The organism is Sphingobium sp. V4, from assembly GCF_029590555.1.
In the GTDB taxonomy this organism is placed as follows: Bacteria; Pseudomonadota; Alphaproteobacteria; order Sphingomonadales; family Sphingomonadaceae; genus Sphingobium.
On record NZ_CP081001.1, the window covers coordinates 2,700,001 to 2,756,404 of the forward strand.

Here is a 56,404-nt window from a genome sequence, read left to right on the forward strand (position 1 = left end):
CCCGAACCGTCAAATCCTTTTTGCAATTTTATTTCAGAAATTTTTGGGAGGTTCCCGCTACAGGGGTTCGACGCGATCAGGATCACGGGGACGACGGGTATAATGGGCTTGCAGGATGCCGACGCGAATGATGCGGGTTTCGGCGCGCGCATAAGGAGTGCGATCTTCTGGCGATCGGGCAGCCAGATCTTGTCGCAGATGATGAGCTGGGTCGTGACGCTGGCGGTGATCCGCCTGCTCGATCCGGCCGACTACGGCCTGTTCGCCATGACCCAGGTGATCCTGAACTTCGCGACCTTCCTCAACGGCTATGGGCTGGTGAGCGCGCTGGTCCAGTCCGACACGCTCGAGACGCACCGGCTGCGCCAGGCCTTCGGCATCATGCTGCTGCTGAACGGCGGGCTGGCCCTGTGCCAACTCGCCATCGCCCCCCTGGCGGCCGATTATTATGACCAGCCGATGATCGCCGACCTGCTGCGGGTGCAGGCGCTGCTCTATCTGTCCACTCCCTTCATCTCGATTCCCGAAGCGATCATGGGGCGGGCGCTGGATTTTCGTCGCCCTGCCCTGGTCAACCTGATCGCGGCGGCGGCCTCGGCGGGCGTGGCGCTGGTTGGCGCACTGTCGGGCTGGGGCGTCTGGACGCTGGTATTCGCGCCGATCGCCGGTTTCTGGGTGAAGGCGGCGGGCTATGTGCTGGCGACCGGGTTCAGGCCGATCCCGAGCTTCGATTTCCGCGGCACCGGCGCGATGGTGGCCTATGGCGCATCGCTGCTGGGCGGACAGCTCTTCTGGATCATCCAGAGCCAGGCCGACATCTTCATCGGCGGGCGCGTGCTGGAACCCCATGCGCTGGGCCTCTATGCCGAGGCGCTGTTCCTGACCCAGATCTTCGTCAGCAAATTCGTGCCGCCGCTCAATGACGTCGCCTTCCCCGCTTATGCGCGGATGCAGAAGGATCTCAGCCGGGTCGCCTGGTCCTTTTGCAAGGCTGTTCGGCTGCTGCTGCTGCTGACCTGTCCCATCTACCTGGGCATGGCGGTGACGGCGGAACCGCTGGTGGAGACGCTGTTCGGCCGGAAATGGCTGGAAATGGCGCCTTTCGTCGCGATTCTCGCGCTCGCCATGCCGTTCATGACCGTACAGGTGATGTTTGCGCCGGTGAGCAACGCGCTGGGCCGCCCCGGGACAACGGCGCGAGTCGCGGCGGCAGGCGCAGTTCTGATGCCCGCCGCCTTCCTGATCGGTATCCGGTTCGGCGCGATCGGCCTGGCCTGGGCCTGGTTGATCGCCTTCCCGATCCTGACCGCAATTACAGCCCGTCTTGCCGGCGGGCCGATGGGGCTGCGATTCGTGGACCTGATTCGCGCTGCCGCGCCCGGCCTTGGCTGTTCGGTGCTGATGGCCGGGGTGGTGATGGCGGTCGACGCAGCGTTGCCGCCTCTCCCCGCGCCGATGCGCCTGGGCCTACTCGTGCCGGTGGGCGGTCTCGCCTTCCTCGGCGCGCTGATGCTGTGCGCGCGCGGGACGCTGATGGAACTGGTCGGGTTGCTGATCCGGCGCAAGCCGCCGGCCCAGGCGCCTGCCTGAGCCGGCCTGGCGATCAGGCGGTCTGAATATAGTCGCGCAGTGACGCCGCTTCCGATTCGATGGTGTCGATGCGGAACTTCACCAGATCGCCGATCGAGATCAGCCCCACCAGCTTTCCGTCGATGACGACCGGCAGATGACGCACGCGCCGCTTGGTCATCAGCGACAGGCCGTGCAGCACCGGCGTCTGGTCATCGATGGTGATGGCGGGCGCGGTCATGACTTCGCCCACCGTATGATCGAGCGCCGCCGCGCCATCGCTGGCGACGCGATAGAGCAGGTCACGTTCGGAAAATATGCCGAGCACATCACCATTCTCGACCACCGGCACGCAGCCGATGCGCTTGTCCGCCAGCAATTGCACCGCCGACAACACGCTGTCGGTCGGTTTCACTTGAATGACGTCGCGTCCCTTCCCCTGCAAAATCGCCGCGATGGTCATGGCTGCTCTCCTTTTCGCCTGAATTCATTATATTCGGCGGCTTGATGATCCCACTTTTGCGGCCCATTGAAAAGGGATGACACGCAAGGAAGCGCTCGACGATCCCGAGATCGCAGCCACCGCCTGGCGCCGATTCCGCCGCATCATGGCGTGGATGGCGCTGGCCGGCGCGCTGTGCGTTGTGGCAGCACTGCTGTGCCTCTACTGGTGGACGGGCGCACTGCCAATGCACATGGCGATCGCGACCATATTGGGGGTCTGGTTGACCTTCATGCTGGGGACGGGCCTGATGGCGCTCGCCTTCCTGTCCCATGGCACAGGCCATGACGAACAGGTGATGGACCGGTTGAAGGATGAGGTTCCCATTGACGACTGACATGCGGGGTGAAGTGGTGTTGCGGGTGGTCCCGCGATTGGCCGACATCAACAGCAACGGCCATATCTTCGGTGGCTGGGTGCTGAGCCAGATGGACATTGCCGGTGGCATCGTCGCATCGCGAATCGCGCAGGGCGCGGTCGCGACGGTGGCGATCGAGAGTATGAAGTTCATCACACCGATCCTGCTGGGCGACATCGTATCGGTCTATGCGCGGGAAGAGCGACGCGGCCGCACGTCCGTCGCGATCCGGGTCGACGTGGTCGCAACGCGCGGCATCGGCCAGCAAGAGGTCGAACTCACCAGCGGCGTCTATACGTTCGTCGCGCTCGACGCGAATCACCGGCCACGGCCACTACCCTGAGCCACGCGCCTCAGCGCGCCAGCCGCTCCGCATAGCCAAGCTCGACGGTGTCATTGGCCGGTATGAGCGCGCGCCATATCCAGCTGTCGCCGCGCCGCTCCATGTTCATCGGCCGGGGATGGATGTCGTGCGCGATCGTGATTTCGGCTGTCACGGCGAAAGGCCGGGCGTTGCTGAGCCCGATCCGCCAACGGCGCGTCTTGCGCGATTCGGAGACGATGCGGGCGACGATGCGGGCGTCCGCGCTTTGTGTCAGGTCATAATCGACCCGCTCGCCCTCCGCCTTGTCGCCGATATCGGCTTCGCCCGCGAGCAGGCGAATCCCGCCCACTTCCTCGAACAGCGCGACCCGGCCCGATGGCAAGGCGATGCCGAGGCCATCCGCTTGGCGGTTCTGCACGCGCAGGCGCAGCGTCATTGGCTGCGCCTCCTCGATCGCCGTATGAACGGTGGCGGCGTAGAGGCGCTCCACCTTGACGCCCGCCTGGCGCAGCAGCGCGACCTGCTTCTGGCCATTGGCGGACACGTCGACCCTCACGGGCACGCGATAGAGTTTGAGGTCGCCGACATCCTCCGGCGGCGGTGGAGGAGGGGGCGGAGGCGCAGGCGCCGCCACTGGCATGGCCATGGCTCGGTGGGTGCGGCGCTGCGCGGACACGACGATATCCTCCGCACCTGTCATCTCCATGTCGGGCGGCGGCATCTCCAGCGGGGCGAGCGCCCAGCGCGGATGGGTACTGGTGACGTCCATCGGCCAGCAGGTCAGGCGCAGGGGACCAGCGGTGGGCCGCGGCTGCGCCCGACGGGCCCGTTTGTCGGGCTGGCCCGCAATGACCGCAAGGCGCGCATCGGGAAAGCCGGTGGCGCCGCCGTTGGCGACGGTCAACCAGGCCATCAGGTCGAGCGTCCGACTATCAGACCGCATGTCTGCGACATAGTTGGCAGCCCAGTCGAATCCCTCGGCAAGATAGGTGAGCTGCACGGTCGCGCGGGTGGCGCGGTCGCTGGTCGCGATCACCGACAGGGTCGGGCGCGGGGACAGGTCCGGCGGCGCCTGCGGATAGAGCATCCGTTCAGGCAGGCCACTGCACCCCAGCGCCTCGTGGCCCTGCGCGGTCTGGACGATCACGCCGCCAGCAGGGCCGGCGCTGATGATCGCGTCCTGTTCCGTCACCTTCCCCGTCTTGCGGTTGGTGCGGCGGAGCGTGACGCTGCGTTTCAGATAGGCATCGACCAGTCCGGCGGGCGAGAGGAGGCGCGCGTCCCGGTTCTTTTCCTTCACGCCACGCGGCATACCCGACAGCACGGCCGTTTCCGGCATCAGCCCTTCGGCGACGCCCTCGAACCGGACGACCGATTCGCCCGGAGGCAGGTCGATGGTGCGTCTTTCGGTGATGAGCGCATAGCCGCCTGGCCAGTTGCGATCGATTGCCCCCTTGGCGCGACCGGGCTGGCGATAGACGGTGACGGAGACCGAATCGGCCGCGCCGGACACGACGGTGCCGGCTTGGGCCGGGGCGAGGCCGGCGCCAAACAGAAGCAGCAGGGCGAGAAGGCGCGGCACTGGCGGCCGTCCACTCAGTAACGCGAATCGAAGGTGATGCTGAGGTCGACCGATGCATTGGCCGGCACCGGCACGCTCCATTCCATCCGGTCGGCCGACACCCGCCTGCCCTCCACCACCTGGCCACCCAGCATTTGCGCGGTGACGCGGGTGTCGCCCCACAGTCCCTGCTGCGCCAGATCGACCGTCACCGCTTCGGGGCGGGCGTTGGTCAGCGTGTAGCGCATCTTCGTTTCCCAGCGGGCCCCACCTTTCCGACTGCGCTGCTCGACGGTCGGGCGGACCTTGACGTCGAAGGCGTCGCCGGTGCGCAGCGCCATGGACGAGCCCATTGGCGTATGGTCGATATTATTCTCGCCGATGAACTGGGGGTCGCCGCGCGCGTCGCGCATATAGACGCGGATGATCCCGGCGGGGAGCTGGTCGCCCAGGCCGCCCTGTTTCGAGGTCGAGAATTTGAGCACGCTCGACGCGCTCATCGGTTCCGTCGCGCTGCCGAGCCAGCCATTGACATATTCATAGGTCGCCCGCGCGGGCGCGCCCTTCACGTCGAGAAAGCTGACCTGCTTCTGCTGGGCGTTGGCGATCGTCGTGCGGGAGCCGAGCGGATAGAGATAATAGTCGCCGAGGCGCTCTCGCGGGCCGCTTTCGGTGCCGGCCTGGTCGATCGCGCCGCTCGACGCGCCACCCGACGATTGCCACCAGTTGGTCCGACCGCCGCCATTGGCGGGATTGCCCGCGACGAGAATCGTCCTGGCGTTGGTGAAGCTGGTCCCGCTATTGTTGGTGAGCGTGACCCAGCCCTGCATGTCCATCGCCCCCTTCGCCGCGTCGAACAGGGCGACATAGTCCGCCGTCCAGCCCAGATTCGGCGTCAGATAGGAGAGCCGCGCCGGCACCGTGCCGCCCCTTTCCGCTTCGACCGTGACGGAAAGAGTCGGCCGCGCGCGCAGATTGGGCGGCACCCGATCGAAAATGACACGCACCGGCAGGCCGTCATCACGCAACACTTCGATTCGCGCGCCGATCTGGAGGACGATCCCGCCATTGGCCGCCAATATCCTCGCCCGTTCGCGCGTCTCCGCGCCGGTGGCGGGATTGGTGCGGAGCAAAGTCACCTCCTGCCCCACCGCCTTGTCCATCAGCTTGTCCGGGGACAGCAGATCATAGTCGAAATTCTGCTCGACGATGGACAGGCCGGGTCCGGAGAGGTTGACCGTTTCGGGCCGGATGCGCGCCGACACGTCGGGAAATTCGATTCGGTTGCGGCCCGGATTGACCGTCAGCTGCCGGTCATCCTGCACCAGCGACTGGCCATGGTTGTAGATGGTGACCGCGACATCGCCCTGCGCGGTCGCGCCGGTGGGGTCGGCCGTCGCCTGCGCCTGCGCCGAAAAGGGAAAAGCGGTCAGCAGCAGGGGCAGCAGGCGCGCGGCTTTCATCGGCATCTCTCCAGCAAGGTCAGCGCCTTGTGCCGGATCACCCGATGCTTGGAAAGCAGGCATGAAAAAAGGGACGATGCGCCGGGCATCGTCCCTTTGATCTCGAAAAGTCGAACCGCTTATTCGGCCGCTTCGGTCGTGGCGGCCGCGCGGGGGCGACGGGTGCGCTTCTTGGGCGCTTCCGCTTCGGCAGCCGGCTCGGCATCATTGTCGGCGCGCGCGATCGACGGCGGCAACACCGCCGCGTCGAAGGCTTCGCCGGCATCGGCCGGTGCGGCGACCTTGCGCGGGCGGCCGCGACGCGGAGGACGGGGCGCTTCGGCCTCGGCTGCTGGCACAGGCGCAGCATCCGCCACCGGCTGCGGCGCGGGCTCGGCCGCCGGGCTGGCGACCGGGCCCTCAAGGCCCATATCCTGCTTCACCGGGGCATTTTCATCGCCAGCGAAGCGATCGCGGCGGTTGCGGTCGCGACGATTGTTGCGGCCGTCACGGCCTTCCCGGTTGTCGCGCCCTTCCCGGCTGTCGCGATTGTCACGCGATTCCTCGGCGCGATCGTGACGGCGATCTTGGTCGCGCGGGGCGCGGTCGTAGGAAGGCTGCGGTTCGCTACGGAAATCATCGCCGCCGTCATAGGCGCCGTCGAAATCCTCGCCATCCTCGTCATAATTTTCCTCGCGGGGACGGAAGCGCTGCTGCTGCTCCTCCTGCCGGGCGCGATTATCGGCCAGCACGCGGAAATAATGATCGGCGAACTGGAGATAATATTCGGCGTTCACCCGGTCGCCCGCCATCTGGGCATCGCGGGCCATGTTCTTGTATTTCTCAAGAAGCTGGGCCGCATTGCCACGGGCGCGGTTGTCGATGCGGTTGCCATTATCGCCGCCGCCCCGATTATTGCCGTTGGGACGACCATTATTGTTCCGGCCGCGATTGCGGCGGCCGGCCTGCCGGTTGTTGATCAAGACATGATCCTTGCGTTCGCTATGCCAAAACTCACTGAAAACACTGTTCAGTCGCCATCCCCAAGCACGGCCTGTCCTTCAGGCCGGATACGGCTCCGCCAGGCATGGTCCTTGGCCGGACCATTACCCCAGCTGCCAGCGGCGCTTGCGCAGCGAGCGCCGTCGTGACTTTAAGGAGCGTAAAAAACAGCCTTTTCCGTCAATCCCCTGAGCGAACAGGGGCAAGATGGGCTGCTTCTGACCCTGATGTAGTGTCTTTCCCACCATAAACCAAGCAATTTTCGCTTGTCCCATGGTAAATGGAGACTTGTTCAAGCCGAATGTGTCGCGATGAGACAGCGGTCGTGCCCCGCAAGATCGCACCGGACGGCAACGGCCAGCCCCTGTTCGCGCAGCAAGGCGGAGACGCCGTCCCCCTGCGCATGGCCGATCTCGATCGCGGCCATGCCGCCCGGCGCGATCAGGCGCGGCAGGTCGGGCGCGATGCGACGATAGTCGGCAAGACCGTCAGTGCCCGCGAACAGCGCCGAAGGCGGATCGCGCAGCACGTCACCCGACAGCGGCTCATCGACGCCGATATAGGGCGGGTTGATCAGCAGCAGGTCGAACGGACCATCGACCCCGTCGCCCCAGTCGCCCAGACGAAAGGTCGCGCGGTCGGCCAGGCCGAGCCGCGCCCCATTATCCTGCGCGACGGCGAGCGCGGCGGGCGAGGCGTCGATGCCCAGCCCCCGCGCCTGCGGCCACTCCGCCAGCGCCGCCAGCAGCAGCGCGCCAGATCCGGTGCCCAGGTCGAGCAGTGTGTCCGGCGCACGGTCGCGGAAATGATCGACCGCCGCCTCGATCAGCGTTTCGCTGTCCGGGCGCGGGATCAGCACATCGGGCGTGACGCGCAGGCTGATCGTCCAGAAGTCGCGCGTGCCCAGAATATGCGCGATCGGCTCACCCGACAGGCGGCGGTCGAGCAAGGCGGCGAAGTTGGCGGGCGCATCAAGATCGCGCTGGCGCAGCAACATGTCGGAGCGCGACAGGCCCAGCGCATGGGCCATCAGCAGTTCGGCGTCGAGCCGCGCCGTGTCGCTCACGACAGCGATCTGGACAGTTGCCGCACGCAGGGCGTCCGCGACGCCCCCGATCGTCATTCCCGCCCCTGCGGGGATGCGGGGGAAAGGACTTGGACGGGCCTCAAGCAACCCCGTCCAGCTGCGCCAGCCGCGCCGCCTCGTCCTCGGCGATCAGCGCGTCGATGACTTCGGCCAGGCCCGGGCCTTCGAGAATTTCGGGCAGGCGATGCAGGGTCAGGTTGATGCGATGGTCGGTGACGCGCCCCTGCGGAAAATTATAGGTGCGGATGCGTTCGGAGCGGTCGCCCGACCCCACCATCGCCTTGCGCGCGCCGGCCTGTTCGCTCTGGGTGCGCTCGCGCTCGGCTTCATAGAGGCGCGCGCGCAGCACCTGCATCGCCTTCGCCTTGTTCTTGTGCTGGGAGCGTTCATCCTGCTGGGTGACAACGATGCCGCTCGGCAAATGGGTGATGCGAACGGCGGAATCGGTGGTGTTGACATGCTGGCCGCCCGCGCCCGACGCGCGATAGATGTCGATCTTGAGGTCACTGTCAGCGATCTGGACATCGACTTCCTCCGGTTCGGGAAGGACGGCGACGGTGGCCGCGCTGGTGTGGATGCGCCCGCCGCTTTCGGTGACGGGCACGCGCTGGACCCGGTGGACGCCGCTTTCGAACTTCAGCTTGGCGAACACGCCGGCGCCGTTGATGCTGGCGACAACTTCCTTGAAGCCGCCCTGTTCGGAGGCGTTGGCGGAGATCATCTCCATCTTCCACCCCTGCGTATCGGCGTAGCGCTGATACATGCGGAACAGGTCGCCGGCGAAGAGCGCGGCTTCATCCCCGCCGGTGCCGGCGCGGATTTCCAGCATGGCGGGCCGGGCGTCGGCGGCGTCGCGGGGCAGCAATTGCAGCGCCAGCGCACGCTCGGCCGCGGGCAGCTGGCTCTTGAGCAGCTGCATCTCCTCCTGCGCCATCTCGCGCATCAGCGGATCGGCTTCCTCGCCGCCGGTCATCGCCTCCAGCGCGGCCAGTTCCTGCCGCAACCGGCGCAGTTCGCGCGCGGCGTTGGCGACCGGCTCGATCTCAGCATATTCCTTGGACAGTTTCACGAACGCGTCGGCGGCCAGATCGGCGCGCGTCATCGACGCCTGCACCTCGTCCCGGCGCGCCTCGATCTGCGCGATGCGTTCGGCGGAAATGTGCATTAGTTGGCGATGACCTTGGTTGGATCAAATCCGCGCAACAAACCTTCCACAAAGCTGGTTTTACTCGCCAAGGGATAGTCGCCCAGCGCCTCGATCTTGCAACGCTCCTGCGATCCATCGACCAGATTGCGAACCGTTACCTCACCTTGGGCCAGTTCATCGTCGCCAATGATGATGGCCGTTTGCGCACCGGCCGCGTTGGCGCGCTGCATCCGCTTTTTCATATTACCGCGGAAACCCATATCAGTGACGACGCCGGCGCGGCGCAGATTGGCGACGATACCGATCGCAACTGCTTCGGCCGCTTCGCCCATCGGAATCACGGCAACGTCGATGCGTGCTGCCTCCGGCATGTCCACCAGCATCGCCAGCCGCTCGATCCCCGCCGCCCAGCCGACCGCCGGGGTGGAGGGACCACCCAGATTCTCGATCAGCCCGTCATAGCGGCCGCCGCCCAGCACCGTGCCCTGCGCGCCGAGTCGGTCGGTGATGAACTCGAACGCGGTGTGGCGATAATAATCGAGGCCGCGAACCAGCCGGGCATTGCGCTCCCACGCCACGCCCGCCGCGTCGAGACCACTCGTCACCTTCTCGAAGAAGCCCCGCGCCGCGTCGGTCAGATAGGCGTCGATGTCGGGCGCGCTGTCGGCCGCCGGACGATCGCGCGGATCCTTGCTGTCGAGGATGCGCAGCGGATTACGCTGCAACCGATCCAGGCTTTCTTCCGACAGCTGGTCACGATGGGCCTCGAAATGGGCGACCAGCGCCGCGCGCCACGCCTCGCGGCTTTCCGCGTCGCCCAGCGTGTTGAGGTTCAGCGTCACGCCGTCGGAGACGCCCAATTCCCGGAGCAACTGGTCGGCAAAGACCAGCAGTTCCACGTCCGCGCCCGGCTCGGCCGCGCCGATGATTTCCGCATCGAGCTGGTGGAACTGGCGGAAGCGGCCCTTTTGCGGGCGCTCGTAGCGGAACAGCGGGCCGTGGGTCGCGACCTTCAGCGGCGCATATTGCTGCCAGCCCTCGGTGATATAGGCGCGGCTGATGCCGGCGGTGAATTCGGGGCGCAGCGTGATGCTGTCGCCGCCCCGATCCGTGAACGTGTACATCTCCTTGGAGACGACGTCGGTCGATTCGCCGAGCGAACGGGCGAATACAGCCGTGGATTCGAACACCGGCACTTCCACGCGCTGAAAGCCGTAGAGTTTGCGCACCCGGTCGAACGTCGCAACCACATGCGCGAACCGCTCCTGGAACGCCTCCGCCGTGCCGCCCAACATGTCCTGCGTGCCGCGCACCGGGCGCGGCGTTTCTTGTTTCGCCATGGCGCGCGCCTTTAACGGTAATTGTTGCCCAAGGAAACGCGCTTTTTCGAGCAGTCCGCTAGAAGGTGGCGGTCAGCGCGAGCGACACATAGCGCACGTCGCCGCCGCCCGGCGCATTGGGCGCGCCGCGCAGGAAACGCCCCTTGCCCAGCCAGCTGGCATTGATTTCGGTGCGCAGCAGCCTGGGGACCGTCCACCAGCGCAGCCGCCCGTCGATCATATGACCGGCGAAGCGGCCCGAACGGCCGGTCGCGTCCCGCACGCCGGTGGTCGAAAAGGCGTCGGTTCGCGACGCCAGCCACATCGGATGCCAGTTGGCGAACAGGTCGATCCGCTTGCCCGGCGCCATCTCCAGCCGCAGGCCAGGGGTCAGAATATTGGCCCTGTGGGTCTGGGCAAAGATGCCCGCCGGCACGAAATCGCCCCGGCGCATTCCGAACAACGTGTCGAACCGGCCATAATCGCCGCCGCTCCGGTCGCCGCTGGCATAATCGAACTCGGCGGAGAGGCGCGCCCTGAGCGGTCCCGCGAAACTGTAGCCGGCGTCGGCATGGACGAACCAGGCGGCGACGTCGAGCGGCGCGGCGCCCGGCGCGGTTCCCGCCCGCACGCGCCCCATCTGCCAGATGCCTTCCACTTCAAAATCGAGGGATGCGGGGGCGGGATCGCGCATCAGCCGCAGGCTCATGCTGTGCAAATGGCGATTGCGGGTCGGCCGCCCCGGCGCATCGCGCTCGGCAAGGCCGATATAGCCCAGTTCGATCATCGACCGGCGCGACAATGTCTGCGCCGCATAGCCGCCCCACAGCCGAAGGTCCGCACTTTCCCGGTCGATTGCCGCATCATTGTCCAGCACGGACGCCTCGTCGTCGGGCCGCCGCATCTGCGGCAGGACGTAGATCAGCGTCGCCGATCCGCCCGTCCCGCTCGCCAGGTCGATCCGCGCCCCGGTATAGCCGTTGGTGGTGTTGCGATAATCGTCCGCCGCGACCAGCCGCCGCGCGCCCAGGTTCAGCATGAAACGGCCGAGCTGGACCGAACTCTTGCTGCCCGGCCCAAGCAGCGGGCCGAGATCCGCAGCGACATAAGCCTGCACCGGCTCCAGCGTATTGACTTCGCCCGTACCGATTCCTTCGCCCGGATGACCATCCCAGACGCGGCTGTCCCACAATTCCAAGCCGACATGGAGCGGGCCGGACCGATAGTCGGCAGCCAGCACGCTCCGCAGGCTGACGAGATCGATCCGGTCGTCGAGGCCAGCGCGCGCCTGCCCGTCGAGCGCCTCATAACGCAGCCGGACATTGCCGGAGAGCGCGAACCCATCTGCCTGCGCGGACACGGGTGAGGCGATGGCAAGGGCGGAAGCGGCAAAAAACAGGCGTAATGGCGTCACGACCAGGCTCCTTCTTCCCGCAATTGCGGGGGTGATGAGGCAGCCTTTGGCGCGCGAGCGCTGACCGGGAAGGCGCTGATCCCGATGGCGCGGGCATGGCCAAAAGCCGCGCGCGGATCAAGCCCTTTTGCGTCGGCAGGGGTGGACGCGCGCCCGTCCTGCCGCCATGCTGAACCCATCGGGGCCGTCCGGCCCACATGCCTTTTCGGAGACCTCCATGATCCGCAGCCTTGCTGCCGCCCTCTATCTTTCGTCCGCGATCGCCAGCCCGCTGCTGGCGCAGGACGTCATCCGGTCCAAGCCTAGCGCCCAGTCCGTCAACGACGCCGCCCCGGCACCCAGGGACGTGCCCTATCCCGGCGGCACGATCCGGCTGGAGGTCGATGCGAGCGACACGACCCAGCGCATCTTCCGCGTCAGGGAGACGATACCCGTCGCTTCGGCGGGTCCGCTCACCCTGCTGATGCCCGAATGGCTGCCCGGCAATCATGCCCCGCGCGGGCAGATCGAGAAGCTGACCGGCGTCACTTTCACCGCCAATGGCCAGCCGGTCGCATGGAAGCGCGATCCGCTGAACGTCTATGCCTTCAACCTCGACGTGCCGCAGGGCGCGACCGAGGTGGTGGCGCAGTTCCAGTTCCTGTCCGCCACCCAGCCCAACCAGGGCCGGGTCGTCGTGACGCCGAGGATGCTGAACATCCAGTGGGAAAGCGTCTCGCTCTATCCGGCCGGCTATTATACCCGCCAGATCCCGATCCAGGCGACCGTCACCTATCCGGCCGGCTGGCAGGCCGCGACCGCGCTGCGCGGCACGAAGACGGGTGATAAAGTCGCCTATGAGACGATCGACTATGAAGCCTTGCAGGATTCGCCCGTCTTCGCCGGCCGCCATTTCAAGCCGGTGGACCTTGGCAGCAATGTGACGCTCAACATCGTCGCGGACGATGCCGACGAACTGGACTATAAGCCCGAGCAGATCGCCAGGCACAGGAAGCTGGTGGCCGAAGCGGGCGCGCTGTTCGGCGCCTATCATTTCAACCATTATGACTTCCTGCTCGCCATCACGGACGAGATGGGCGGCATTGGCCTCGAACATCATCGCTCATCCGAGAATCAGGTCGAGCCGGGCTATTTCAAGAAATGGGATTCGGGCGAGGCGCTGCTGGACCGCAACCTGCTGCCGCATGAATTCACCCATAGCTGGGACGGCAAGTTCCGCCGCCCCGACCTGCTCTGGACGCCCGACTTCAACGTGCCGATGCAGGATAATCTCCTGTGGGTCTATGAAGGGCAGACGCAATTCTGGGGCTATGTGCTGGGCGCGCGCTCGGGCCTGTTCACGAAGGCCGAGACGCTGGACGCCTATGCCCAGATCGCGGCGAAACTGGACACGGCGGTCGGCCGCGAGTGGCGCCCCATGGAAGATACCACCCACGATCCGATCATCTCCGCGCGCCGGCCCAAGGGCTGGGCCAGCTGGCAGCGGTCCGAGGATTATTATAATGAAGGGCTGATGATCTGGTTGGAGGCCGACGCGATCATCGCCAAGGCGACGCGCGGCAAGAAGGGGCTGGACGATTTCGCCAAGGCCTTCTTCGGCATCAAGCCGGGCGACTGGGGCCAGGTCGTCTACAACCGCGACGAGGTCGTCCGCACGCTGAACGACATCGCACCCTATGACTGGGCCGGTTTCTTCCAGAAATATGTCGATTCGCCGACGAAGGAGACGCCCAAGGGTGGCTTCATCCTGGGCGGCTACAAGCTGGTCTATGGCGATACGCCCAACGCCATCACCAAGGCGGCCGAGGGCGCCAACAAGATGGTCGACCAGAGTTTCGGGATCGGCGCCATCGTCAAGAATGACGGCGAGATCAGCGGCGTGATCTGGGACAGCGCAGCGTTCAAGGCCGGGCTGGCCGTGGGGTCGAAAATATTGGCGGTCAATGGCGACGAATTTTCCGGCGATGTGTGGAAGGCCGCGATCAACGCCAAGGCGCCGATCCAGATCATCCTAAAGCAGGATAAATACTATCGCACTTTGACACTCGATTATTCGGGCGGGCTGCGCTATCCGCGCCTGGAAAAGACAGGAGAGGGTGAAGGCAGCCTCGATCGGCTGCTCAAACCGAGAACATAATCACCCGCAAAGCAACGTGTAGGAAAAGGCATTTCCATGAATATCGAACTGATCCCGGTGGGCGACGATCCGCCCCACAGCCTGAACGTCATCATCGAAGTGCCGACCGGTGGCGAGCCGGTGAAATATGAGTTCGACAAGGCGTCTGGCGCGCTGTTCGTGGACCGCATCCTGCACACGCCGATGCGCTATCCGGCAAACTACGGCTTCGTGCCGCACACGCTGTCGCCGGACGGCGATCCGCTCGACGCGCTGGTGATCGCCCGCTCGCCCTTCATCCCCGGCGCCGTCGTGGCAGCCCGCCCGATCGCGGTGCTGAACCTGGAAGATGAAGCCGGCGGCGACGAAAAGCTGGTGTGCGTGCCGGCCGACTCGGTCTTCCCTTATTATTCCAATGTGAGCGAGAAGGACGACCTGCCCGGCATCGTGATGGAGCAGATCGAGCATTTCTTCACCCACTACAAGGATCTGGAGAAGAAGAAGTGGGTGCGTGTCGGCACCTGGGGCGGCGCAGACGATGCCAAGCGCATCACGCTGGAAGCGATCGAACGCTACAAGGCGGAAAAGAAGGCGGCCTGAGGCCGGCCCTTCCGATCGAACAAGAAGGCCGCACCGGATGATCGGGGCGGCCTTTTTCTTTGGTCAGGTTCGTGCCTTCCCAGCCATCCTCAAATCAATCGATCCGCCTCCAGCGCGAGGGCGAGCGAATCGCGCGCCTTGGGCATCCGCGCATGAAGCCGGGCGTCGGCCTCCACCAGCCGCTCGACGCCCGCCTCCAGTTGCGCCTCGTCCAGCGTGAAAGGCAGGCGCAGGAATCGCTCGAACGCGCCGCCGACGCCGAAGCGCGGCCCCGCCGCGATACGCACCCCCAGACTTTCGGCCAGGGCGGCGAGCGCGGTCGCCTCCGCGCGCGGCAGTTCGGCCCAGAGGGAGAGGCCGCCCGCCGGCGCCTCGACCCGCCAATGGGGAAGGTGCCGCGCGATCAGGCCCATCAGCTGGTCGCGCCGGTCGCGCAGTACCGCCGCCCGCGCGCCCAGCCCGACATCGGCATCGATCAGTTGCGCGACGGCCAGCTGTTCGACCACGGGGCTGGCCATGTCCATCGTCGTGCGCAGGCGGCCGAGCGCGGCGACGGTCTGCGCATCGGCGCGAATCCAGCCGACGCGCAGGCCGCCCCAGAAAATCTTGCTGGCCGATCCCAGGGTGATGACCTGCCGCCCGGACAGGTCGTGCATCGCGACCGGCGGTGGGGGCGAGAAGTCGAGGCCCATGGCCACCATCGTCTCGTCGACGATCAGCGGCGTATGGGTGCGCGCGGCCGCCGCGACCAGCGCACGGCGCGTGGCGGGGTCCATGCTGCGCCCGGTGGGATTGTGGAAATCGGCGATGACATAGGCGAAGCGGGGCGCGGTCTGGCGGAATGCCGCCTCCATGGCGTCGATGTCCCAACCCTGCATGGGCAGGCCGACCGGCACGGGGACGACATGGGCGCGCTGCAACGCCTGGATCGCATTATGGTAGGTGGGATGGTCGATCACCGCCCGGTCGCCCGGCCCCGCCAGCCACTTGAGCAGCAGGGAGAAGCCCTGCTGCGCACCGTTCGTCACCATGATCTGGTCGGGAGAGGTCGGGCAGCCGCGCCGTTCATAATGGGCGGCGATCGCGCGGCGCAGCACCATCAGGCCGAGCGGATCATAGCCAAGGTCGCCGAGATAGGCGGGAAGCGCCTCCACCGCTGCCTGATAGGCGCGGCCGACCCCCGGCGCGGCGGGCAGCGCCGCATGGGTCCAGTTGAGGATATTGCCGCCGCCGCCCGAATCCCGATCTTCCTGCGGCGCTTCGACATGACCCGTCGGCAGACGGGTGACGCTGCCCGATCCCTGCCGGCTTTCGAGAAACCCCTCGTCGCGGAGCCGGTCGAAAGCGGCGGCGACGGTGGTGCGCGACAGGCCGAGCGCGGCGGCCAGTTCCCTTTCTCCGGGCAGGCGGACATTCAGGCCCACCCGGCCGTCCAGCACCAGCATCCGGAGCGCCTGCGCGAGCTGGCGATAGGCCGGCTCCGCGCTGTCCTGCGCGCGCCAGGCGCCCAGCAGGCGCAGGAGAGAGGGTGGACGAAGCAACGAAGTGGACATGAGGGTCATCCCGTTCTGGCCATGGATCAGGGCCATTTATGCCAGATTGGTCCTTTTGAAAAAGGCCAGTTGCGCGGAAGAAGCCTCCATGATGATGCAACGCCGCCTTTTCCAGCTTGTCTGGGGCCTCGCCCTCTACGGCTTTTCCATGGCGCTGATGCTGCGCGCCGATCTGGGGCTCGATCCCTGGGACGTGCTGCACCAGGGACTTGCCCCGAAACTGGGCCTGAGCTTCGGCATGACGGTCAATCTGATCGGCGCCCTCGTGCTGCTGCTCTGGTGGCCGCTCCGGCAGCGGCCCGGAATCGGCACCGTCGCCAATATCCTGGTGATCGGGACAGCGGTGGACCTGTCGCTGATGCTGCTGTCGACACCCGAAGGATTTGCGATGCGATCGGCCTGGCTGGGCGCAGGGATCATCCTCAACGGCCTGGCCGGGGGTGCCTATATCGGCGCGGGTCTCGGACCGGGGCCGCGCGACGGCCTCATGACAGGCCTGTGCCGCCGCACCGGCTGGCCGGTTAAATGGGTGCGGACCGGAATCGAGATCGGCGTGCTGGCGATCGGATGGATGCTGGGCGGTACGGTGGGCGTCGGCACCATCCTGTACGCCGCGACCATCGGCTGGATCGTCCACCACGCCCTGCCCTGGTTCCGCATCGCGGATGTCAAGCAAGCGGCCAGCGCCTGAAACGGTCGGCACCGCGATCGAAATCGCGCCATTTCTCGTTGAAAATTCGCGGCCTATCCATTGACGGGGCCGGGCAGACGGGCATGATCCGCCGCGCCCTCCCCCGATCACGGAGCATCCTCCCCATGCGCCCCCTGCTTGCCGCCGCCCTTCTCCTGCCGCTGACCGCCGCCGCACCTTCGGACGCCGGCCCGCCGCAACCGGCGCTCGCCCCCCTCGCCTTCGAACAGATCGCGCCGGCCGGAACCAAAATGCCGCGTTTCAAGGTCGATGCCGCTTGGCCGGCGATGCCCGGCGACCTGCTGCTGGGGCAGGTCAGCGGCGTGGCGGTGGGGCCGGACGATTCGGTCTGGGTAGTCCACCGCCCCCATTCGCTGACCAACACCGATACGGGCCTGGCGCAAAGCCCCCCCATCGCGGTCTGTTGCAAGCCCGCACCGCCGGTGGTGCGCTTCGGCAAGGATGGCCGGTACCTGGGCGGCTGGGGCGGCGCGGCGAGCGCGCCCACGATCGACGGCGTCAACCAGTGGCCCGCCAGCCTGCACGGCATTTTCATCGACAAGGCGAACAGCGTCTGGTTCGGCGGCAATGGCAAGGGCGACCATGTCGTCCTGAACTACAGCGCCGATGGCCGCTTTATCCGCAGCTTCGGCCGGCGCGACAAGACCGGCGGCAATGACGCGACCGACCAGCTCGGCAACCCCTCCGACGTCCATCATTCGGACGGCATGGTGCTGATTTCCGACGGTTATGTGAACCGGCGAGTGATCGGCTTCGACGCGAAAACCAATGCCTATAGGGGCCGCTGGGGCGCCTATGGCAAGCCTCCGATCGCGCCGACCCGCACCGGCGATTTCGACCAGAGCCACGCCGTCGATCCGGGCAAGGTCGCCAATCCCAGGTCGGACATTTTCGCCGACATCGTCCATTGCGTGGTGCCGACCCGGGATGGCCATGTCTATGTCTGCGACCGCAACAACAACCGCGCCCAACTGTTCAAGCGCGGGAAGGATGGCGGCCTGACCTTCGTGCGCGACCTGGTGATCGCAGGCGACACGGGCGGCACCCACACGGTCACGGACATCGCCTTCTCTCCCGATCCCGAACAGACCTGGCTTTATGTCGCGGACATGATGAACAGCCGCATCTGGATATTGGAGCGCAAGACGCACACGATATTGGGTGCGATCGGCCGGGTCGGACGGCAGGCGGGGCAGTTCACCTGGCTGCACAGTATCGACACCGACAGCGACGGCAATCTCTATGCGACCGAGGTGAACACCGGCCGCCGCGTGCAGAAGCTGGTCTTCACGGGGGTCGAATAGCGCGATCCACGCCGTCCGCACCGACTTCGCCCAAATCGAAGGATTATCCCGCGATCATCCGGACATAGGCACTGGCGACCCAGCCACTGACGCAGGGACCGTCATAGGGCTGCTTGCGCTCCGCAGGGGACGCGACGCCGCAATCGGCGGGCTCCGCCTCGTTGCCCGTCGCCGGAGCGGCCACCACCACCACACCCAGCCATTTCTGGTCGATGCTGCGGGTGCAGATCCAGGCGCGATCGCCCTCGACCATGCGCGCCACTTCGCGGGCGTCTGCAAAGGGCGCGGCGCGCAGCGCCAGCCCCTTAGCCCCGGCGCGCGTGACCTGCCCCATTGCACCGCAGGCGTCGAGCCGGGGACCATCCTCCCCGATGGTGACGGGCCGGGCGACGGGCGCGTCCATACGGCTTTCCGGCACCTCCTCGCGCGGCGCGCCAGCCAGCGAACTGTTGGGCAATTCCTCATAGACGTCGTTGCTCTTCGAACAGCCGGACAGCCCCGGCAGGGACAACAGCATCAGGACGAGGACGGCGCGCATGACAAGCGTGATAGACCCCCCGGCCCCCCGGCGGAAGACGCCATGTTTCGCTTTAGTTTCGTGGGCGCTTTCCCTATATGCTCGTACATGAGCGAAGAACCCGTCAACTCCCCGAACAGCAATGATTATGGCGCCGACAGCATCAAGGTGCTGAAAGGCCTGGATGCGGTCCGCAAGCGGCCCGGCATGTATATCGGCGACACCGACGATGGATCGGGCCTGCACCATATGGTGTTCGAGGTCAGCGACAATGCGATCGACGAGGCGCTGGCCGGCCATTGCGACCGGATCGTCATCACGCTCAATCCCGACGGGTCGGTCAGCGTCGAGGATAATGGCCGCGGCATCCCGACCGGCATCCACAAGGAAGAGGGCGTGTCGGCGGCCGAGGTCATCATGACCCAGCTGCACGCGGGCGGAAAGTTCGAAAACACCAGCGACGACAATGCCTACAAGGTGTCGGGCGGCCTGCACGGCGTGGGCGTCTCGGTCGTCAACGCCCTGTCCGAATGGCTGGACCTCAATATCTGGCGGGACGGCAAGGAACATTATATGCGCTTCGCCTATGGCGACGCGACCGCGCCGCTCGAGGTGATCGGCGATGCGCCGGCGGGCAAGAAGGGCACGCGCGTCACCTTCCTCGCCTCGACCGAGAAGGTGCCCGGCGACGGCGGCACCTTCAAGAACCAGACCGACTATGATTTCGAGAAGCTGGAGCATCGCTATCGCGAGCTGGCTTTCCTCAACAGCGGCGTCCGCCTGTTCCTGGTCGATGCGCGGCATGAGGAGAAGAAGGAAGTCGAGCTGTTCTACGAAGGCGGTATCGCGGCCTTCGTGAAATATCTCGATCGCAACAAGAATGCGCTGATGCCCGATCCGATCGCGATCGCCGGCACCCGCGACGACGTGACCATCGACGTCGCGCTGGAGTGGAACGACTCCTACTATGAAAACGTCCTCTGCTTCACCAACAACATCCCGCAGCGTGACGGCGGCACCCATCTTGCGGCCTTCCGCGCGGCGCTGACCCGCACGCTCAACAATTATGCGGAAAAATCCGGCGCGCTGAAGAAGGAGAAGGTTTCGCTCACCGGCGAGGATATGCGCGAAGGGCTGACCGCGATCGTCTCGGTCAAGCTGCCCGATCCCAAATTCTCGTCGCAGACCAAGGACAAGCTGGTCAGCTCCGAAGTGCGCCAGCCGCTCGAAAGCCTGATGGCCGACAAGATGGCCGAATGGCTGGAGGAGAACCCGGCGCACGGCAAGATGATCGTCCAGAAGGTCATCGACGCCGCCGCGGCCCGCGAAGCCGCGAAGAAGGCGCGCGAACTGACCCGGCGCAAGGGCGCGATGGACATCGCGTCGCTGCCCGGCAAGCTTGCCGATTGCCAGGAACGCGACCCGGCCAAGTCCGAACTCTTCCTGGTCGAGGGTGACTCGGCCGGCGGCTCGGCCAAGCAGGGCCGCAACCGCCACAACCAGGCGATCCTGCCGCTGAAGGGCAAGATCCTGAACGTCGAGCGCGCCCGCTTTGACCGGATGCTCTCGTCCAAGGAAGTCGGCACCCTCATCCAGGCGATGGGCACCGGCATCCGCGACGATTTCAACCTGGAAAAGCTGCGCTACCACAAGATCGTCATCATGACCGACGCCGACGTCGACGGCGCCCATATCCGCACCCTGCTGCTGACCTTCTTCTACCGGCAGATGCCGCAGATCATCGAGGCCGGGCATCTCTACATCGCCCAGCCGCCGCTCTACAAGGCGACGCGCGGCCGGTCCGAAGTCTATCTCAAGAACGAGGCGGCGCTCGAACAATATCTGGTCGACAATGGCGTCGATTCGATGGCGCTGGAAACGACCGGCGGGACACGCACCGGCGACGACCTGCGCAGCCTGATCGAACATGCGCGGCGGATGCGCGCGGTGATGCGCTATGTGCCGCGCCGCTATAACCCCGCGATCATCGAGGCGCTGAGCATCAACGGCGCGCTCGATCCCGAACTGTCGGACGCCGCGCAGGCCGAGCGGCTGGCGGCGACCGTTGCCTGGATGGACGCGCAGGATGTCGAGGGGCGCTGGAGCGGGATCGTCGCCGAGGAAGGCGGCTTCCATTTCCAGCGTCTGTGGCGCGGCGTCACCGACCATCACGTGATCGAGGGCGGCTTCATCGGATCGGCCGAAGCGCGCAAGCTCCACGCCATCGCGGCCGAGGATGCCGACAGCTATCGCACCACCAGCCGCCTGGTGACGGTCAAGGCCGCGCTCGCCGCCGAGGCGAGCGACGACGATCTGCCCGCCGCCCCGGCCAAGGGCGCGATCGTCACGCGGCCGAGCGAACTGCTCGACGCCATCCTGACCGCCGGGCGCAAGGGACTGGCGATCCAGCGCTACAAGGGCCTGGGCGAAATGAATGCGGAACAGCTGTGGGAAACCACGCTGGACCCGGACAATCGCTCGATGCTGCGCGTCGAGGTGGAGCAGGCCGACGTCGCCGACGAGATCTTCACCCGGCTGATGGGCGACGTCGTCGAACCGCGCCGCGAGTTCATCCAGGACAATGCGCTGAACGTCGCCAATCTGGACGTGTGATCCGATGGAGCGGGTCCGTTGCGGCTGGGCCGGGACCGACCCGCTTTATTGCGCCTATCATGATGCCGAATGGGGCGTGCCGGAACGCGATTCGCGAATGCTCTGGGAAATGCTGATGCTGGAAGGGTTCCAGGCGGGCCTTTCCTGGATCACCATATTGCGCAAACGCGAAGGCTTCCGCGCTGCCTTCGCCGGCTTTGATCCCGACAAGGTCGCCGCTTTCGACGATGCCGATGTCGAGCGGCTGATGGGCGATCCCGGCATCGTGCGCGCACGCGCGAAGATCGAGGCGACGATCCGGGGCGCGCAGATTTTCTGCGCCATGCGCGATTCGGGGGAGGATTTCGCGGCCTATGTCTGGGCCTTCGTGGATGCCCAGCCGATCCGCAATGACGGCGTGCATTTCCCGGCAAAGACAGACCTGTCCGAAGCCATCTCGAAAGACCTGAAGACGCGCGGCTTCAAGTTTGTGGGGCCAACCATCGTCTATGCCTGGATGCAGGCGATCGGCATGGTCAACGACCATGCGGTGGATTGCTTCCGCCGCGACGTCGTCAACGCATGAAGGCGAGCCGGTTCCTGCTCCCGCTGCTGATGATCGGCGGATGTGGAAGCGAGCAACCAGCCGCGAATCGAACCGAGACAACGCCGGAAGTCGCCGCGCCCATCAACAACAGCATCGCGAACGAGAGCGTGGCACCACCGCCTGTGCCAACACCGCTTCCGTCGGATGAAGCCAAACCCTTGGTTTCACGTGAAACACCACCCCGTCGCCCGACGCCAGCCGATTATCGCGCGATCGGCACCGAACCCTTTTGGGCCGTCACGATACGCGGATCGACCGCCCTGCTGGAACGGCCGGATCATCGCCCGCTCCGCTATAGCGTGGCGCATGACGGGGATGATCGGGCGATCCGTTATCTGGGCGAAGGCTTCACCCTGACCGCGACGGAAGGGCCGTGCAGCGACGGCATGAGCGACGCAATCTGGTCCGAGCGTGTTCAGATTGCCTTTGGAGAGGGGACGCTCAAGGGCTGCGGCGGTATCCGGGAGGACGAGGGGCCGGACCGCCCATAGCCCTACGCCCGTTCGCTTGGCGCATGTCGAGAAGCGGATAGTGCCGAAGCCGATCAGTCCAGCGTCGCGCCCTCCAGTGCCTCCATCGTCGCTCGGTCTTCATCCGACACGAATTCGCAGGCGAGCAGGGTCCGTCCCTTGAGCGCTGGTCCCTGCCGTGCGACGATCGAGATCAGGCCCATATCCCTCATCCCCTGATCGGCTTCCGGCAGTTGCCGGGAAAAGCCGAGGCTGGAACTGCCCAGCAATCGATTTGATTCCGACTTTAGATCATAATGTTCCGCCAGTTGCGCCGCGACTTCTCCCTTGACGAGGACGCCCACGGCCATGCCGCCGAACATAACATCCTGGGCGACGAACCCGTCGCGTTCGATCGGCGCCTCCAGATGATAGATGGCCGCGCCCAGCCCCGATGTGTCGGGCTTGGCGATCTTTTCCGCCGCTTCATAGAGGGTGGTGGCATTGCCGAGCGAATAGGGCGGCTGGCACAGGGCCGCGCCGAAGAAATCCGGTTCGGCCGCCAGCGCGGGGAGCGGCGAAAGGGCGAGCAGCAGCGACAGGGGCCGCAAGGAAAATAGCGTCATTACAATATCATGGACCATACCCTGATCCCGATCAACATAGGCTTCAGTCGGCCCGCATCGCCTCCGCCACCAGCGCTTCTGCCTCCATCAGCAGCGCATCCTCGGCGGCCTGCTGCGCCACCTGCTCCCGGCCGATCAGGATCAGAACCGGCACCGCCAGGGGACTGACCCGGTCCAGCGTTACATGCAGCATGGTCTGGCTCGCCCGGTCGATCAGGTCGCCGAGCCGCCCCACATCGGTCATCCGCGCGCGCGCGTCCGCCCAGGCGGCCTTGAGCAGCAGATGATCGGGCTGATATTTGCGCAGCACGTCATAGATGAGGTCGGTCGAGAAGGTGACCTGCCGTCCGGTCTTGCGCTTGCCCGGATGCTGCCGCTCGATCAGGCCGGAAATCACCGCCACGTCGCGGAAGGCGCGCTTGAGCAGACTAGACTGTTCGACCCATTCGACAAATTCATGGTCCAGGATGTCGGCGGAAAAGAGGCTTCCGGGGTCGGTGACGGGCTTCAGCCCATAGACCGCCAGCGCATAGTCGTTGGCGACGAACCCCAGCGGCATCAGCCCCTGCGCGTCCATGCGGCGGGTCAGCAGCATCCCGAGCGACTGGTGGGCATTCCAGCCCTCGAAACTGTAACAGACCAGATAATGGCGCCCCTCATGCGGAAAGGTCTCGATCAGCAGCTGGCCTGGCTGCGGCAGGGTGGACCGCAGCTTCTGCATGTCCAGCCATTCACGCACGTCGGGCGGGAAGCGATGCCATTCCTCCGGCTCGGCCAGGAAATGTCGCACCCGCTCGGCCAGCCGCGTCGACATCGCCATGCGGGTGCCGCCCCAGCTGGGGATGCGCGCCTGCTTCGACGTGGCGCGCACCACCAGATCGGTCGTGTCCATCCGCACCACTTCCAGCGCCATGCCGGAGAAGAAGAAACTGTCACCGGGGCGCAAGGTGGCGGCGAACCCCTCCTCCACTGTGCCGAGCTTGCGCCCATTGGCGAAGCGCACGGCGAGCGCGGGCTGATCGACGATGATGCCGGCGTTGAGGCGATGCTGCTGGATGAAGCGCGGGTGCGACACGCGCCAGAGCATCTGCCCCTCGCCATCCGGCTCCTGCGTCAGCCGCTTGAACCGGTCATAGGCGCGCAGGGCATAGCCGCCCCCTTCGATGAAGTGCAGGACGGTCTCGAACGCCTCGGCGGTCAGCGCGCTATAGGGAGTGGCGGACCGCACCTCCGCCAGCAGCTCCTCCGCCCGGAAGGGCCCGGCGCAGGCCAGGCCCATGACATGCTGGGCCAGCACGTCCAGGCTGCCGGGACGGAAATCGTCGGCATCGCGTTCGCCCGCCTCCACCGCATCGAGCGCGGCGCGCGCTTCCAGATATTCGAAACGGTTGCCCGGAATCAGGATCGCTTCCGACGCCATGTCGAGCCGATGGTTGGCGCGACCGATCCGCTGGAGCAGGCGCGAACTGCCCTTTGGCGCGCCCATCTGGATCACGCAGTCGACATTGCCCCAGTCGACGCCCAGGTCCAGCGACGCGGTCGCCACCAGCGCGCGCAATTTGCCCGCCGCCATCGCGGCTTCGACCTTGCGCCGCGCCTCGATCGACAGGCTGCCATGGTGGATGCCGATCGGCAGGTTGGCGTCGTTGACCGACCAGAGTTCCTGGAAGATCAGCTCGGCAAGACCGCGCGTGTTACAAAAGACCAGAGTCGTCCCGCGCGACTCGATCTCCGCCATCACCTGTCTGGCCGCATATTTGCCCGAATGACCGGACCAGGGGACGCGCCCCTCCGGGATCAGGATCGCGACATCGGGGTCAGCGCCGGCCTCGCCCAGCACCGGCGTCACAGCGCCGATATCGCCATCGGGCGCCAGCCAGGCGCGATAGGCGTCGACATCGGCGACCGTGGCGGACAGCGCCACCCGGCGCAGCGCCGGGTTGATCGCCTGCAATCGCGCCATGGAAAGGTTCAGCAGGTCGCCCCGCTTCTGCGTCGCGAAGGCATGGACCTCGTCCACGATCACCGTGCCCAGATTCGCGAACAGCAGCCTCGCATCGGGGTGACTGAGCAGCAGCGACAGCGATTCGGGCGTGGTGAGCAAAATCTGCGGCGGTCGGACGCGCTGGCGCGCCTTGCGATCGGACGGCGTGTCGCCGGTGCGCGTCTCGACCCGGATCGGCAGCCCCATCTCCTCGATGGGCGTAAGCAGGTTGCGGCGCACATCGACCGCGAGCGCCTTGAGCGGCGAAACATATAGCGTGTGCAGGCCGTCGGCCGGATCGCGGATCAGATCGGCCAGGGTCGGCAGGAATCCCGCCAGCGTCTTGCCCGCCCCGGTCGGCGCCACCAGCAGGGCATGGTCGCCGCGCTGCGCCGCGGCCAGCATCTCCAGTTGATGCCGTCGCGGCCGCCAGCCGCGTGCGGCGAACCAGTTTTCGACGATGGCGGGAAGGGAAGCCGACATGGCCCCGGATGTAGGGCGCGCCGGCCCGCCTGTCACGGTCCGCCATGGCCGCTCGTCGCTGCGACCATGGCGACGTATCCCATATCATGATAGCCTGCGCTCAAGCGGCATATGCGCCATGCAACTGACTCGCGCCGCGCGGTCAGGCACAGGACAGCCAAGGCGCCCTGCCGCGAGGACGCCCGTCCATGAGAGGAAACCGATTCATGACCGAATCATATGGCGAACCTGCCATGCCGACGATTGTGCCGATGACCCTGTTCGATGCCTGGCTGCTGCCCTTCACCTTCTGGGCCAATTGGTGGAGCTTCTACGAGGAGGCCCTGCACGTCGCCCATTGCCGTCCTTATCTTCGCGATTCGGGGGCCATCGAAGACGCGCCCCTCCCGATCGAGGATGAACCGGGCTTGGTGGCCTGATCCGGGCGAGGATGAAATCGTCGGAATAATCATATAGCCGGAAGAAATAATCTTGCTCATTCCTCTGGCTCCCTCCCCCGCTCCTGCGTTACAATCCGGCCCATGACAGCGGCGCTCGAGACGCCGCACCAAGCAGGAGAATGACATGACCGGCCCGACCGAAGCCGACCTCACCGGCGCGGACGCCCCGCGCAACCGTCGCCGTCCCAAGGCGCCCATCATGGAAATTGACGGCCGCAAGCTGAAGCCCGCCACCTTGATGATGGGCCATGGCTACGACCCGACCCTGTCGGAAGGATCGCTCAAGCCGCCCATCTTCCTCACATCCACCTTCGCCTTCGAAAGCGCGGCGGCGGGCAAGCGCCATTTCGAGGGCGTGACCGGCATCCGTCCCGGCGGGGCGGAAGGACTGGTCTATTCCCGTTTCAACGGTCCCAATCAGGAGATTTGCGAGGATCGGCTCTCGGTGTGGGAGGAGGCGGAGGACGCGCTGCTCTTTTCCAGCGGCATGTCGGCCATCGCCACCACCCTGCTCGCACTGGTCCAGCCGGGCGATGTCATCGTCCATTCTGCCCCCCTCTACGCCGCGACCGAATCGCTGATCGGCCGCATATTGGGTAAATTCGGGGTGCAATGGCTCGATTTCCCCGCCGGCGCGACCGAGGCGGAGATCGGCGCGGTGATCGAGAAAGCGAGGGGACTGGGCCGGGTCGCGCTTCTCTATCTGGAGAGCCCGGCCAATCCGACCAATGTTCTGGTCGATCTGGAAGCGGTAGTCGCGCGGCGCAACGCCCTCTTCTCCGGCGAGGCGCATGTCCCGCCGATCGCGATCGACAATACTTTCCTCGGCCCGCTGTGGCACAAGCCGATCGCCCATGGCGCCGACCTCGTCATCTACAGCCTGACCAAATATGCCGGCGGGCATAGCGATCTGGTCGCGGGCGGTGTGCTGGGGAGCAACGCGCTCATCAACAGCATCCGGCTGATGCGCAACACCATCGGCACCATCCTCGACCCGCACAGCGCCTGGATGCTGCTCCGCAGCCTCGAAACGCTGGAATTGCGGATGAGCCGGGCGGGCGAGAATGCGGCGAAGGTCTGCGCCTGGCTGAGGGCCCAGCCGCAGGTGGAGAAAATCGTCTATCTCGGCTTCCCGGAGACGGAGCGGCAGGCCGACATCTACCGCCGCCACTGCACCGGGGCGGGATCGACCTTCTCGCTCTATCTGAAGGGCGGCGAGGCGGAAGCCTTCGCCTTTCTCGACGCGCTCAAGATCGCCAAGCTGGCGGTCAGCCTGGGCGGCACCGAAACGCTGGCCAGCCATCCCGCCGCGATGACCCATCTATCGGTGCCGGCTGAGCGCAAGCAGGCGCTGGCGATCAGCGACAATATGGTCCGCATCTCGATCGGCTGCGAGGATGCCGACGATCTGATCGCCGATTTCGCCCAGGCGCTGCGGCAGGTCGGATGAGCGACGCGCATCCGGCCGTCCCGCCCGTCGTCCTGATCGCCCAGCCGCATCTCGCGCCGCTGCTGGGCGTATTGGCGGCGGACTATGACGTCATGCCGTTGTGGGAGCAGGGCGGGCGCGCCCGGCTTGGCGACGCGGCGGCGCTGGTGACGGCGGGGGAGTTCCCGCTCGACCCCGCGCTGATCGCGGCGATGCCGCGCCTCGGCCTCATCGCCTGCTTCACCGTGGGCTATGACGGGGTCGACCTGGATCTCGCCCGGTCGCGTGGCATCGCCGTCACCCATGCGGGCAATGCCAATGCGGAGGATGTCGCAGACCATGCGATCGGGCTGATGCTGGCGCATCGTCGCTGGATCGTCGAGGGCGACCGGCAACTGCGCGCCGGGCTGTGGACAGCGCAGGCCAAGACGATCACCCGCTCGATGGGCGGTGCCCGGCTGGGGATCGTGGGCATGGGCGCGATCGGCGTGGCAACGGCGGAGCGGGCGCAGGCGATGAAGATGCGTGTCGGCTGGTGGGGACCGCGGGACAAGCCCGCCCTCCCCTGGCCGCGCGCGACAAGCCTGATGGCGCTGGCGCAGGACAGCGACATATTGCTGATTGCCGCGCGCGCCGCGGACGACAATCGCGGCATGATTGCGGCCGCCATCCTCGACGCGCTTGGTCCCTCCGGGCTGCTGGTGAATGTCGCACGCGGGCAACTGGTCGACGAGGCCGCCCTGATCGACGCGCTCAGGGACGGACGGCTTGGCGGCGCGGCGCTCGACGTGTTCGATCCCGAACCGACCGACCCCGCGCGCTGGGCCGACGTCCCCAATGTCGTGCTGACGCCCCATACCGGCGGCGCGACCCAGGAAGCGGTCGGGCGCATGGTGCAGATGCTGCAAGCCAATCTCGCCGCTCATTTCGCGGGCGAACCCCTGCCCGCCCCGGTCCGTGATCCTGGGCGGTCAGCGGGCCACTCTCTGCCCTAGTTCCAGTCCACCCGCGTCCAGCCCCGCTCCGCCGCCAGCTTCGCCAGCGGCTTGTGCGGGTTGGAGGCGAAGGGAATGTCGGCGAATTCCAGCATCGGCGCGTCCGACACATGGTCGGAATAGGCGCGGATCTGGGCCTGGCTGCGGTCGATCGCCTCGGCCGCCATCCAGGCCTTGATCATCCGCAGCTTGCCCGTGTCGTAACAATTCTCGCCCGCGATCCTGGCGCGGACATAGCGCAGATCCTGGCTCAGATGATCGGTCGCGATCACCGCGTCGAAACCCAGCCGCCGCGCGATCGGCTCGACATAGAGGCGGTAGGAGGCGGTCGCCAGCACAAGCCGATAGCCGTCCGCCCGGTCCTTCGCGATCTGCGCTACCGCGCCCTGCCGCAAATTGGTCGCCACCACCTTGTCGGCATAGCTTTCGATATGCGGCATCAGCTTCGCCCGTTCGACATGATGGCCGATCATCAGTGCCTGGTTCAGTTCCTTCAACCGCTGGCGCGTAATCAGCTTCACCACATAGGCCAGCATCAGCAGAATGACGCAGGGGAACAGCAACAGCCGCCACGGAGCCATCCGCCGCGCCACATGCAGAAGGAAACCCGTATAGGTGCCACTGAAGGTCACCGTGCGGTCCATGTCGTAGATCGCCAGCCTGTGCGTCGTCATGCCGTTTCCGAAACTTTTGCCCCAGCTCTTCGTTCTGGCTTGCGGATGGGCCGTTTCGGCTTGCCGTGCAACCGATAATGGACCACTAAACCGCCTTGATGAACAAAGCCGCCGACCTTGCAGAAGAAAAGCGCGATGGCGGCACGGTAATACGGCTTTCGGGAAACCTGGCCATAGCGTGCCTCCACGACCTGCCCGATCGGCTCGACGGCCTTCAGGGTCCGGTCAGCGCCATCGACCTGTCCGGGGTCGACCATATCGACACGATCGGCGCCTGGACGGTGCTTCGCACGGCCAAGCGGCTGGGCGCGGAAGTCACTGGCGCGCATGACGACGCCCGGCGCCTGATCGATACCGTAGGCCAGCTGGACGAGCCGGTGCCGATCCGGCCGGAGCATGTTCATGCGCTGCGCCGCGTCGTCGGCCAGATCGGCGAAGCGGTCGCCAATTCCGGCGCAACGCTGCTCGGCCTGCTCGGCTTCTTCGGCGCGACGCTGGTGGCAAGCTGGAGCCTGATCCGCCATCCCCGCCGTTTCCGGTGGAACGCCGTCATCCAGCGGTTCGAAGTGGTGGGCGTTTCCGCGCTCGGCATCATCGGCCTGATGAGCTTCCTGATCGGCATCGTCATCGCCCAGCAGGGATCGGTGCAGCTGCGCCAGTTCGGCATGGAGATGCTGACCATCAACCTGGTCGGCCGCCTCACCTTCCGCGAACTGGGCGTGCTCATGACCGCGATCATGGTCGCGGGTCGCTCGGGTTCCGCCTTCGCCGCGCAACTGGGCACGATGAAGCTGACCGAGGAAATCGACGCGATGCGTACTATCGGCGTATCGCCGATGGAAGCGCTGGTGCTCCCGCGCACGCTCGCCGTCGTCGTCATGATGCCGCTGCTCGGCTTCTACAGCTCGATCGTCGCGATCATCGGTGGCGGCTTCCTGTGCGCCGTGGCGCTGGAGATTCCCCCCATCACCTTCGTCCAGCGGCTGCGCGAAGTGGTGCCGATCACCGACCTGTGGGTCGGCCTCATCAAGGCGCCGGTGTTCGGCATCATCATCGCCCTGTCGGGCTGCTTCCAGGGTATGCAGGTCAAGGCGAACGCCGAAGAGGTCGGTATGCGTACCACCGCGGCGGTCGTGCAGGCCATCTTCCTCGTCATCGTCATCGACGCCTTCTTCGCGGTCTTCTTCACCTGGGTGGGCTGGAACTGATGAGCGAGGAGGAAATCCAGCAGGCCGAGGAGCGCCGCATCGAGCAAGCGGTGGAAACCGCCGACATCGCCATCAAGGTGCGCGGCCTGCGAAACAGTTTCGGCGATCAGGTCGTGCACGAACATCTCGACCTGGACGTGCGCAAGGGCGAGATATTGGGCGTGGTCGGCGGATCGGGCACGGGCAAGTCCGTCCTGATGCGTTCGATCATCGGCCTCCAGACACCGGACGAGGGCGAGGTCTGCGTCTTCGGCGAATCGATGATCGGGCGGCTGGACGACGAGGCGCTGGCGATCCGCAAGCGCTGGGGCGTGCTGTTCCAGGGCGGCGCGCTCTTTTCCACGCTGACCGTTGCCGAAAATGTCGAGGTGCCGATCCGCGAATATTATCCCAATATCGGGCCGCAACTGCGCGACGAGATCGCCGCCTACAAGATCCGCCTCACCGGCCTGCCGACCGAGGCTGGCCCCAAATATCCGTCCGAACTGTCGGGCGGCATGAAGAAGCGCGCGGGTCTTGCCCGCGCTCTGGCGCTGGACCCGGACCTTCTGTTCCTGGACGAACCGACGGCCGGCCTCGACCCGATCGGCGCGGCCGCCTTCGACGATCAGACCCGCAAGCTGCAACAGACGCTGGGCCTCACCGTGTTCCTCATCACCCACGACCTCGATACGCTCTATTCCATCTGCGACCGGGTGGCGGTGCTGGCGGACAGGAAGGTGATCGCGGTCGGCACGATCGAGGAACTGCTGGCCACCGATCATGCGTGGATACAGGAATATTTCAACGGCCCGCGCGGCCGCGCCGCGACGGCGGCGGTCGAACGCGAAAAGAACAGGGCGGCCGCCGCGTCGCCGGACGGAAGGCGATAGGATATGGAAACCCGCTCCAATCATGTGCTGGTCGGCACGGTCACGCTGCTGCTGCTGGCCGCGGTCATGATCGCCGCCTTCTGGTTCTCGCGCCTGTCGCAGGGCGACAACATGGAATATGACATCTTCTTCAAACAGTCGGTCAACGGCCTGGCGAAGGGTTCGAGCGTCAACTATGCGGGCGTGCCGTCCGGCCAGGTCGAGAAGATCGAGCTGTGGAAGCGCGATCCGAGCTTCGTGAAGGTGCGTATTTCCGTCAAGGAGGGCACGCCGGTGCTCCAGGGGACGACCGCCACCATTGCCGGCGTCGGCTTCACCGGCGTCAGCGAGATCGTGCTGGATGGCGCGGTCAAGGGCGCGCCACCGATCATCTGCCCGGCGGAAAACACCATGGCCGTCTGCCCCGATGGCGTGCCGGTGATCCCGACCAAGCCCGGCGCGCTGGGCGAACTGCTCAACAACGCCCCCCAGCTGCTGGAACGGCTGTCGACGCTCACGGAACGGCTGACCGAACTGCTCAACGACAAGAACCAGCAGTCGATCGCCGGCATCCTCGCCAATGTCGAGCGGGTGTCCGGCGCGCTGGCCGACCGCAGCCCCGAAATCGCCGCCACCCTCGCCGAAGCGCGGATCGCGGTGCAGCGGACCGGCGTGGCGGTCGAGCAGATCGGCAAGCTCGCCGCCACCACCGATGCGCTGCTCAACGACGAGGGCAAGCCGCTGATGGCCGATCTGCGCAAGACCGTGCAGTCGGCGACGCGCAGCATCGACACGCTCGACAAGACGATCGGCGAGGCGCAGCCGGGCGTAAAGGCGTTCAGCAACCAGACCATGCCCGAAGTGAACCAGTTGGTGCGCGACCTGCGCGAAATGTCGCGCGCCTTCCGCGGGGTCGCCGAAAAGCTGGACCAGCAGGGCGCCGGGTCGCTGGTCGGATCGCCCAAGCTGCCGGACTACAAGAATTGATGAGAAGGATGCGGACCATGTTCCATGTGAAACAACAGGGCGCGCTGGCCGCCCTCGCCGCCGCCGTCCTGCTGTCGGGCTGCGTTTCCTTCGGCGCCAAGCCGCCGGCGCAATTGCTGACGCTCGACGCGGCCCAAAAGGTGCCGGCGGGGGCCGCGCGGGTGGCGGGCAGCGGACGGACGCTGATAGTCGCCGATCCCGAGGCGCCCAAGATGCTGGATACGATCCGCGTCCCGGTACAGATGACGCCGACTTCGGTCGCCTATGTGACCAAGGTCCAGTGGGCCGATACGCCACGTCACCTGTTCCGCCGGCTTATGGCCGAAACCATATCCGCGACGACCGACCGGGTGGTGCTCGATTCGGGCCAGTTCTCCGGCGACGGCGGTCAGCGCCTGTCGGGCGAACTTGTCGCCTTCACCATCGATCAGGCCAGCCATAACGCGATCGTCACCTATGATGCGGTGCTGACCACGCCGGCGGGCGTCGCGCTGGCCCGCCAGCGCTTCACCGCCAGCGCGCCGGTCAGCGGCAAGATCGAAGCGACCACCGTCGGCGCCCCGCTCAATACCGCCGCCAACAAGGTCGCGACCGATGTCGCCGCTTGGGTCGCAGCGGTGAAGGAATAGGCCGGAGGGCTCTCCCGGCTGGCGCTGCCGGTCCTGAGACGACCAGAGGCGGGCAGTCAAGCGCGGCCCGGCGCCGCTCGGAAGCGGTCATCCCATATTACCGTCACCCCAACGACCCGAAGGGCGGCCGCAGGCCAAAGCGGGAATCCATCTCCTGACCTTGCGTCCAGCACGGCGCTGAGAAGACGGTTCCCCGCCCCCGCGGGGATGCCGATGTAGAGCGGCCGTTACGCAACCCACCCCGTTCGAACACCAACAAACTCGCTCACTCCAGGCTCTTGCTCGCCTGCTCCATCACATCCTTGGACAGGCCCGGTTCCGCCAGGATGCGCTGCAATTCCGCGCGCATCAGGCCAGCGCGCCCCTCGTCGAACCGCTTCCAGCGGCCCAGCGGCGGCACCAGCCGTGCCGCCGTCTGCGGGTTCAGCTTGTCGAGCGCGATGATGCAGTCGGCGACCAGCCGGTATCCCTTGCCCGACCTATGGTGGAACGCCCACTGGTTGCCCGCGAAGGCGCCATAGAGCGATCGCACGCGATTGGGATTGGCGAGCGTGAAGTCCTTGTGCCGGCTCAACTCCTCGACCTGGTCGACCGTATCGAGATGAAGGGCGAAGGCCTGGGTCTGGAACCATTTGTCCAGCGTCAGCGCGTCACCCGAATAGCGGTTGTAGAAGATGTCGAGCGCCGCCACCCGCTCGGCGCTGGCGCCGTTGGCGAGCGTACCGAGCGCCGCCTGACGCTCGGTCATATTATCGGCATCGCTGAACTGGGCGAAGGCAATGGCCGGGCCATCCCCCGTCCCCGACGCGACCAGATAATGGAGCGCAGCGTTGCGCAGCTTGCGCGCGCCCTTGGCCGACGACGACAGCGAGAAGGCGTTGGCCCGGGTCTTGGCATGGACATCGCGCCAGAACGGTTCCAGCTCCGCGCCGATCTTGTGTTGCAGCGCGTCGCGCGCCGCGTGGATCGCGTCGGGATCGACCTGCCGCATCTGGTCGCCCAGATAGGCTTCGCTCGGCAGGCGGATAACTTCGGCCACGAACGCCGGGTCCAATGCCACGTCGGTCAATATGTTGCGGATCGCGGCGATCACGGCGGCATCGTCCACATCCTGCCCCGCGATGCGGCCCACCAGCACATTGACCATCAGCTGCTGCATCGCTTCATAACGGGCGAAGGGGTCATCATCATGCGCCGACAGGAAGGCCAGATCGTCCTGGCTGCGGTTGGTTTCGACGATCACCGGTGCCGAAAAACCGCGATTGATCGACAGGACCGGCGCGCCGGCAAAGCCAGTGAAGGTGAAGCTCTGCCGCGCCTCCGTCAGCATCAGCAACGCATCGCCATGATGCTGCCCCATCGCCGGGTCGAACAGCGCGGTACGCAGCGGGATCGCCATTGGCCGCTTGTCGGGCTGGCCCGGCGTGGCAGGCACGGTCTGCTCCAGCGTCAGCTCGACGCTCTGCGCCACCGGATCATGTGACAGAAGCGCGCGCACGTGCGGCGTGCCCGCCTGTTCATACCAGAGGCGGAACTGGCCGAGGTCGATCTCGCCGCCCTCCTCCATCGCACGCACGAAATCCTCGCACGTCGCCGCTTCGCCGTCATGCCGGTCGAAATAGAGGTCCGTGCCCGCGCGGAACCGTTCCGGGCCGAGCATCAGCGCCATCATGCGGATCACTTCCGCACCCTTGTTGTAGATGGTCGCCGTGTAGAAGTTGCTGATTTCCATATAGGATTCAGGGCGAACCGGATGCGCCAGCGGCCCTGAATCCTCCTGGAACTGGGCGGCCCGCAGGATACGGACATCCTCGATCCGCTTGACCGCATGGCTGCCCATGTCGGCGGAAAAATTCTGGTCGCGAAAGACGGTGAAGCCTTCCTTCAGGCTCAGCTGGAACCAGTCGCGGCAGGTGACGCGATTGCCCGACCAGTTGTGAAAATATTCATGCGCCACCACACCCTCGACCCCGTCATAATCGATGTCGGTCGCGGTCTCCGGATCGGCCAGAATATAGCGGGAATTGAATATGTTGAGGCCTTTGTTCTCCATCGCGCCGAAATTGAAGTCGGCCACCGCCACGATGTTGAACACATCCAGGTCATATTCGCGGCCATAGACGCGTTCGTCCCAGGCCATGCTGTTCTTGAGCGCCTGCATGGCGTGAGCCGTGCGCGGCAGGTCGGCCTCCTTGACCCAGATGCCGAGGCGCACTTCCCGTCCGCTCATCGTCACGAAGCGGTCGGCATTGCACGCGAGGTCGCCCGCCACCAGAGCGAACAGGTAGCAGGGCTTGGGGAAGGGGTCGTTCCAGAGCGCCCAATGGCGGCCACCGTCCAGTTCGCCCTGGTCGATCGGGTCGCCATTGGCGAGCAGCACGGGAAAGCGCGTCTTGTCGGCCGCCATGCGAACGCTGTAGCGCGAGAGGACGTCAGGGCGATCGGGAAAGAAGGTTATCCGACGGAATCCCTCGGCCTCGCACTGGGTGCAGAGCAGCCCACCGCTGGCGTAAAGGCCCATCAGCTTGCTGTTGCTCTCCGGCGCCAGCTCAACCAGCGTCTCGATGCTGTGTGTTGCGCCGGTCAGCGCGATGATGAGCGCGCCGGCTTCCAGATGCCATTCCTCGTCGCCGAGCAAGCGGCCGTCGATCTTCACTTCCAGCGGCACCAACCCGTCCCCATCCAGCCGCAGCGGGCGGGCATGATCGCCATTGCGCGTGACGGAGAGCGTCGCGCGCACGCGCGTCAGCGCGGGATCGAGGTCGAAATCGAGCGCGATGTCGGGCACCAGCCAGTCGGGCGCGCTATAGTCGGCGCGGCGGATGACGGCGGGAGCGGCGGCGTTGGTGGAGAGCATATCGGCCATGCCCTCACAGTAGGGAGCAGGCCGCCAAAAGACCAGTAGGGTTCGACCGGGAAGGCACGGAAGATCGCGCCCGTCAGCATCCCCACAGGCGTTTGAACGTCAAATCCGCTCGCCGGACAGGCGCTGGCACAGCATGTCGAGCTGATCGAGATTGGAATAGCGCAGCGCCAGCGTCCCTCCGGTCGAGGCACCGTCATGGCCAATGTCGACCTTCAGCCCCAATATGTCCGCCAGATGCCGTTCCAGCGCCGCGATGTCAGGATCCTTGTCTCCGACCGCGCCCGCGCTGCGACGCGCTGCCGGTGCGTCAGCGCCGGTCTTGACCCGCCGCACCAGCTGCTCGGTGTCTCGGACGGAAAGGCCCTTTTCCTCGACCTGTTGCGCCAGCCTTTCGCAATCAGGCGCCCCGATCAGCGCGCGGGCATGGCCCATGCTGATCCGATTGTACATCAGCTGCTGCTGCACTGGCTCGGGCAGGTCGAGCAGGCGCATCAGATTGGCGACATGGCTGCGCGACTTGCCGACAATCCGGCCAAGCGCCTCCTGGCTGTGATGAAATTCGGCGATCAGCTTGCGATAGGCTTCAGCCTCTTCGATCGGATTGAGGTCTTCGCGCTGGATATTCTCGATCAGCGCGATTTCCAGCGTTTCCTGCTCGTCGAAATCGCGGACGATGGCGGGGATGCGATGAAGCTGGGCGCGCTGCGCCGCGCGCCAGCGCCGCTCGCCCGCGATGATCTGGAATCCGCCGCCATGGGGGCGCACGATGATCGGCTGGATCACCCCCCGCTTGGCGATGCTGTCGGCCAGCTCCTGCAATGCGCCATCATCGAAATGCCGCCGCGGCTGCTCCGGGTGGGGATGGATAAGCGCGACTTCGATGCTCTGCACGGCCTTGCCATTGGCTTGCGGCACGGCGGCAGGCGCGATCGGCTCTTCGCGGGAGACATCGCCCAACAGGGCGGACAGACCTCGACCCAGACCCTGGGGACGCTTGGCGATCTTCGGCTTGTCGGTCGTTTCGTCGCTCAAGCGGCAACCTCCTGTCGGGGCAGGCGCGCGATAAGCTCGCGCGCGAGACGCATATAGGCTTCCGATCCGGAACAGCGGAAGTCATAGATGAGGGCGGGCACGCCATGGCTCGGCGCTTCGGACAGGCGCACATTGCGCGGGATCACGGTCGTGAAGACCAGATCGCCCAGACAGGCGCGGACATCGTCGGCCACCTGGTCGGTCAACCGATTGCGCCGGTCGTACATGGTGAGCGCCACGCCCATGATCGACAGGCCAGGATTGAAGCGGCCGCGAATCCGCTCGACCGTCTGGAGCAGTTGCGACAGACCCTCCAGCGCGAAAAATTCGCACTGCAACGGGACCAGCAGATATTGGGCGGCAACCATGGCATTGATCGTCAGCAGGCCGAGCGAAGGCGGACAGTCGATCAGGCAGATGTCCCAGCGGCCCGGCTGTGCTTCGGACAGGACACGCTCCAGCCGATGGGTCCGCTCCTCATAGTCGATCAGCTCGATTTCGGCCCCCGACAGATCCTGCGTCGCCGGCACAAGATCGAGCTTGGGCACGCGCGTGGTGACGATCGTGTCATCCAGCGCGCAATTGCCGACCAGCAGGTCATAGCTGGACTGGGCGCGTTCCGCCTGCCCCACCCCCAGCCCCGTCGACGCATTGCCCTGCGGGTCGAGATCGACCAGCAGCACGCGCAGTCCGGTGGCCGCCAGGCCCGTGGCCAGATTGATCGCGGTCGTGGTCTTGCCCACCCCACCTTTCTGGTTGGCGATGGCGATGCGGATCATGAACGACCTTTCTTCTTGCCGGCGGGCGCGACGCCTCGCGCGACGATGATGGCGCTGTCGTCATCGGTCACGCTGGGTTCCACGTGGAACATACCTTGCCATGCCGGACGCGCCGCCTCCAGTTCATTTTGTGCATTTCGTCCCTTCGGCAGCACCCACAGCGTGTTTTTATCGGACAGGTGCAGCGCGGATGCGAGCAATTTGGGCAGCGGCGCATAAGCGCGCGCGCTGATGATCGCGGCCTGCGTGGCGGGCACCGTCTCGACCCGGCCACCAAAGACGCGCGCATGGGACAGGCCCAAATCAGCCGCGACATCGTTCAGGAAATCGATACGCTTGCGTCGGGATTCGACCATCATAAGGGGCCGTTCGGACAGGCAGGCAACGACGACGCCCGGCAGCCCTGCGCCCGACCCCAGGTCGAGCCAGGCCCCCTCCCCCGCCCGATCGGCATGGACCAGCAGTTGCGCAGAATCGACGATATGGCGCGCCCACACATGCGGCCGGGTCGATTCGGCGATCAAATTCTGTTCGTCCATGGCCGACAGGAGGATGGCGACATAGCGCTCAAGCCTGACCCATGTTTCACGTGAAACATCGAATTGCGCCTGAAGCCAGGCGCGCGCTTCCTCTTCGCTCACGCCGCCTCCCGCCGCGCGTGGACGAGGATCGCCGCCAGCGCTGCTGGGGTAATGCCCCGTATCCGCCCTGCGGCAGCCAGCGTCTCCGGCCGCGCCGCGTCGAGCCGCTCGATCATCTCGGTGGACAGGCCACCGATCGAACGAAAATCGAAGTCGGCGGGGATATGCACCCGCTCGTTGCGGCGCAGTTCCGCCACCTCGGCTTCCTGGCGCTGGAGGTAGGGCGCATAATGCGCGTCCTCCAATATCTCGGCCCGCAGATCGTCCGGCGCGACGCTTAGCGTCGGCGCCAGTTCCAGCAGCAGCGCCCTGTCGACCTCCGGGAAACGCGCCCAGTCGAACAGGCTGCGTCGCGCGCCGTCCTGACGCACCGCCGCGCCCGCCCGCGCCATGTCGCTCGCAGTCAAAAGCCGGCCGAGTTCCGCTTCGATCCTCGTGCGCAACGCCGCCCGCTCGGACAGTCGCCCCGCGCGAGTCGCGCCGATCACGCCATGGGCGAGGCCGATCGGACCCAGCCGTGTCTCCGCATTGTCGGCGCGCAACCGCAAGCGATATTCGGCGCGGGCGGTGAGCATCCGATAAGGTTCGGTCACGCCCTGCAAGACCAGATCATCGATCATCACGCCGATATAGCTTGTAGCGCGATCCAGTATCATCGGCGCCTCGCCACGCGCCCGCGCCGCCGCGTTGACCCCGGCGACGAGGCCCTGGGCGGCCGCCTCTTCATAGCCGGTGGTGCCGTTGATCTGCCCGGCGCAGAACAGGCCCCGCACGTTGCGAACTTCAAGGCTTGCGTCCAGCGCGCGCGGATCGACATGATCATATTCGACCGCATAGCCCGGCACGACGATCTCGACCCGCTCCAGACCGGGCATCGAACGGACCATCGCGACCTGCACATCGGTTGGCAGCGAAGTGCTGATGCCATTGGGATAGACCAGATGGTCGTCCAACCCCTCCGGTTCGAGGAAAACCTGATGCCCGTCGCGGTCGCCGAAGCGCAGCACCTTATCCTCGATGGAGGGACAATAGCGCGGCCCTCTGCCCTCGATCGCCCCGCTGAACAGTGGCGAGCGGCCAAGGCCGTCGCGGATGATCTGATGGGTCCGATCATTGGTCCGGGTAATGGCGCAAGCCAACTGCGGCAACGGTCGCCCTGCCGTCAGGGAAGACATGGTCCAGCCCTCGTCGTCCGATGGCTGGGTCTCGAGCCTCGCCCAGTCGATAGTGCGTCCATCGAGGCGTGGCGGCGTCCCCGTCTTGAGCCGGGCGACCGGCAGACCCAGGGCGCGCAGCTGAAGGCCAAGCGCGGTCGCGGCGCGCTCGCCGATCCGCCCCCCGGCTTCCCGCTCGTCGCCCCGGAACAGCTTGCCCCCCAGGAATGTCCCCGTCGCCAGCACGATCGCGGAGGCCGCCAGCGTCCGGCCGTCCTCCAGCGCGACACCAGCCACGGCATCCCCGTCCAGCATCAACGCGGCGGCTTCGCCTTCGACGATGTCGACTCCCGGCTGCGCCGCCAGCAATGCGTGGATGGCCGCGCGATACAGCTTGCGGTCCGCCTGCACGCGCGGTCCCTGCACCGCCGCGCCCTTGCTGCTGTTGAGCATCCGATAATGGATCGCCGCCGAATCGGCCGCACGGCCGATGAGCCCATCGAGCGCATCGACCTCACGGACCAGATGCCCTTTGCCCAGCCCGCCAATAGCCGGGTTGCAGGACATGGCGCCCACCGTCTGGCGATCGAAGGTGAGCAGCGCCACCGACGCTCCCTTGCGCGCCGCAGCGGCAGCCGCCTCGCAGCCGGCATGGCCGCCACCGACCACTATAACATCATAGCTTGTTCGCATGACGCGCCCATATCAGATTGGGCCGGGGCAGGTCAAAAGCGTTCCACGTGGAACATTATTCATTTGCCGATGCAGAAGCCCGAGAAGAGGCGGTCGAGCATATCCTCAGTCCCGGCCTGCCCGGTAAGCGCATCGATGGCCGCCCTGGCGAGTCGCAGTTCCTCGGCCGCAACGAGCAGATCGGCCGTGCTTCCGGCCGCGAGGAGATGATCGCGCACCTGTCCAACTCGCTGTCGCTGTCGCGCGTGCAGGGCATAGTCGCCCTCCCCCGGCAGCAATGCGGCTGCGCGAGACAGCAGCAGCGCGATCAGGACATCCATCCCTTCGCCGGTCCGCGCGGACAGGCGAAGCCCAGGGCGATCGGCGTCGGCGCGATCGCATTGCGCGGCCACCAGGATAGCATCGTCACGCGGGAGTGCGTCCGCGTCGCCCAGCCACAGGATGATGTCCGCAGCCGCCAGTGCGGCGCGCGCGCGATCGATCCCGATCGCCTCGATCGCGTCGCCCGTCTCGCCGCGCAGCCCCGCCGTGTCGGTGAAGAGGAAGGCCGTGCCACCGATCGCCGCGGGCGCTTCGATCCGGTCGCGCGTCGTCCCGGCAATGTCCGACACGATTGCCGCATCCCGTCCGACCAGAGCGTTGAGCAGGGTCGACTTGCCTGCATTGGGCGGCCCCGCCAGCACCACGCGCACGCCGTCCCGCAGCCGATCTGCGGAGGGCGCTGCCAGAATGGCATCCACGTCCTGCGCCAGCGTGGCGATGCCCGCCCCGATCCGCGCCTCGATCGCAGCGTCAGGCACATCATCCTCGTCGGAAAAGTCGAGGGCCGCCTCGGCCATGGCCGACAGGTCGAGCAGGGTCCCGCGCCATCCTTCGATCCGGCGGGAAAAATGCCCCTCCGCCATCAACAGCGCGGCGCGGCGCTGGCTCTGGGTCTCTGCGGCCAGCAGGTCGGCCAGCCCCTCGACAGCGGTCAGGTCCATGCGGCCATGGGCGAAGGCCCGGCGCGTATATTCGCCTGCTTCGGCGCGGCGCAGGCCCGGCATCGCGCCCAGCGCATCCTCGACCGCCGCCACCACCGCACGGCCGCCATGGCAATGCAGCTCGGCCATATCCTCGCCCGTGACCGTGTGCGGACCAGGCAACCAGAGCAGCAGCGCGCGATCGAGCGGGCCATCGTCGCGCGGGTCTTTCAGCAAGGCGAGGCTCACTGTACGCGGCGGCGGCACGCGACGGGCCAGCGCCTCCAGCGCCGCGCGCGCCTGCGGGCCGCTCACGCGGATCACCGCGATCCCCGCCGGCGGCGCACCGCTCGACAGGGCAAAAATCGTGTCGTCCTCGCCGGAAAGCACGGACCTTATTTCTTCTCGTCCTTGCTCCCGGACATGCCCGCCAGCCCGACATTCATCATCTGCTGGAACAGGCGCATCCCGGCGTCGCCCAGCGGCGAGAAGCTTTTGAACAGCGTTTCCATCTGCTCGACGCTGCCGACGCCATCGAAACTGTCGAGCATCGTCTTGATATATTTGTCATGGATCGGCGTGACATCGGGCAGGCCCAGAAAGGCCCGGGCCTCGGACGGCGTGCAGTCCACATCGACGGTTACCTTCATGTCCCTGCCCTTCCCTGTTGACCGGCGGATCGCGTTGCGCCGTCATGCCGCAACTCGCGCTATCAACGCAAATTTTTAAACGCGGCAAGTGGTTGCGCCTTTGTCGCGATCAGCCAATATGCGGACCAGAATCAAAGGTGGAAAGGATATCGGCATGGGCAGCTTCACCCCTATCGCCACGTTGGAAGGCGATGCGCAGTTCGACGCCTATGTGGCGCAACCCGAAGGAACACCGAGCGCGGCCATCATCGTCATCCAGGAAATTTTCGGGGTGAATGAGGGCATTCGCCGGAAATGCGACAACTGGGCCAAGGCGGGCTATCTCGCCTATGCGCCGGACCTGTTCTGGCGCGAGCAGCCGCATATCGAACTGGACGCCGACGTACCGGAGGAATTCCAGGCGGCGATCGGCCACATGCAGAAATTCAACCAGGACCGGGGCATCCGCGACATCGAAGCGACAATCAAGGCCGCGCGCGCCGGACTGGGCGGCACCGGCAAAGTCGGGCTGGTCGGCTATTGCCTGGGCGGGCGGCTGGCATTCATGGCCGCCTGCCGCACCGATGGCGACGCCTTTGTCGGCTATTATGGCGTTGGCATCGACGGGCTGCTGAACGAGCAACATGCGATCGGCAAGCCGGTGCTGCTGCACATTCCGACGGCCGATCACTTCGTCCTGCCCGACGCGCAGAAGGCGATGCATGAAGGGCTGGCGGACAATCGCCATGTCACGCTGTACGACTATGAAGGGCTGGATCACGGCTTTGCCGCCGAAATGGGCGCCCGCCGCGATGAGCAGGCCGCAACCCTTGCCGACCGGCGAACGGCGGACTTTTTCGCCGAGCATCTCGCCTGATGGCCAAAACATGGCGCATGGTGGCGCGCAGCCATGGCGGGCCGGAAGTCATCGCGCGCGAGGATTTCGATCCGGGCGCACCGGGTGAAGGCGAATTGCTGATCGAACAGGACGCGATCGGTCTCAACTTCATCGATACCTATTATCGCACCGGCCTCTACCCCGCGCCCCTCCCAACGCCCCTGGGATCGGAAGGCGCGGGCCGGGTCGTCGCGGTGGGCGCGGGCGTCACCGGCTTCGCGCCGGGCGACCGGGTGGGCTGCGTCAGCGGACTCGGCGCCTATGCCACGCATCGCCTCATCGCCGCGGATCGGGCGGTGAAGATCCCCGACGCCATCTCCAGCGCGGATGCGGCGGCCATGATGCTCAAGGGCATGACCGCCTGCTATCTGGCGGAGGACAGCATCGCCCTCCGGCCCGGCCAGGTCGCGCTGGTCCATGCCGCGGCGGGCGGCGTCGGATCGATCCTCCTTCCCTGGCTGCGCGACAAGGGCGTGGTCGTCATCGCCCATTGCGGGTCGGCAGAAAAGGCGGCGACCGTGGCGGCCGATCACAGCCTGCATGGCGCGTTCGACGGACTCGCCGCCACGGTCCGCGAACTGACCGGGGGCAAGGGCGTCGATGTCGTCTATGACGGCGTCGGCAAGGACAGCTGGACTGCCTCGCTCGCCAGCCTCAAGCGGCGCGGCCTGATGGTAAGCTACGGCAATGCCTCCGGGGCGGTGCCGCCGGTCAGCCTGCTGGACCTCAGCCGCGGCGGGTCGCTCTATGTCACCCGTCCGACCCTGTTCGATTATATCGCGACGGCGCAGGAACTGGCGCACACCGCCGATCGCCTGTTCGACCGGATGCAGCGCGGCGTCGTCACCGCGACGATCGGCCAGCGGTTCGCGCTGGCCGACGCGGCGGAGGCGCATCGGGCGCTGGAGGCACGACAGACCACCGGCGCGACCGTCCTCCTGCCCTGACCATCTTCGGCCGAAACGCATGAAAAAGGGGGCGGCACCGACGGTGCCGCCCCCTTTTTCGTGGCCGTAATCCGGGATCAGGCGAACAGGGTGAGGATGCCCACCTGATGATCGACGAAGCCGTCATAGATCATCTTCACCGCCACATAGATGATGACGGCAAGGCCCAGATAGGCGATCCAGCGGAAACGCTCGATATATTTGGCGATGATGTTCGCCGCGATACCCATCAGCGCGACCGACAGGATCAGGCCGATGATGAGGATACCGGGATGATCCCGCGCGGCACCGGCAACCGCCAGCACATTGTCCAGGCTCATGGACACGTCGGCCACGGCGACCGCCCATGCCGCGCCGGCGAAGCTCTTGGCCGGACGCAGCCCCGACACGTCGTCGTCGCTGGTGTCGCCCGGCGTATCGCCGCCACGCTTGGGGTGGAGTTCGCGCCACATCTTGAAGCTGACCCAGAGCAGCAGCAGGCCGCCCGCCAGGATCAGGCCGACAATCTGCATCAGCTGGCTGACCACCAGCGCGAAACCGATGCGCAGCACCAGTGCGGCGATGATGCCGATCAGGATCACCTTCTGCCGCTGCGCCGCGGGGAGGCCCGCCGCCAGCGCGCCGACGACGATGGCGTTGTCGCCGGCCAACAATATGTCGATCATCAGCACCTGGCCAAAGGCGGCTAATGCGCTAGGTGATCCGATGTTGCTGAAATCATTGACGATATGCTGCCAGATGTCGGCCGGGGAACCCAGTCCCTGAACGGTCGCGGCGGCGGTGGCGAAAAGGTCGAACATGGCGGCCCAACGTCCCTGTGGTTAAAAAGCGAAAGCCGGACCATGGCATGGCCCGGCGATCACGGCAAAAACATAAGGCATGGCGGCGGCCGATCCATCCGGATCGCCCCCCGCCATGCCGCTTACTGGTTCATGGTCGCGAAGAAATCCTCGTTGGTCTTGGAATCCTTCATCTTGTCGAGCAGGAATTCCATCGCGTCGACCGTGCCCATCTGCATCAGGATACGGCGCAGCACCCACATCTTGCTGAGCGTCGGCTTCTCGACCAGCAACTCTTCCTTGCGGGTGCCCGACTTGCCAACGTCCAGCGCCGGGAAGATGCGCTTGTCGGCGACCTTGCGGTCCAGCACGATTTCCGAGTTGCCGGTGCCCTTGAACTCTTCGAAGATGACTTCGTCCATGCGGCTGCCGGTGTCGATCAGCGCGGTCGCGATGATGGAAAGCGAACCACCCTCCTCAATGTTACGCGCGGCGCCGAAGAAGCGCTTGGGACGCTGCAACGCATTGGCGTCGACACCGCCGGTCAGCACCTTGCCCGACGAAGGCACGACGGTGTTGTAGGCGCGGCCGAGGCGGGTGATGGAGTCGAGCAGGATCACCACATCCTTCTTGTGCTCGACCAGGCGCTTCGCCTTCTCGATCACCATTTCGGCGACCTGGACGTGGCGGGTGGCCGGCTCGTCGAAGGTGGAGGATACGACCTCGCCCTTCACGCTGCGCTGCATGTCGGTGACTTCTTCCGGGCGCTCGTCGATCAGCAGCACGATCAGGAAGACTTCGGGATGATTGTCGGTGATCGCCTTGGCAATATTCTGGAGCATCACCGTCTTGCCGACGCGGGGCGGCGCGACGATCAGCGTGCGCTGGCCCTTGCCCTGCGGGGAAACGATGTCGATGACGCGCGCCGACTTGTCCTTGATCGTCGGGTCCAGCGTGTCGAGCCGCAACTTCTGCTCGGGATAGAGCGGCGTCAGATTGTCGAAATTGACGCGATGGCGGACGACATCGGGATCGTCGAAATTGACGGTGTTGAGCTTGGTCAGCGCGAAATAGCGTTCGCCATCCTTGGGCGCGCGAATCTCGCCCTCCACCGTATCGCCCGTGCGCAGGCCGAACTTGCGGACCTGGTTGGGCGAGACATAGATGTCGTCGGGACCGGCGAGGAAGTTCGCCTCGGGGCTGCGCAGGAAGCCGAAGCCGTCGGGCAGCACCTCGATCGTGCCTTCGCCCATGATCTGTTCGCCATTTTCCGCCTCGGCCTTGAGGATGGCGAACATCAGGTCCTGCTTGCGCAGCGTCGATGCGCCTTCCACGCCGAGTTCCTCGGCCATGGTGACGAGGTCTGCGGGCGCTTGCTTCTTGAGGTCCTTGAGATGCATTTGCGAGTCGGTCCGATGCGGTGGAAGAGAAAATGGGCCGGAAAGGAAGGGGATAGCCGGACAGGAAGGCCGGACAACCCTCGCTCCGGACGGGCGAGGATGAATATTCCGCGTTTAACGATCCGGCAGGGCTTTAGTCAAGGCGGCACTGGCGGCGATCCAGCGGAAATTCGCGCTTTTACAGGAAGGCGCGGCCAGCGGTGGCGCTGGCGCGACCGCCGCCCTTCATGGTATAAGCGATCGATAAGAGAGAGAGGATGAGGATATGCGACGGCTTCGTGCCCTGCTGGGGATCGCGCTTGCGATCGGCGGCGCGCCCCTCGCCGCGCAGGATGCGCCCCCCTCGCCCTTACCTGCGCCCGAAGCCGCCCTTAACCCGCATGTTCCCCCCACAGTCGTCCGCACCGGGCCGTCGCCGGACGAGCGCGTCACGATCCCCATCCATATCGACGGCAAGGGGCCGTGGAACTTCATCATCGACACCGGGTCGCAGCGCACCGTCATCGCCCGCGACCTGGCCGAGCGGCTCGCCCTGCCCGCCCGGTCCAATGTCGTCATCATCAGCATGACCGGCCGGTCCGAAGCGACCACCGTCGCCGTGCCGAGGCTCGGCTTTGGCGGCGGCACGGTCGACGATATCGAGGCGCCCGTGCTGGAGGGCGAGCATCTGGGCGCGCCGGGCCTGCTCGGCCTGGACAGCCTGCACGCCAAGCGGGTGACGCTCAACTTCCGTACCGGGCGAATGGAGATCGCCGACAGCGGCGCGCGACGACGAGTCTCGGTCGAACCGGACACGATCGTCGTGGAGGCCCGGCGCAAGCGCGGCCAGCTGATCCTGCTCGATTCCGACGTCAACGGGATGCGGGTCAACATCATGCTCGACACCGGCACCAATTACAGCATCGGCAATCTCGCGCTGCGCGACAAGCTGGTCCGCAAGAAGCGCGCGCCCGATCTGCTGACCGCGACGCTAACCAGCGTCACCGGCGGCACGCTGGTCGGGCAGGTCGGCCGGATCAAGTCGGTGCGGATGGGGCGCGTCAACCTGACCGAGGTGCCGGTGATCTTCGCCGACGCCAGCCCCTTTGCCGAATTGGGGATGCAGGACAAGCCGGCGCTGCTGCTGGGTATCAGCGCGCTCAAGATTTTCGACCGGGTCGCGATCGACTTCGGCCGGGGCAAGGTCGACTTTCTGCTGCCCGATGCCAGCGCGGTCGATAATCTGCGCCTGGCGGCGAACGATCAACCCACCGGGTAGCGGCGACGCAGGCTACTGCCCCGGCGTCGGCCGGTTCGCCGCCGGCGGCTGTTGCCGCTGCCGATCACGACCCAACACATTGTCGATCCATTGCTGGTCCAGGCGCGGCGGCTGGGGCCGATCCTCCGGATCGACCTCCATCTGCGGCTCGTCCGCGTCCGACCCCTCGGGCCGGGGGCGGTCGATCGGCAGCCCGTTCTCATCGACCATCATGCCGCCATCGGCGCCGCTGTCCGGGGTGCCGAAATAGGCTTCCTCATCGGGTTCCAGCTGCCATTCGGGCAGCGTGACCTCGGTCTCGAACTGTTCGACCGGCCGCTTCGCCACCGCCACCTTCATATAGTCGGCAAAGGCGCGCGCGGGGGCGCGACCGCCCTGGAGAACGCCGACCGCCCGGGCGTCGTCACGCCCCATCCACACGCCGGTGGTGATGCCGCTCGAAAAGCCCAGGAACCAGCCATCCTTGTTGCTGCTGGTGGTGCCGGTCTTGCCCGCGACCGGACGCCCGATCGACGCCGCACGGCCGGTGCCCGTCGACACGGCGGTCTGCATCAGGTCGGTCATGCCGGCGGCGACCCATGGGGCGACCAGCACCCGACTGGTATCGTCCTGATGGCTGTAGAGCAGGCGGCCGTCGGCGGTCGTCACCTTGGTGATGCCATAGGGCGTCACCGCGATCCCCTTGCGCGCGATCGAGGCGAAGGCGCGGGTCATGTCGATCAGGCGCACGTCCGACGTGCCCAGCACCATGGAGGGATGGGTGTTGATCGGGGTGGTGATGCCGAAGCGGCGGGCCATATCGGCGACGGTCGGGAAGCCCACCTCGACGCCCAGCTTCGCCGCGACGGTGTTGATCGAGTAAGCGAAGGCGGTGCGAACGTCGATGTCGCCGGAAAAGCGGCCCGAACTGTTGCGTGGCGACCAGCCGTTGATCGTCACCGGCTCGTCGGTGACGCCGGTGTCGGGGGTATAGCCCGCCTCCAGCGCCGCCATATAGACAAAGATCTTCCACGCGGAACCGGGCTGGCGCGTCGCGGTGGTGGCGCGGTTGTAGTTGGAGCTGACATAATCCAGCCCGCCGACCATCGCCCGCACCGCTCCGTCGCGGTCCAGGCTGACCAATGCGCCCTGCGTGCCTGCGGGAACATTGGCCTTGATCGCCGCCGTCGCCGCATTCTGCATGTTCAGGTCGATGGTGGTGTAGACCTCCAGCGGCTCGTTCGGCTCGTCGATCAGCAGGTCGAGCTGGGGCAAGGCCCAGTCAGTGAAGTAACGCACGCTGTTTTGCGGCGGCTCGGGCGCCATGCGGACGCCCGCCAGGTCGGCGCCGGCGCGCTCGGACGCCGAAATCGCGCCATTTTCCTGCATCAGGTCCAGCACCACGCCGGCGCGGCCGATCGCGGCCTCCGCATCGGCGGTGGGGGAGTAGCTGGACGGCGCCTTGACCAGGCCGGCGATGATCGCCGCTTCGGGCAGGTCCAGCGCAGTGGCCGGATGGCCGAAAAATTTGCGGCTGGCCGCGTCGATGCCATAGGCGCCACCGCCGAAATAGACCTTGTTGAGGTAAAGTTCGAGGATCTGCCGCTTGGAGAATTTCCGCTCCAGCGCCAGAGCCAGCACCATTTCGCGGATCTTGCGGCCGAAACTGTAGCTGTTGTTGAGGAAGATGTTGCGCGTGACCTGCTGGGTGATCGTCGACGCCCCCTGCCAGCGACGCCCCTGCCCCCGTCGCTCGACCGCAACCCAGGCGGCGCGCGCCATGCCGATCGGATCCACGCCGGGGTGCAGGTAGAAACGCTTGTCCTCGGTCGACACCATCGCGTCGACCATCACCTGCGGGATGCGGTCATAGCTCAGCCACTGGCCGAAGCTCGGCCCCAGCGACACGATGACGCTGCCGTCCGCGGCATGAACGCGGATCATCTGGCCATTGGGGGAGGATTTCAGGCTGTCATAGTCGGGCAGCGACTGCATCGCGATCACAACCGCGATCACCACGGCCAGCAGGCCCGCCACCGCCGCCGCCAGGCCGATCTTCAGCCCGCGCACCAGCCATTTCCTTGCGCGACCGGGCGCGCCCTTGCTCTTGCTTGATCCTGCCATTTGTGCCGCTTCGAATAGGCGCTATTCCGTGCGGCGGCCAGCGCAAATCATGCGTCCGGCGTGGAAAAACACCATTGCGGCGTCCCTGCGGAATCGCGCTTTATCGCGGATGAGCGGCGTCCGTCGCTGCCGACCTCTCCGCTATTTTCCCTCGCTGCGCGGCTTGAAGTCCAGGCTGGCGCTGTTCAGGCAGTAACGCAGGCCATCGACCCCCGGCCCGTCGGGAAAGACATGGCCCAGATGCCCCTCGCAGGTGGCGCAACGGACCTCCGTCCGCATCATCCCGTGGCTGGTGTCGCGCACTTCCTCGACCGCGTCGATATCGACCGGCGCGGTGAAGCTGGGCCAGCCCGATCCGCTGTCATATTTTTCCTCGGCATCGAACAGTTCGGTGCCGCACCCGGCGCAAAAATAGACGCCGTCCGCCTTGTTGCTGTTATATTTGCCGGTGAAGGCGCGCTCCGTCCCCGCCTCGCGCAGCACATGATATTGCTCGGGGGACAGGCGCTGGCGCCATTCGGCTTCAGTGAGATTCATCTTCTCCATGGCCGCAATATGGCGCTGTCCCGCAGGGCGATCAAGCCCGCTCCCGCGCCGCCTGTCGCGTGATCGCCAGCAATTCGTGGCGAACCATCAGGTCGCCTGTGCCCCTGCCGCCGCGACTGGCGCGCTCCGCCTCCAGCAGCCGCTGGATGACCCGCGCGATCCCGGGCGCATCCCACAGCCGCACCTGGCGCGACACCAGCCCCTTCTCCTTCCAGAAGACCGCCTTGCCCGCAGTCTCGATCGCCGCCTCCAGCCGGCCGCTGGCGTCGAAGGCGTCGCGGATCGTGGCGATCAGCATGGCCCGCGTCAGCAGCGGGCGGATGACCGACGCCATGGCAGCGCCGGTTTCGCTCAGGCTCGTCAATTCCCGGTGCATGGCTTTCAGGTCGCCGCCCAGCACCGCGTTGACCAGCGGCGCGACCTCCGTATCGGGGTTGTCGGCGGACAGCGCATCGAGCGCGTCGGCGGTCGCCTCGCACGGCCGCTCGGGCGCGGCGTCCAGATAGAGGATCAGCTTCTCCACCTCGCCGGCCATCAACGCCCGGTCGCCATTGGCGAGATCGACGATGCGGCGCGCCAGTTCGGTCGGCAGGCGCAGCCCGCCCTCGCGCGCGATGGCGATCGCGATCTGCTCCGATTCGCGCGCATCGGGCTGGTAGGAGATGAAAGCCAGTGCCGCCTTGTGGTCGAGCGCGAGCTTGACCAGCTTGGACGTGCTCTTGAGCGCACCCGCCACCGCGATCACCGGATTGCCCGCCGCCTCCGCCTCCAGCAGCGCGGTCAGCGCCGGCAGCGATTCGTCCCCCATGCCGCTGATGCGGACCCAGCGCCGGTCCCCGAACATGGAAAAGGACGCCGCCTCGTCCGACAGGCGCGCCGGGTCATCCTTCAGCGTCGATCCGTCCAGGTCGATCCGTTCCGCCTGCGGCCCCATGGCGCGCTCCAGCCGCTTCGCCAGCGCCTGGCTCCCCGCTTCGTCGGGGCCGTAGAGCAGGAAGAAGCGGACGTCGGCGGGCGGCGCATCCAGCGCCTTTTCGATCTGGCCCCGGCTGGCCTTCAAGGATTGGGGGCCTTGCGCGAAAAGAGCGCGAGGCGGGTCACGATCTGGTCCGCCACCGTCTGCGACAGCCGCTCCAGCGCGGTGTCTTCGGCCGCGATCGTGGCATATTCGCTGGACGTGACGTCGATGCCCGCGTCCGAACCGGCGGTATCGTCCAGGATCTGCGCGCCGGTGGCCTCGTCGACCAGCTGGTAGCGCGCCCGCAGCGTCCTCCGCTCGCGCGTGATGGCGGCGTCGGCGCGCAGGCCGAAGCCGCTGATGTCGTCGTCCAGTTTCACCACCAGCTTGTAGCGCGGCCCGCTGCCGCCGCTCATCGCCGACAGCCGGTCGTTGAGCGCGTTGCGCACCAGCCATCCGGCCTTGCCCTCGATCGGCGCGACCTCGACATTGCCCAGCGCCTGCGCCACCGCGCCATGGCTCCCGCCGCCATAGACCGGGCGCAGCCCGCAGGCGGTGAGGGACGCAAGAGCGATCAAGAGCAGGGGCGAAGGCTTCATGCCAACCTCCATAACCGTTCGCCCTGAGCCTGTCGAAGGGCTTTCCTTCTTCCGAAGAAAAGCAAAGGCTTCGACAGGCTCAGCCTGAACGGATGTTGTTAGATGACCAGATTGACCAGGCGATCCGGCACCACGATCACCTTCTTCGGCGTCGCGCCGTCGAGGATGCGGACCACATTGGGCGCGGCGAGGGCGAGGCGTTCCAGCTCGTCCTTCGGCGTCCCCTTGGCCACGGTGATGGTGTCGCGCAGCTTGCCCATCACCTGGCAGGCGATCGTCACCTCGTCATCGACCAGCAGCGCCGGGTCGACCGCAGGCCAGGCCGCGTCGGCGATCAGGCCGTCCTGGCCCATCTCGGCCCAGCCCTCTTCGGCCAGATGCGGCGTCATCGGCGCGACCAGCAGCGCCAGCGTGCGAATCGCGGCGGTGCGCGACGCCGACGGCTTGGCCTTCTCGATCGCGTTCACCAGTTCGTAGATCTTGGCGACCGCCTTGTTGAAGCCCAGAGCCTCGACATCGCGGGCGACGCCGTCGATCGTCTGGTGCAGCTTGCGGTCCAGAGCCTTGTCCTCCCCTTCGGCAGACGCATCCGCTTCGCCGAACAGGCGCCAGACGCGATTGACGAAACGCCAGCTGCCCTCGATCCCGGCCTCGGTCCAAGGCAGGTCGCGCTCGGGCGGGCTGTCCGACAGCATGAACCAGCGCACCGCGTCCGCACCATATTGGGCGATGATGTCGTCGGGATCGACCACATTCTTCTTGGACTTGGACATTTTCTCGACACGGCCGACCGTCACTGACGCCCCGCCATCGACCATGACCAGCCCTTCGCCCTGCTTCACCACATCCTGCGGCGCGAGCCAGGCGCCTTCGGGCGACTTGTACGTCTCATGCGTCACCATGCCCTGCGTGAACAGGCCGGTGAACGGCTCGGCAAAGCCCAATTGCCCCATATGCTGGAGCGCGCGGGTCCAGAAGCGGGCGTAGAGCAGGTGCAGGATCGCATGTTCCACGCCGCCGATATACTGCCCGACCGGCAGCCATTGCTCGACCGTTGCCCGGTCGAACGGCCTGTCCTTGGGCTGGCTGGCGAAGCGGATGAAATACCAGCTCGAATCCGCGAACGTATCGAGCGTGTCGGTCTCGCGCACGGCCGGACGCCCACAGGACGGGCAGTCGACATGCTTCCAGCTCGGATGGCGATCAAGCGGATTGCCGGGAATGTCGAAGCTGACATCCTCTGGCAGCACGACCGGCAGCTGCTCCTTGGGCACGCCCACCGGGCCGCAGCTATCGCAATGGATGACCGGGATCGGCGTGCCCCAGTAGCGCTGGCGCGACACGCCCCAGTCGCGCAGGCGGAACACGGTCTTGCCCGCGCCCCAGCCTTCGGATTCGGCGCGGGCGATGACGGCGGCCTTGGCCTCCTCGATCGCCATGCCATTGAGGAAGCGGCTGTTCACCAGGCGGCCCGGCCCCGTATAGGCTTCATTGTGGATCGGCGCCTGCTCGTCGCCTTCCGCCGCGACGACGCGCTCCACCGGCAGCATATATTTGCGCGCGAAGTCCAGGTCGCGCTGATCGTGCCCGGGCACGCCCATGACCGCGCCGGTGCCATAGTCCATCAGCACGAAATTGGCGATGAAGACGGGCAACTGCCAGTCGGGATCGAAGGGATGCGCAACGGTGAGACCGGTGTCGAAGCCCAGCTTCTCCGCCGTTTCCAGTTCCGCCGCGGTGGTGCCGCCTTCCTTGCACTTCTCGATGAAGGCGACGGCGTCGGGGTTGCCTGCCGCCACCGCCTGCGCCACCGGATGGTCGGCCGCGATTGCCACGAAGCTCGCGCCGAAGATGGTGTCGGGACGGGTCGAATAGACCTCGATCCTCGTGTCGAACGGCGCGACCGGCTCGAAATGGAATTGCAGGCCGACCGACTTGCCGATCCAGTTTTCCTGCATCGTCCGCACCTTGTCGGGCCACTGGTCGAGGGTCTTGAGGCCCTCCAGCAGGTCGTCGGCGAACTGGGTGATCTTGAGGAACCACTGGGACAGCTTGCGCTTCTCGACCAGCGCGCCCGATCGCCAGCCGCGCCCGTCGATCACCTGCTCGTTCGCCAGCACGGTCATGTCGACCGGGTCCCAGTTGACCGCGCTTTCCTTGCGATAGACCAGCCCCGCTTCCAGCATGTCCAGGAACAGCGCCTGTTCATGGCCATAATAGTCGGGCTCGCAGGTCGCGAGTTCGCGGCTCCAGTCGATCGCGAAGCCCAGCTTCTTGAGCTGCGCGCGCATGTTGGCGATATTCTCGCGGGTCCATGACCCCGGATGGACCTTCTTTTCCATCGCGGCATTTTCGGCCGGCATTCCAAAGGCGTCCCAGCCCATCGGATGCAGCACCTCATGGCCCGTCATGCGGCGGAAACGCGCCAGCACGTCGCCCATCGAATAGTTGCGGACATGGCCGATATGGATGCGCCCCGACGGATAGGGGAACATTTCCAGCACATAGGAACGGGGCTTGGTCGACGCGTCGTCGGCCTTGAAGCTCTGCTGCTCGTCCCAGGTCGCCTGCCAGCGGGCGTCGGCCTCAAACGGGTTGAAGCGCCTTTGCATGTCATGTCCTTACAAATGCGAGCGGGCTGGGCCTTTGATGAAGCCCAGCCCCGATGGTGTGAAAGGGGCGTGGCACCCGCCCCGCCCGGAAGGGGTTTGGGTCAGCCGATCGCCATGCGGCGCAGGTCGCGCGCCTTGGTGAGGATGATCTCCTCCAGCTTCTGCGTCGTCGCCGCCTTGACCGGCGCGTCGATCCACTGGCCATTCTGGTTGACCTGACGGCTGGCCGCGACGCGCAGCGCGTCGGCGCGCAGATCCTGGTCCAGGATCGACACGGTCAGCTTCATCCGCTCATTGGGGCTGTTGGGATTGGTGTACCAGTCGGTGACGATCACGCCGCCGTTCGAATCGGTCTGCACCATCGGCATGAAGGACAGGGTGTCGAGGCTGGCGCGCCACAGATAGGCGTTGACGCCGATCGTCGTCACCTTCGACGCGGCGAGGTCCGCCTTGGGGCGTTCCTTGGAGCCGCCCCCGCAGGCAGCGAGCGGCAGGAGCGCGGCCAGCAGCAGGCCGGCGGAAACGGAGGCGGGAAGGCGGCGGACCATCAGGCATGTCCTAACTGAAATGACGAAAATCAGCCCGCTTCTATAGTGCGCGGGCGGCAATGGGCAAGGGGGCGCAGGGTAGCGCCGCATCGGTCCGCCGCGCTTGCGCATCCCACATGGCGGAACCTGCCGCCCGATCCTGTGTATTCCGTGCAACAGCTCCGACAAAAAGGGACTCCCGCCCCTAGCCAGTGGCGGCTTTGCGGGTGTAAAGCGTTACCAAAGATTAAGACAGCGGGGATGAGAGTCGGGACATGCGTGTGAACAGGGGACATTTGGCGATAGCAGGCGCGGCGACTGCCGTTGCCGGCTTCTTGCTGTCGCCCGCGTTCGGCGCCGCGACCGACCTTGTTCATCTGCGCGCCGACGCCCCCGTCTCGCTGGGCGCGCTGGGCAGCATCTCCTCTTTCACCCCGACGACCAAGGACCCGCAACTGGCAGCCGCCTATGCGAAGGTCGCCGCCTCGGCCAGCCGTCAGGGCTTTCGCTTCACCCCGACCAGCGGATCGCTGAGCGGCCAGCGCTCGATCACCATCATGGTCCGCGCCGCCGACCGCGTCACCAGCCCGACGTCCGATCCGGTCGACATCAAGCCGATGGCGTTCAGCCTGAGCGGATCGCACAACTGGCGCAAGTTCGCCCTGCCCGAAGCAGTGGGCCGCAAGGCGCTGGACCCGGTGCCGGTCGAAACCATGGTCGATGCCAAGAATTTCTCGCTGGATGACGGCAAGAAGGACCGCTTCAGCACCAAGGTGCTGATCGAAAACCGCCGCGACACCGTCACCGGCGTGCGCAATCCGTCGGCGGACAAGGATTATTCGCTGGACCTCGCCAGCTCCTATTCGCTGACCCGCAACCTCAATGTGACGGCGGGCGTGCGCTACAACAATAATGTCGTGGGCCGCCTGACCCCGATGACCGACGACCGGCAGGACAGCCAGGCCGTCTATCTCGGCACCATCTTCAAATTCTGATCCGGCCGGGTCGGTCCCGGGTACAGCGCGGCTGACGATTCGCCTCGCCTTGATCAGCCGCAGACCGTCGGCGCCAGTCACGACCACAGGCGTCCGCCCGCCCCCTACGAAGAGACCATTAGGTCGCCGGCACGCCCTGTGGTAAGATCCCGCATCGCGACACTGATGATCCAGACATGTTGTGACTGAGAGAGATTTGCGCTCCCGTTTGGAAAGGAGAGCGACATGTCCAACTCATCCAATTCCTACGCTTCATCCTCGCTGCCGCCCGGCGATCTGCACATCCGTGTCGAGCGGCAGGGCCTTGCCTTGGGCGCGGCGCGCGAACGGACGCTGCGCGCCGACACGGATTCGCGGGATCTTGAAATGCGGCTGGAGGCAGCGATCGATGATTGGGAAAATGAAGGCGGCACCGCCAACCCGGTCGCCCCCGCGTCCCTGCCCGGCCTTCCCGACAGGATCGGCGGCCTGCGCTGGCTTGCCGATCTGTTTCGCGACGACACTCTTTCCCGTGCGGTCATTTTCAACGGCCTGCTCTTGCTGATCGCGGCGGCGGGTCTCGCTGTCCTGCTGAACGATTGACGCCGATGCCCCCGCAGCCCCGCGGCCCCGCAGCGCCAACCGGAATGGATCAGGGAATGAATCATCGACGCACCGGACCGGGTCTGGCGGCCGCACCATCGCCCCTGTCGGCCGGCGGACTTGTCCGGCTGCACAGGCTTGGAGCCATGCTCGAAACCGCGCGTGACAAGATCGCGCGTGGCGAAACGCTCTCGCGGGCCGACCGGCAACGCCTCAACGCCGCGCTCGACGCGTTCGCCGCCTGATGAACGGCAGGCCGCCCTTCGAAGCCATCGGCTCGGGAACGACCGTTCCCCCCGCCTGTCACTTCCCCGGCGGCGTGCGGTAGGGGATGAAGTCGCCCAGGGCGCAGGCACCCGATGTGATGCCCGTCTGCAAATTGGCGGTGGTGGTGAAATCGCCCCGGCACAGTTGCGACCCGAAACTGCGCACGATCATCGTGTCGCCATAGGTCAGGCCGTTGCAACTACCGATCAGCTCATTCTTGTAGACCAGCTTCCTGCTCACCCGATAGAGGAGCACATTGTTGCTGATGACCGTCAGGTTGGTCTGCGGCTCGCGGTTGATGCAGCTCTGCTTCTCGCCCGGCACCTTGCCTGCTAGCGCCTTGTCCAGCTCGGCCGCCTGCTTGTCCGTCAGCGGCCGGGGTTCATAGCTGCCGGTGCAGGCCGCCAACAGCAGCGGCGCCATTCCCATCCACGCGCGCATCGCGACTCTCCCGATCATAGCCACCCACAGGACGGCATCATAAGGCAAAAACCGTCAGGCCGCATCCTTGGCCGCGCGTCGTTCGGCCAGTTGCTCGACGCTGCGCGCGCGCATGAAGATGTTGGTCGCCCGCTCCTCCCCGATGCTGGTCGGCACGGTCGGCTCGCCGCGCACGCGCGCCGCCTCCACAGCCGCGACCCGCGCGGCGATCGCTGCATTGTCCGGCTCCACCGTCAGCGCGAAGCGGCCGTTGG

The 56,404-nt window shown here is 66.2% G+C and carries 53 protein-coding genes (1 of these 53 cut by a window edge); 23 read left to right on the forward strand and 30 right to left on the reverse strand.

All coding sequences use genetic code 11. The features are described 5' to 3' along the window. Positions 1 to 102 precede the first annotated feature (102 nt). Positions 103 to 1,590, forward strand: a complete 1,488-nt coding sequence (locus K3M67_RS13520) for a lipopolysaccharide biosynthesis protein (protein ID WP_285831699.1) — start codon at positions 103 to 105, stop codon at positions 1,588 to 1,590. Between the two features lie 13 nt (positions 1,591 to 1,603). On the opposite strand, the gene K3M67_RS13525 is transcribed toward K3M67_RS13520, so the two are convergent. Further along, positions 1,604 to 2,032: a CBS domain-containing protein gene (locus tag K3M67_RS13525; RefSeq protein ID WP_066865551.1), complete on the reverse strand. Its 429-nt coding sequence runs from the start codon at positions 2,030 to 2,032 to the stop codon at positions 1,604 to 1,606. Between the two features lie 76 nt (positions 2,033 to 2,108). Between K3M67_RS13525 and K3M67_RS13530 the strand changes: the two genes are divergently transcribed. Together K3M67_RS13530 and K3M67_RS13535 are read left to right on the forward strand one after the other, a co-directional pair. Beyond that, complete coding sequence (locus tag K3M67_RS13530; protein ID WP_066865554.1) at positions 2,109 to 2,408, forward strand: hypothetical protein; 300 nt, start codon at positions 2,109 to 2,111, stop codon at positions 2,406 to 2,408. A 1-nt stretch (position 2,409) separates the two neighbouring features. After that, the gene (locus tag K3M67_RS13535) at positions 2,410 to 2,772 is read left to right on the forward strand and encodes an acyl-CoA thioesterase (protein WP_232313911.1); all 363 of its coding nucleotides are present in this window, start codon (positions 2,410 to 2,412) and stop codon (positions 2,770 to 2,772) included. A gap of 10 nt (positions 2,773 to 2,782) precedes the next feature. On the opposite strand, the gene K3M67_RS13540 is transcribed toward K3M67_RS13535, so the two are convergent. From K3M67_RS13540 to K3M67_RS13570, 7 genes are all read right to left on the reverse strand, one after another. Next, positions 2,783 to 4,336, reverse strand: coding sequence for a DUF4139 domain-containing protein (locus tag K3M67_RS13540; protein ID WP_285831700.1), 1,554 nt, complete (start codon positions 4,334 to 4,336; stop codon positions 2,783 to 2,785). Between the two features lie 14 nt (positions 4,337 to 4,350). Beyond that, positions 4,351 to 5,778, reverse strand: a complete 1,428-nt coding sequence (locus tag K3M67_RS13545) for a DUF4139 domain-containing protein (RefSeq protein WP_066865564.1) — start codon at positions 5,776 to 5,778, stop codon at positions 4,351 to 4,353. Positions 5,779 to 5,897: 119 nt separating this feature from the next. Then, positions 5,898 to 6,740, reverse strand: a complete 843-nt coding sequence (locus K3M67_RS13550; RefSeq protein WP_285831701.1) for a DUF4167 domain-containing protein — start codon at positions 6,738 to 6,740, stop codon at positions 5,898 to 5,900. Positions 6,741 to 7,051: 311 nt separating this feature from the next. Then, entirely contained in the window at positions 7,052 to 7,882 is an 831-nt protein-coding gene (prmC, locus tag K3M67_RS13555; RefSeq protein WP_285831702.1) for a peptide chain release factor N(5)-glutamine methyltransferase, read from the reverse strand. A gap of 43 nt (positions 7,883 to 7,925) precedes the next feature. Further along, positions 7,926 to 9,011, reverse strand: a complete 1,086-nt coding sequence (prfA, locus tag K3M67_RS13560; protein WP_066865574.1) for a peptide chain release factor 1 — start codon at positions 9,009 to 9,011, stop codon at positions 7,926 to 7,928. Next, positions 9,011 to 10,333: a histidine--tRNA ligase gene (hisS, locus tag K3M67_RS13565; protein WP_285831703.1), complete on the reverse strand. Its 1,323-nt coding sequence runs from the start codon at positions 10,331 to 10,333 to the stop codon at positions 9,011 to 9,013. Before hisS ends, prfA begins: the two co-directional genes overlap by 1 nt. Before the next feature lie 58 nt (positions 10,334 to 10,391). Next, positions 10,392 to 11,726: an alginate export family protein gene (locus K3M67_RS13570; RefSeq protein ID WP_232313909.1), complete on the reverse strand. Its 1,335-nt coding sequence runs from the start codon at positions 11,724 to 11,726 to the stop codon at positions 10,392 to 10,394. Between the two features lie 217 nt (positions 11,727 to 11,943). Between K3M67_RS13570 and K3M67_RS13575 the strand changes: the two genes are divergently transcribed. Both K3M67_RS13575 and ppa read left to right on the forward strand, forming a co-directional pair. Beyond that, entirely contained in the window at positions 11,944 to 13,863 is a 1,920-nt protein-coding gene (locus tag K3M67_RS13575; protein ID WP_285831704.1) for a M61 family metallopeptidase, read from the forward strand. A gap of 36 nt (positions 13,864 to 13,899) precedes the next feature. Next, entirely contained in the window at positions 13,900 to 14,442 is a 543-nt protein-coding gene (gene ppa, locus K3M67_RS13580; RefSeq protein ID WP_066865586.1) for an inorganic diphosphatase, read from the forward strand. A gap of 89 nt (positions 14,443 to 14,531) precedes the next feature. Here the strand turns inward: ppa and yczR are convergent, their stop codons facing one another. Beyond that, a complete protein-coding gene (gene yczR / locus K3M67_RS13585) occupies positions 14,532 to 15,995 on the reverse strand; it encodes a MocR-like transcription factor YczR (protein WP_285831705.1) in 1,464 nt (487 codons plus the stop codon). An 88-nt stretch (positions 15,996 to 16,083) separates the two neighbouring features. On the opposite strand from yczR, the gene yczE reads away from it, so the two are divergent. Both yczE and K3M67_RS13595 read left to right on the forward strand, forming a co-directional pair. After that, a complete protein-coding gene (gene yczE, locus K3M67_RS13590; protein WP_285831706.1) occupies positions 16,084 to 16,686 on the forward strand; it encodes a membrane protein YczE in 603 nt (200 codons plus the stop codon). A 125-nt stretch (positions 16,687 to 16,811) separates the two neighbouring features. After that, positions 16,812 to 18,011, forward strand: a complete 1,200-nt coding sequence (locus K3M67_RS13595; protein WP_066865592.1) for an NHL repeat-containing protein — start codon at positions 16,812 to 16,814, stop codon at positions 18,009 to 18,011. Positions 18,012 to 18,054: 43 nt separating this feature from the next. Here the strand turns inward: K3M67_RS13595 and K3M67_RS13600 are convergent, their stop codons facing one another. Then, positions 18,055 to 18,549 carry a hypothetical protein gene (locus K3M67_RS13600; protein ID WP_285831707.1) on the reverse strand — a complete coding sequence of 165 codons (495 nt, stop codon included), beginning with the start codon at positions 18,547 to 18,549 and terminating at the stop codon, positions 18,055 to 18,057. Positions 18,550 to 18,636: 87 nt separating this feature from the next. Between K3M67_RS13600 and gyrB the strand changes: the two genes are divergently transcribed. From gyrB to K3M67_RS21975, 3 genes are all read left to right on the forward strand, one after another. Next, complete coding sequence (gyrB, locus tag K3M67_RS13605) at positions 18,637 to 21,141, forward strand: DNA topoisomerase (ATP-hydrolyzing) subunit B (RefSeq protein WP_285831708.1); 2,505 nt, start codon at positions 18,637 to 18,639, stop codon at positions 21,139 to 21,141. Between the two features lie 4 nt (positions 21,142 to 21,145). Next, positions 21,146 to 21,706: a DNA-3-methyladenine glycosylase I gene (locus K3M67_RS13610; protein ID WP_285831709.1), complete on the forward strand. Its 561-nt coding sequence runs from the start codon at positions 21,146 to 21,148 to the stop codon at positions 21,704 to 21,706. Between the two features lie 179 nt (positions 21,707 to 21,885). Continuing rightward, positions 21,886 to 22,218, forward strand: coding sequence for a hypothetical protein (locus K3M67_RS21975; protein WP_443018185.1), 333 nt, complete (start codon positions 21,886 to 21,888; stop codon positions 22,216 to 22,218). 53 nt (positions 22,219 to 22,271) lie between these two features. Here K3M67_RS21975 and K3M67_RS13620 read toward each other — a convergent pair whose 3' ends face one another. Continuing rightward, the gene (locus K3M67_RS13620) at positions 22,272 to 22,802 is read right to left on the reverse strand and encodes a hypothetical protein (protein ID WP_285831711.1); all 531 of its coding nucleotides are present in this window, start codon (positions 22,800 to 22,802) and stop codon (positions 22,272 to 22,274) included. A 43-nt stretch (positions 22,803 to 22,845) separates the two neighbouring features. Beyond that, a complete protein-coding gene (locus K3M67_RS13625; protein ID WP_285831712.1) occupies positions 22,846 to 25,269 on the reverse strand; it encodes a ligase-associated DNA damage response DEXH box helicase in 2,424 nt (807 codons plus the stop codon). Positions 25,270 to 25,475: 206 nt separating this feature from the next. Between K3M67_RS13625 and K3M67_RS13630 the strand changes: the two genes are divergently transcribed. The 3 genes from K3M67_RS13630 to K3M67_RS13640 all read left to right on the forward strand — a co-directional run bounded on the left by K3M67_RS13630 (position 25,476) and on the right by K3M67_RS13640 (position 28,133). Next, positions 25,476 to 25,688, forward strand: coding sequence for a hypothetical protein (locus tag K3M67_RS13630; protein WP_285831713.1), 213 nt, complete (start codon positions 25,476 to 25,478; stop codon positions 25,686 to 25,688). A 145-nt stretch (positions 25,689 to 25,833) separates the two neighbouring features. Beyond that, positions 25,834 to 27,159 carry a cystathionine gamma-synthase family protein gene (locus K3M67_RS13635; protein WP_285831714.1) on the forward strand — a complete coding sequence of 442 codons (1,326 nt, stop codon included), beginning with the start codon at positions 25,834 to 25,836 and terminating at the stop codon, positions 27,157 to 27,159. Then, positions 27,156 to 28,133, forward strand: a complete 978-nt coding sequence (locus K3M67_RS13640) for a 2-hydroxyacid dehydrogenase (RefSeq protein ID WP_285831715.1) — start codon at positions 27,156 to 27,158, stop codon at positions 28,131 to 28,133. Before K3M67_RS13635 ends, K3M67_RS13640 begins: the two co-directional genes overlap by 4 nt. On the opposite strand, the gene K3M67_RS13645 is transcribed toward K3M67_RS13640, so the two are convergent. Further along, positions 28,130 to 28,807, reverse strand: coding sequence for an HAD family hydrolase (locus K3M67_RS13645; protein ID WP_269747284.1), 678 nt, complete (start codon positions 28,805 to 28,807; stop codon positions 28,130 to 28,132). The genes K3M67_RS13640 and K3M67_RS13645 overlap by 4 nt on opposite strands. Before the next feature lie 98 nt (positions 28,808 to 28,905). On the opposite strand from K3M67_RS13645, the gene K3M67_RS13650 reads away from it, so the two are divergent. The 4 genes from K3M67_RS13650 to K3M67_RS13665 are packed head-to-tail and all read left to right on the forward strand — an operon-like array spanning position 28,906 to position 32,482. Next, positions 28,906 to 30,015, forward strand: coding sequence for an ABC transporter permease (locus K3M67_RS13650; protein ID WP_066865618.1), 1,110 nt, complete (start codon positions 28,906 to 28,908; stop codon positions 30,013 to 30,015). Beyond that, positions 30,015 to 30,887, forward strand: coding sequence for an ABC transporter ATP-binding protein (locus tag K3M67_RS13655; protein WP_066865621.1), 873 nt, complete (start codon positions 30,015 to 30,017; stop codon positions 30,885 to 30,887). Before K3M67_RS13650 ends, K3M67_RS13655 begins: the two co-directional genes overlap by 1 nt. A gap of 3 nt (positions 30,888 to 30,890) precedes the next feature. Beyond that, positions 30,891 to 31,853: an MlaD family protein gene (locus K3M67_RS13660; protein ID WP_066865624.1), complete on the forward strand. Its 963-nt coding sequence runs from the start codon at positions 30,891 to 30,893 to the stop codon at positions 31,851 to 31,853. Between the two features lie 17 nt (positions 31,854 to 31,870). Continuing rightward, entirely contained in the window at positions 31,871 to 32,482 is a 612-nt protein-coding gene (locus tag K3M67_RS13665; protein ID WP_066865626.1) for an ABC-type transport auxiliary lipoprotein family protein, read from the forward strand. A 265-nt stretch (positions 32,483 to 32,747) separates the two neighbouring features. On the opposite strand, the gene pepN is transcribed toward K3M67_RS13665, so the two are convergent. The 7 genes from pepN to K3M67_RS13700 form a co-directional block, all read right to left on the reverse strand. Further along, complete coding sequence (gene pepN, locus K3M67_RS13670; RefSeq protein WP_285831716.1) at positions 32,748 to 35,348, reverse strand: aminopeptidase N; 2,601 nt, start codon at positions 35,346 to 35,348, stop codon at positions 32,748 to 32,750. Between the two features lie 99 nt (positions 35,349 to 35,447). Then, positions 35,448 to 36,380, reverse strand: coding sequence for a ParB/RepB/Spo0J family partition protein (locus K3M67_RS13675; RefSeq protein ID WP_066865631.1), 933 nt, complete (start codon positions 36,378 to 36,380; stop codon positions 35,448 to 35,450). Beyond that, complete coding sequence (locus tag K3M67_RS13680) at positions 36,377 to 37,159, reverse strand: ParA family protein (RefSeq protein ID WP_066865634.1); 783 nt, start codon at positions 37,157 to 37,159, stop codon at positions 36,377 to 36,379. Before K3M67_RS13680 ends, K3M67_RS13675 begins: the two co-directional genes overlap by 4 nt. Beyond that, positions 37,156 to 37,800 (reverse strand): 16S rRNA (guanine(527)-N(7))-methyltransferase RsmG, encoded by a 645-nt coding sequence (gene rsmG / locus K3M67_RS13685; protein WP_066865637.1) that lies wholly within the window; start codon positions 37,798 to 37,800, stop codon positions 37,156 to 37,158. Before rsmG ends, K3M67_RS13680 begins: the two co-directional genes overlap by 4 nt. After that, a complete protein-coding gene (gene mnmG, locus K3M67_RS13690) occupies positions 37,797 to 39,647 on the reverse strand; it encodes a tRNA uridine-5-carboxymethylaminomethyl(34) synthesis enzyme MnmG (RefSeq protein WP_285831717.1) in 1,851 nt (616 codons plus the stop codon). Before mnmG ends, rsmG begins: the two co-directional genes overlap by 4 nt. 59 nt (positions 39,648 to 39,706) lie before the next feature. Beyond that, a complete protein-coding gene (gene mnmE, locus K3M67_RS13695; RefSeq protein ID WP_285831718.1) occupies positions 39,707 to 40,999 on the reverse strand; it encodes a tRNA uridine-5-carboxymethylaminomethyl(34) synthesis GTPase MnmE in 1,293 nt (430 codons plus the stop codon). Positions 41,000 to 41,004: 5 nt separating this feature from the next. Further along, complete coding sequence (locus tag K3M67_RS13700) at positions 41,005 to 41,259, reverse strand: DUF6489 family protein (protein ID WP_066865647.1); 255 nt, start codon at positions 41,257 to 41,259, stop codon at positions 41,005 to 41,007. A 154-nt stretch (positions 41,260 to 41,413) separates the two neighbouring features. Between K3M67_RS13700 and K3M67_RS13705 the strand changes: the two genes are divergently transcribed. Then, entirely contained in the window at positions 41,414 to 42,115 is a 702-nt protein-coding gene (locus K3M67_RS13705; RefSeq protein ID WP_066865650.1) for a dienelactone hydrolase family protein, read from the forward strand. Continuing rightward, positions 42,115 to 43,083: a quinone oxidoreductase family protein gene (locus K3M67_RS13710; RefSeq protein WP_232313910.1), complete on the forward strand. Its 969-nt coding sequence runs from the start codon at positions 42,115 to 42,117 to the stop codon at positions 43,081 to 43,083. Before K3M67_RS13705 ends, K3M67_RS13710 begins: the two co-directional genes overlap by 1 nt. A 77-nt stretch (positions 43,084 to 43,160) precedes the next feature. Here K3M67_RS13710 and K3M67_RS13715 read toward each other — a convergent pair whose 3' ends face one another. Beyond that, positions 43,161 to 43,883, reverse strand: a complete 723-nt coding sequence (locus K3M67_RS13715) for a YjbE family putative metal transport protein (RefSeq protein ID WP_066865653.1) — start codon at positions 43,881 to 43,883, stop codon at positions 43,161 to 43,163. 122 nt (positions 43,884 to 44,005) lie between these two features. Continuing rightward, positions 44,006 to 45,262, reverse strand: coding sequence for a transcription termination factor Rho (rho, locus tag K3M67_RS13720; protein ID WP_066865656.1), 1,257 nt, complete (start codon positions 45,260 to 45,262; stop codon positions 44,006 to 44,008). 265 nt (positions 45,263 to 45,527) lie between these two features. Between rho and K3M67_RS13725 the strand changes: the two genes are divergently transcribed. After that, positions 45,528 to 46,520, forward strand: a complete 993-nt coding sequence (locus K3M67_RS13725) for an aspartyl protease family protein (RefSeq protein WP_285831719.1) — start codon at positions 45,528 to 45,530, stop codon at positions 46,518 to 46,520. 12 nt (positions 46,521 to 46,532) lie between these two features. Here K3M67_RS13725 and K3M67_RS13730 read toward each other — a convergent pair whose 3' ends face one another. From K3M67_RS13730 to K3M67_RS13755, 6 genes are all read right to left on the reverse strand, one after another. After that, positions 46,533 to 48,623 carry a transglycosylase domain-containing protein gene (locus K3M67_RS13730; protein WP_066865662.1) on the reverse strand — a complete coding sequence of 697 codons (2,091 nt, stop codon included), beginning with the start codon at positions 48,621 to 48,623 and terminating at the stop codon, positions 46,533 to 46,535. 141 nt (positions 48,624 to 48,764) lie between these two features. Further along, positions 48,765 to 49,169: a peptide-methionine (R)-S-oxide reductase MsrB gene (gene msrB / locus K3M67_RS13735; RefSeq protein ID WP_285831720.1), complete on the reverse strand. Its 405-nt coding sequence runs from the start codon at positions 49,167 to 49,169 to the stop codon at positions 48,765 to 48,767. A gap of 31 nt (positions 49,170 to 49,200) precedes the next feature. Next, complete coding sequence (holA, locus tag K3M67_RS13740; protein ID WP_285831721.1) at positions 49,201 to 50,229, reverse strand: DNA polymerase III subunit delta; 1,029 nt, start codon at positions 50,227 to 50,229, stop codon at positions 49,201 to 49,203. Continuing rightward, positions 50,226 to 50,726 (reverse strand): LPS assembly lipoprotein LptE, encoded by a 501-nt coding sequence (gene lptE, locus K3M67_RS13745; protein ID WP_066865978.1) that lies wholly within the window; start codon positions 50,724 to 50,726, stop codon positions 50,226 to 50,228. The genes holA and lptE overlap by 4 nt, the downstream gene beginning before the upstream one ends. A gap of 98 nt (positions 50,727 to 50,824) precedes the next feature. Beyond that, positions 50,825 to 53,338 carry a leucine--tRNA ligase gene (leuS, locus tag K3M67_RS13750; protein ID WP_285831722.1) on the reverse strand — a complete coding sequence of 838 codons (2,514 nt, stop codon included), beginning with the start codon at positions 53,336 to 53,338 and terminating at the stop codon, positions 50,825 to 50,827. Between the two features lie 101 nt (positions 53,339 to 53,439). Continuing rightward, positions 53,440 to 53,886 (reverse strand): DUF3576 domain-containing protein, encoded by a 447-nt coding sequence (locus K3M67_RS13755; RefSeq protein ID WP_066865674.1) that lies wholly within the window; start codon positions 53,884 to 53,886, stop codon positions 53,440 to 53,442. Between the two features lie 254 nt (positions 53,887 to 54,140). Here K3M67_RS13755 and K3M67_RS13760 point away from each other — a divergent pair, with 254 nt between their 5' ends. From K3M67_RS13760 to K3M67_RS13770, 3 genes are all read left to right on the forward strand, one after another. Further along, a complete protein-coding gene (locus tag K3M67_RS13760) occupies positions 54,141 to 54,860 on the forward strand; it encodes a hypothetical protein (RefSeq protein WP_066865677.1) in 720 nt (239 codons plus the stop codon). Between the two features lie 225 nt (positions 54,861 to 55,085). After that, positions 55,086 to 55,442: a hypothetical protein gene (locus tag K3M67_RS13765; RefSeq protein ID WP_285831723.1), complete on the forward strand. Its 357-nt coding sequence runs from the start codon at positions 55,086 to 55,088 to the stop codon at positions 55,440 to 55,442. A 56-nt stretch (positions 55,443 to 55,498) separates the two neighbouring features. After that, positions 55,499 to 55,687 carry a hypothetical protein gene (locus tag K3M67_RS13770; protein WP_285831724.1) on the forward strand — a complete coding sequence of 63 codons (189 nt, stop codon included), beginning with the start codon at positions 55,499 to 55,501 and terminating at the stop codon, positions 55,685 to 55,687. 58 nt (positions 55,688 to 55,745) lie between these two features. On the opposite strand, the gene K3M67_RS13775 is transcribed toward K3M67_RS13770, so the two are convergent. Both K3M67_RS13775 and gloB read right to left on the reverse strand, forming a co-directional pair. Further along, entirely contained in the window at positions 55,746 to 56,150 is a 405-nt protein-coding gene (locus tag K3M67_RS13775) for a hypothetical protein (RefSeq protein ID WP_066865685.1), read from the reverse strand. Between the two features lie 54 nt (positions 56,151 to 56,204). Beyond that, positions 56,205 to 56,404, reverse strand: the end of a protein-coding gene (gene gloB, locus K3M67_RS13780) for a hydroxyacylglutathione hydrolase (protein WP_285831725.1). Its footprint extends 523 nt past the window's final position; 200 of the gene's 723 nt are visible here — the last part of the coding sequence; its start codon lies off the right edge, out of view; the stop codon is at positions 56,205 to 56,207.

What these genes read in the sequence shown, in the direction of transcription:
- K3M67_RS13770 (WP_285831724.1), top strand. Translation starts at nt 55,499, where the DNA reads ATGAATCATCGACGCACCGGACCGGGTCTGGCGGCCGCACCATCGCCC.
- K3M67_RS13640 (WP_285831715.1), top strand. Translation starts at nt 27,156, where the DNA reads ATGAGCGACGCGCATCCGGCCGTCCCGCCCGTCGTCCTGATCGCCCAG.
- K3M67_RS13730 (WP_066865662.1), bottom strand. Translation starts at nt 48,623, where the DNA reads ATGGCAGGATCAAGCAAGAGCAAGGGCGCGCCCGGTCGCGCAAGGAAA.
- K3M67_RS13655 (WP_066865621.1), top strand. Translation starts at nt 30,015, where the DNA reads ATGAGCGAGGAGGAAATCCAGCAGGCCGAGGAGCGCCGCATCGAGCAA.
- prmC (WP_285831702.1), bottom strand. Translation starts at nt 7,882, where the DNA reads ATGACGATCGGGGGCGTCGCGGACGCCCTGCGTGCGGCAACTGTCCAG.
- K3M67_RS13650 (WP_066865618.1), top strand. Translation starts at nt 28,906, where the DNA reads ATGAACAAAGCCGCCGACCTTGCAGAAGAAAAGCGCGATGGCGGCACG.
- gyrB (WP_285831708.1), top strand. Translation starts at nt 18,637, where the DNA reads ATGAGCGAAGAACCCGTCAACTCCCCGAACAGCAATGATTATGGCGCC.
- K3M67_RS13595 (WP_066865592.1), top strand. Translation starts at nt 16,812, where the DNA reads ATGCGCCCCCTGCTTGCCGCCGCCCTTCTCCTGCCGCTGACCGCCGCC.
- K3M67_RS13635 (WP_285831714.1), top strand. Translation starts at nt 25,834, where the DNA reads ATGACCGGCCCGACCGAAGCCGACCTCACCGGCGCGGACGCCCCGCGC.
- K3M67_RS13525 (WP_066865551.1), bottom strand. Translation starts at nt 2,032, where the DNA reads ATGACCATCGCGGCGATTTTGCAGGGGAAGGGACGCGACGTCATTCAA.
- prfA (WP_066865574.1), bottom strand. Translation starts at nt 9,011, where the DNA reads ATGCACATTTCCGCCGAACGCATCGCGCAGATCGAGGCGCGCCGGGAC.
- K3M67_RS13710 (WP_232313910.1), top strand. Translation starts at nt 42,115, where the DNA reads ATGGCCAAAACATGGCGCATGGTGGCGCGCAGCCATGGCGGGCCGGAA.
- yczR (WP_285831705.1), bottom strand. Translation starts at nt 15,995, where the DNA reads ATGTCCACTTCGTTGCTTCGTCCACCCTCTCTCCTGCGCCTGCTGGGC.
- K3M67_RS13665 (WP_066865626.1), top strand. Translation starts at nt 31,871, where the DNA reads ATGTTCCATGTGAAACAACAGGGCGCGCTGGCCGCCCTCGCCGCCGCC.
- K3M67_RS13610 (WP_285831709.1), top strand. Translation starts at nt 21,146, where the DNA reads ATGGAGCGGGTCCGTTGCGGCTGGGCCGGGACCGACCCGCTTTATTGC.
- K3M67_RS13520 (WP_285831699.1), top strand. Translation starts at nt 103, where the DNA reads ATGGGCTTGCAGGATGCCGACGCGAATGATGCGGGTTTCGGCGCGCGC.
- msrB (WP_285831720.1), bottom strand. Translation starts at nt 49,169, where the DNA reads ATGGAGAAGATGAATCTCACTGAAGCCGAATGGCGCCAGCGCCTGTCC.
- K3M67_RS13715 (WP_066865653.1), bottom strand. Translation starts at nt 43,883, where the DNA reads ATGTTCGACCTTTTCGCCACCGCCGCCGCGACCGTTCAGGGACTGGGT.
- K3M67_RS13765 (WP_285831723.1), top strand. Translation starts at nt 55,086, where the DNA reads ATGTCCAACTCATCCAATTCCTACGCTTCATCCTCGCTGCCGCCCGGC.
- K3M67_RS13705 (WP_066865650.1), top strand. Translation starts at nt 41,414, where the DNA reads ATGGGCAGCTTCACCCCTATCGCCACGTTGGAAGGCGATGCGCAGTTC.
- K3M67_RS13620 (WP_285831711.1), bottom strand. Translation starts at nt 22,802, where the DNA reads ATGACGCTATTTTCCTTGCGGCCCCTGTCGCTGCTGCTCGCCCTTTCG.
- rho (WP_066865656.1), bottom strand. Translation starts at nt 45,262, where the DNA reads ATGCATCTCAAGGACCTCAAGAAGCAAGCGCCCGCAGACCTCGTCACC.
- K3M67_RS13680 (WP_066865634.1), bottom strand. Translation starts at nt 37,159, where the DNA reads ATGATCCGCATCGCCATCGCCAACCAGAAAGGTGGGGTGGGCAAGACC.
- K3M67_RS13725 (WP_285831719.1), top strand. Translation starts at nt 45,528, where the DNA reads ATGCGACGGCTTCGTGCCCTGCTGGGGATCGCGCTTGCGATCGGCGGC.
- yczE (WP_285831706.1), top strand. Translation starts at nt 16,084, where the DNA reads ATGATGATGCAACGCCGCCTTTTCCAGCTTGTCTGGGGCCTCGCCCTC.
- K3M67_RS13625 (WP_285831712.1), bottom strand. Translation starts at nt 25,269, where the DNA reads ATGTCGGCTTCCCTTCCCGCCATCGTCGAAAACTGGTTCGCCGCACGC.
- K3M67_RS13575 (WP_285831704.1), top strand. Translation starts at nt 11,944, where the DNA reads ATGATCCGCAGCCTTGCTGCCGCCCTCTATCTTTCGTCCGCGATCGCC.
- K3M67_RS13535 (WP_232313911.1), top strand. Translation starts at nt 2,410, where the DNA reads ATGCGGGGTGAAGTGGTGTTGCGGGTGGTCCCGCGATTGGCCGACATC.
- K3M67_RS13700 (WP_066865647.1), bottom strand. Translation starts at nt 41,259, where the DNA reads ATGAAGGTAACCGTCGATGTGGACTGCACGCCGTCCGAGGCCCGGGCC.
- K3M67_RS13545 (WP_066865564.1), bottom strand. Translation starts at nt 5,778, where the DNA reads ATGAAAGCCGCGCGCCTGCTGCCCCTGCTGCTGACCGCTTTTCCCTTT.
- K3M67_RS13660 (WP_066865624.1), top strand. Translation starts at nt 30,891, where the DNA reads ATGGAAACCCGCTCCAATCATGTGCTGGTCGGCACGGTCACGCTGCTG.
- ppa (WP_066865586.1), top strand. Translation starts at nt 13,900, where the DNA reads ATGAATATCGAACTGATCCCGGTGGGCGACGATCCGCCCCACAGCCTG.
- lptE (WP_066865978.1), bottom strand. Translation starts at nt 50,726, where the DNA reads ATGAAGCCTTCGCCCCTGCTCTTGATCGCTCTTGCGTCCCTCACCGCC.
- K3M67_RS13645 (WP_269747284.1), bottom strand. Translation starts at nt 28,807, where the DNA reads ATGACGACGCACAGGCTGGCGATCTACGACATGGACCGCACGGTGACC.
- K3M67_RS13600 (WP_285831707.1), bottom strand. Translation starts at nt 18,549, where the DNA reads ATGCGCGCCGTCCTCGTCCTGATGCTGTTGTCCCTGCCGGGGCTGTCC.
- mnmG (WP_285831717.1), bottom strand. Translation starts at nt 39,647, where the DNA reads ATGCGAACAAGCTATGATGTTATAGTGGTCGGTGGCGGCCATGCCGGC.
- leuS (WP_285831722.1), bottom strand. Translation starts at nt 53,338, where the DNA reads ATGCAAAGGCGCTTCAACCCGTTTGAGGCCGACGCCCGCTGGCAGGCG.
- pepN (WP_285831716.1), bottom strand. Translation starts at nt 35,348, where the DNA reads ATGGCCGATATGCTCTCCACCAACGCCGCCGCTCCCGCCGTCATCCGC.
- K3M67_RS13755 (WP_066865674.1), bottom strand. Translation starts at nt 53,886, where the DNA reads ATGGTCCGCCGCCTTCCCGCCTCCGTTTCCGCCGGCCTGCTGCTGGCC.
- K3M67_RS13530 (WP_066865554.1), top strand. Translation starts at nt 2,109, where the DNA reads ATGACACGCAAGGAAGCGCTCGACGATCCCGAGATCGCAGCCACCGCC.
- hisS (WP_285831703.1), bottom strand. Translation starts at nt 10,333, where the DNA reads ATGGCGAAACAAGAAACGCCGCGCCCGGTGCGCGGCACGCAGGACATG.
- K3M67_RS13630 (WP_285831713.1), top strand. Translation starts at nt 25,476, where the DNA reads ATGACCGAATCATATGGCGAACCTGCCATGCCGACGATTGTGCCGATG.
- K3M67_RS13775 (WP_066865685.1), bottom strand. Translation starts at nt 56,150, where the DNA reads ATGCGCGCGTGGATGGGAATGGCGCCGCTGCTGTTGGCGGCCTGCACC.
- K3M67_RS13760 (WP_066865677.1), top strand. Translation starts at nt 54,141, where the DNA reads ATGCGTGTGAACAGGGGACATTTGGCGATAGCAGGCGCGGCGACTGCC.